This is a genomic window from Stenotrophomonas sp., assembly GCF_035634915.1.
In the GTDB taxonomy this organism is placed as follows: domain Bacteria; phylum Pseudomonadota; class Gammaproteobacteria; order Xanthomonadales; family Xanthomonadaceae; genus Stenotrophomonas.
The window spans coordinates 171,053-228,723 of record NZ_DASQCB010000023.1 but is presented as its reverse complement, the minus strand read 5'-3'; the positions used below and the strand labels follow the sequence as shown (position 1 = coordinate 228,723).

Annotated in this window: 46 protein-coding genes and 1 riboswitch (2 of these 47 running past the window's edge); of the genes, 26 read left to right on the top strand and 20 right to left on the bottom strand. The window is 67.6% G+C overall.

All coding sequences use genetic code 11. The features are described from left to right. Positions 1–1,975: the 5' portion of a GH92 family glycosyl hydrolase gene (locus VER16_RS18420; protein WP_324810558.1), read on the bottom strand. 1,376 nt of this gene lie to the left of the window's left edge; only the first 1,975 of its 3,351 coding nucleotides appear in the window; the start codon lies at positions 1,973–1,975; its stop codon lies beyond the left edge, outside the window. 415 nt (positions 1,976–2,390) lie between these two features. Here VER16_RS18420 and VER16_RS18415 point away from each other — a divergent pair, with 415 nt between their 5' ends. From VER16_RS18415 to VER16_RS18395, 5 genes are all read left to right on the top strand, one after another. Beyond that, complete coding sequence (locus VER16_RS18415; RefSeq protein WP_324810556.1) at positions 2,391–5,132, top strand: TonB-dependent receptor plug domain-containing protein; 2,742 nt, start codon at positions 2,391–2,393, stop codon at positions 5,130–5,132. Between the two features lie 109 nt (positions 5,133–5,241). Beyond that, complete coding sequence (locus VER16_RS18410) at positions 5,242–5,439, top strand: zinc-finger domain-containing protein (protein WP_079223205.1); 198 nt, start codon at positions 5,242–5,244, stop codon at positions 5,437–5,439. Positions 5,440–5,451: 12 nt separating this feature from the next. Continuing rightward, a complete protein-coding gene (locus VER16_RS18405) occupies positions 5,452–6,567 on the top strand; it encodes a glycosyltransferase (RefSeq protein WP_324810553.1) in 1,116 nt (371 codons plus the stop codon). After that, positions 6,548–7,879 carry an O-antigen ligase family protein gene (locus VER16_RS18400; protein WP_414716075.1) on the top strand — a complete coding sequence of 444 codons (1,332 nt, stop codon included), beginning with the start codon at positions 6,548–6,550 and terminating at the stop codon, positions 7,877–7,879. The genes VER16_RS18405 and VER16_RS18400 overlap by 20 nt, the downstream gene beginning before the upstream one ends. A 173-nt stretch (positions 7,880–8,052) precedes the next feature. Beyond that, entirely contained in the window at positions 8,053–8,502 is a 450-nt protein-coding gene (locus VER16_RS18395) for an REP-associated tyrosine transposase (protein WP_324810626.1), read from the top strand. Between the two features lie 120 nt (positions 8,503–8,622). Here VER16_RS18395 and VER16_RS18390 read toward each other — a convergent pair whose 3' ends face one another. Continuing rightward, complete coding sequence (locus VER16_RS18390) at positions 8,623–9,540, bottom strand: LpxL/LpxP family Kdo(2)-lipid IV(A) lauroyl/palmitoleoyl acyltransferase (protein ID WP_324810549.1); 918 nt, start codon at positions 9,538–9,540, stop codon at positions 8,623–8,625. A gap of 60 nt (positions 9,541–9,600) precedes the next feature. Between VER16_RS18390 and waaA the strand changes: the two genes are divergently transcribed. Together waaA and VER16_RS18380 are read left to right on the top strand one after the other, a co-directional pair. Next, on the top strand, positions 9,601–10,899 hold the full coding sequence (gene waaA, locus VER16_RS18385; RefSeq protein WP_324810547.1) for a lipid IV(A) 3-deoxy-D-manno-octulosonic acid transferase: 1,299 nt from the start codon (positions 9,601–9,603) through the stop codon (positions 10,897–10,899). Positions 10,900–11,107: 208 nt separating this feature from the next. Beyond that, positions 11,108–12,361, top strand: a complete 1,254-nt coding sequence (locus tag VER16_RS18380; protein ID WP_324810545.1) for an amino acid transporter — start codon at positions 11,108–11,110, stop codon at positions 12,359–12,361. Positions 12,362–12,465: 104 nt separating this feature from the next. On the opposite strand, the gene VER16_RS18375 is transcribed toward VER16_RS18380, so the two are convergent. The 3 genes from VER16_RS18375 to VER16_RS18365 all read right to left on the bottom strand — a co-directional run bounded on the left by VER16_RS18375 (position 12,466) and on the right by VER16_RS18365 (position 15,305). Next, positions 12,466–13,824: a TolC family outer membrane protein gene (locus VER16_RS18375; RefSeq protein ID WP_324810542.1), complete on the bottom strand. Its 1,359-nt coding sequence runs from the start codon at positions 13,822–13,824 to the stop codon at positions 12,466–12,468. A gap of 16 nt (positions 13,825–13,840) precedes the next feature. Further along, positions 13,841–14,488: a protein-L-isoaspartate O-methyltransferase family protein gene (locus VER16_RS18370; protein WP_079223190.1), complete on the bottom strand. Its 648-nt coding sequence runs from the start codon at positions 14,486–14,488 to the stop codon at positions 13,841–13,843. Positions 14,489–14,627: 139 nt separating this feature from the next. Then, on the bottom strand, positions 14,628–15,305 hold the full coding sequence (locus tag VER16_RS18365; RefSeq protein WP_324810539.1) for a TetR/AcrR family transcriptional regulator: 678 nt from the start codon (positions 15,303–15,305) through the stop codon (positions 14,628–14,630). A gap of 121 nt (positions 15,306–15,426) precedes the next feature. On the opposite strand from VER16_RS18365, the gene VER16_RS18360 reads away from it, so the two are divergent. Together VER16_RS18360 and VER16_RS18355 are read left to right on the top strand one after the other, a co-directional pair. Continuing rightward, on the top strand, positions 15,427–16,557 hold the full coding sequence (locus VER16_RS18360) for an efflux RND transporter periplasmic adaptor subunit (RefSeq protein ID WP_324810536.1): 1,131 nt from the start codon (positions 15,427–15,429) through the stop codon (positions 16,555–16,557). A gap of 4 nt (positions 16,558–16,561) precedes the next feature. Further along, entirely contained in the window at positions 16,562–19,723 is a 3,162-nt protein-coding gene (locus VER16_RS18355) for an efflux RND transporter permease subunit (protein ID WP_324810534.1), read from the top strand. Between the two features lie 130 nt (positions 19,724–19,853). Here the strand turns inward: VER16_RS18355 and VER16_RS18350 are convergent, their stop codons facing one another. The 10 genes from VER16_RS18350 to ilvC form a co-directional block, all read right to left on the bottom strand. Beyond that, positions 19,854–20,183, bottom strand: coding sequence for a hypothetical protein (locus tag VER16_RS18350; RefSeq protein WP_324810532.1), 330 nt, complete (start codon positions 20,181–20,183; stop codon positions 19,854–19,856). A 192-nt stretch (positions 20,184–20,375) separates the two neighbouring features. After that, positions 20,376–21,437 (bottom strand): 3-isopropylmalate dehydrogenase, encoded by a 1,062-nt coding sequence (gene leuB / locus VER16_RS18345; protein WP_324810530.1) that lies wholly within the window; start codon positions 21,435–21,437, stop codon positions 20,376–20,378. Next, complete coding sequence (leuD, locus tag VER16_RS18340) at positions 21,427–22,005, bottom strand: 3-isopropylmalate dehydratase small subunit (RefSeq protein WP_324810526.1); 579 nt, start codon at positions 22,003–22,005, stop codon at positions 21,427–21,429. Before leuD ends, leuB begins: the two co-directional genes overlap by 11 nt. Beyond that, on the bottom strand, positions 22,005–23,423 hold the full coding sequence (leuC, locus tag VER16_RS18335; protein ID WP_324810524.1) for a 3-isopropylmalate dehydratase large subunit: 1,419 nt from the start codon (positions 23,421–23,423) through the stop codon (positions 22,005–22,007). Before leuC ends, leuD begins: the two co-directional genes overlap by 1 nt. Before the next feature lie 60 nt (positions 23,424–23,483). Continuing rightward, positions 23,484–24,257, bottom strand: a complete 774-nt coding sequence (locus tag VER16_RS18330; RefSeq protein ID WP_324810522.1) for a class I SAM-dependent methyltransferase — start codon at positions 24,255–24,257, stop codon at positions 23,484–23,486. Between the two features lie 10 nt (positions 24,258–24,267). Beyond that, the gene (locus tag VER16_RS18325; RefSeq protein WP_324810520.1) at positions 24,268–25,851 is read right to left on the bottom strand and encodes a 2-isopropylmalate synthase; all 1,584 of its coding nucleotides are present in this window, start codon (positions 25,849–25,851) and stop codon (positions 24,268–24,270) included. Then, positions 25,848–26,936 carry a threonine dehydratase gene (locus VER16_RS18320; RefSeq protein ID WP_324810519.1) on the bottom strand — a complete coding sequence of 363 codons (1,089 nt, stop codon included), beginning with the start codon at positions 26,934–26,936 and terminating at the stop codon, positions 25,848–25,850. The genes VER16_RS18325 and VER16_RS18320 overlap by 4 nt, the downstream gene beginning before the upstream one ends. A 99-nt stretch (positions 26,937–27,035) precedes the next feature. Next, entirely contained in the window at positions 27,036–27,284 is a 249-nt protein-coding gene (locus VER16_RS18315; RefSeq protein WP_324810516.1) for an ACT domain-containing protein, read from the bottom strand. Next, on the bottom strand, positions 27,268–29,004 hold the full coding sequence (gene ilvG, locus VER16_RS18310; protein WP_324810514.1) for an acetolactate synthase 2 catalytic subunit: 1,737 nt from the start codon (positions 29,002–29,004) through the stop codon (positions 27,268–27,270). Before ilvG ends, VER16_RS18315 begins: the two co-directional genes overlap by 17 nt. A 38-nt stretch (positions 29,005–29,042) precedes the next feature. Beyond that, positions 29,043–30,017, bottom strand: coding sequence for a ketol-acid reductoisomerase (ilvC, locus tag VER16_RS18305; protein WP_324810512.1), 975 nt, complete (start codon positions 30,015–30,017; stop codon positions 29,043–29,045). Positions 30,018–30,666: 649 nt separating this feature from the next. On the opposite strand from ilvC, the gene ggt reads away from it, so the two are divergent. Then, complete coding sequence (ggt, locus tag VER16_RS18300) at positions 30,667–32,460, top strand: gamma-glutamyltransferase (protein ID WP_414716074.1); 1,794 nt, start codon at positions 30,667–30,669, stop codon at positions 32,458–32,460. 568 nt (positions 32,461–33,028) lie between these two features. Here the strand turns inward: ggt and VER16_RS18295 are convergent. Further along, positions 33,029–34,606, bottom strand: coding sequence for a BCCT family transporter (locus VER16_RS18295; RefSeq protein WP_324810507.1), 1,578 nt, complete (start codon positions 34,604–34,606; stop codon positions 33,029–33,031). A 184-nt stretch (positions 34,607–34,790) separates the two neighbouring features. Further along, positions 34,791–34,892: riboswitch (TPP riboswitch) on the top strand. 83 nt (positions 34,893–34,975) lie between these two features. Here VER16_RS18295 and thiC point away from each other — a divergent pair. The 5 genes from thiC (at position 34,976) to VER16_RS18270 (ending at position 44,045) form a co-directional block, all read left to right on the top strand. After that, positions 34,976–36,772 (top strand): phosphomethylpyrimidine synthase ThiC, encoded by a 1,797-nt coding sequence (thiC, locus tag VER16_RS18290; RefSeq protein ID WP_324810504.1) that lies wholly within the window; start codon positions 34,976–34,978, stop codon positions 36,770–36,772. A gap of 117 nt (positions 36,773–36,889) precedes the next feature. Continuing rightward, the gene (locus VER16_RS18285; protein ID WP_324810501.1) at positions 36,890–37,561 is read left to right on the top strand and encodes an ion channel; all 672 of its coding nucleotides are present in this window, start codon (positions 36,890–36,892) and stop codon (positions 37,559–37,561) included. Positions 37,562–37,818: 257 nt separating this feature from the next. Then, on the top strand, positions 37,819–40,134 hold the full coding sequence (locus VER16_RS18280; RefSeq protein ID WP_324810499.1) for a winged helix-turn-helix domain-containing protein: 2,316 nt from the start codon (positions 37,819–37,821) through the stop codon (positions 40,132–40,134). A gap of 115 nt (positions 40,135–40,249) precedes the next feature. After that, positions 40,250–41,149 carry a helix-turn-helix transcriptional regulator gene (locus VER16_RS18275; RefSeq protein ID WP_324810497.1) on the top strand — a complete coding sequence of 300 codons (900 nt, stop codon included), beginning with the start codon at positions 40,250–40,252 and terminating at the stop codon, positions 41,147–41,149. A 49-nt stretch (positions 41,150–41,198) separates the two neighbouring features. Then, the gene (locus VER16_RS18270) at positions 41,199–44,045 is read left to right on the top strand and encodes a TonB-dependent receptor (protein ID WP_324810494.1); all 2,847 of its coding nucleotides are present in this window, start codon (positions 41,199–41,201) and stop codon (positions 44,043–44,045) included. A 139-nt stretch (positions 44,046–44,184) separates the two neighbouring features. Here VER16_RS18270 and VER16_RS18265 read toward each other — a convergent pair whose 3' ends face one another. Continuing rightward, complete coding sequence (locus tag VER16_RS18265; RefSeq protein ID WP_324810491.1) at positions 44,185–45,306, bottom strand: HDOD domain-containing protein; 1,122 nt, start codon at positions 45,304–45,306, stop codon at positions 44,185–44,187. A gap of 151 nt (positions 45,307–45,457) precedes the next feature. Further along, positions 45,458–45,994 (bottom strand): inorganic diphosphatase, encoded by a 537-nt coding sequence (gene ppa, locus VER16_RS18260; RefSeq protein WP_005410935.1) that lies wholly within the window; start codon positions 45,992–45,994, stop codon positions 45,458–45,460. A 185-nt stretch (positions 45,995–46,179) separates the two neighbouring features. On the opposite strand from ppa, the gene VER16_RS18255 reads away from it, so the two are divergent. The 5 genes from VER16_RS18255 (at position 46,180) to VER16_RS18235 (ending at position 51,861) form a co-directional block, all read left to right on the top strand. Further along, positions 46,180–46,668 carry a hypothetical protein gene (locus tag VER16_RS18255; protein ID WP_324810487.1) on the top strand — a complete coding sequence of 163 codons (489 nt, stop codon included), beginning with the start codon at positions 46,180–46,182 and terminating at the stop codon, positions 46,666–46,668. Continuing rightward, the gene (locus tag VER16_RS18250; protein ID WP_324810486.1) at positions 46,668–47,144 is read left to right on the top strand and encodes a hypothetical protein; all 477 of its coding nucleotides are present in this window, start codon (positions 46,668–46,670) and stop codon (positions 47,142–47,144) included. Before VER16_RS18255 ends, VER16_RS18250 begins: the two co-directional genes overlap by 1 nt. Before the next feature lie 83 nt (positions 47,145–47,227). Then, positions 47,228–47,728, top strand: coding sequence for an RNA polymerase sigma factor (locus VER16_RS18245; protein ID WP_324810484.1), 501 nt, complete (start codon positions 47,228–47,230; stop codon positions 47,726–47,728). Positions 47,729–47,831: 103 nt separating this feature from the next. Next, the gene (locus VER16_RS18240) at positions 47,832–48,791 is read left to right on the top strand and encodes a FecR family protein (protein ID WP_324810482.1); all 960 of its coding nucleotides are present in this window, start codon (positions 47,832–47,834) and stop codon (positions 48,789–48,791) included. A 154-nt stretch (positions 48,792–48,945) separates the two neighbouring features. After that, entirely contained in the window at positions 48,946–51,861 is a 2,916-nt protein-coding gene (locus tag VER16_RS18235; protein WP_324810480.1) for a TonB-dependent receptor, read from the top strand. Between the two features lie 69 nt (positions 51,862–51,930). Here the strand turns inward: VER16_RS18235 and VER16_RS18230 are convergent, their stop codons facing one another. Continuing rightward, the gene (locus VER16_RS18230; protein WP_324810477.1) at positions 51,931–52,188 is read right to left on the bottom strand and encodes a DUF2789 domain-containing protein; all 258 of its coding nucleotides are present in this window, start codon (positions 52,186–52,188) and stop codon (positions 51,931–51,933) included. 109 nt (positions 52,189–52,297) lie between these two features. Between VER16_RS18230 and VER16_RS18225 the strand changes: the two genes are divergently transcribed. The 6 genes from VER16_RS18225 (at position 52,298) to VER16_RS18200 (ending at position 55,630) form a co-directional block, all read left to right on the top strand. Then, a complete protein-coding gene (locus VER16_RS18225) occupies positions 52,298–52,888 on the top strand; it encodes a biliverdin-producing heme oxygenase (RefSeq protein WP_324810474.1) in 591 nt (196 codons plus the stop codon). Positions 52,889–52,901: 13 nt separating this feature from the next. After that, positions 52,902–53,366 carry a YbaN family protein gene (locus VER16_RS18220; RefSeq protein WP_324810471.1) on the top strand — a complete coding sequence of 155 codons (465 nt, stop codon included), beginning with the start codon at positions 52,902–52,904 and terminating at the stop codon, positions 53,364–53,366. Then, complete coding sequence (gene exbB / locus VER16_RS18215) at positions 53,353–54,081, top strand: tonB-system energizer ExbB (protein WP_324810469.1); 729 nt, start codon at positions 53,353–53,355, stop codon at positions 54,079–54,081. The genes VER16_RS18220 and exbB overlap by 14 nt, the downstream gene beginning before the upstream one ends. Beyond that, on the top strand, positions 54,082–54,507 hold the full coding sequence (gene exbD, locus VER16_RS18210) for a TonB system transport protein ExbD (RefSeq protein WP_324810467.1): 426 nt from the start codon (positions 54,082–54,084) through the stop codon (positions 54,505–54,507). It begins immediately after the preceding gene. Next, positions 54,504–55,223, top strand: coding sequence for an energy transducer TonB (locus tag VER16_RS18205; protein WP_324810465.1), 720 nt, complete (start codon positions 54,504–54,506; stop codon positions 55,221–55,223). Before exbD ends, VER16_RS18205 begins: the two co-directional genes overlap by 4 nt. A gap of 101 nt (positions 55,224–55,324) precedes the next feature. Further along, positions 55,325–55,630: a hypothetical protein gene (locus VER16_RS18200; RefSeq protein WP_324810462.1), complete on the top strand. Its 306-nt coding sequence runs from the start codon at positions 55,325–55,327 to the stop codon at positions 55,628–55,630. Positions 55,631–55,671: 41 nt separating this feature from the next. On the opposite strand, the gene VER16_RS18195 is transcribed toward VER16_RS18200, so the two are convergent. Beyond that, positions 55,672–57,671, bottom strand: partial view of a sodium-translocating pyrophosphatase gene (locus tag VER16_RS18195; protein WP_324810459.1) — the 3' portion only. It continues 28 nt past the right edge of the window; the window shows 2,000 of its 2,028 coding nt (coding positions 29–2,028); the start codon falls outside the window, past its right edge; it ends in the stop codon at positions 55,672–55,674.

Genomic DNA, 57,671 nt, shown 5'->3' with positions numbered 1-57,671 from the left:
CGCTGGCGTAGCCGCGGAAGGTCGAACGGTCCATGCCCTTGCGGCCGACATGACGGTCCGGCGGCACCACGGTGGCGTTCTTCAGCGCGGCGGCGTAGGCCTCGGCCGGGTCGAAGCCACCGATGCCCTTCAACCACGCATCGGCGAAGGCCACGTCCGAGCTGGTGCCGACCATCAGGTCCGCATAGCCCGGCGAGGACCAGCGGGCGATCCAGCCGCCGGCGCGGTACTGCTCGATGAAGCCCTGTACCAGCTTGCCGGCATCGTCCGGGGTGAACAGCGCGTAGGCCGGCCAGGTGGTGCGGAAGGTGTCCCAGAAGCCGTTGTTGACGTACACCTGGCCATCGCGCACCGGCGCAAAGCTGCGGCTGGCGCTGCCATCGGTGTTGTGGTCATCGGCGCTGGCCTGGCTGGCATAGCGCCAGTCGGGCGCGGCCGCCGTGCCGGCATTTTCATGGCCGGAATTGGGGTACAGATACAGGCGGTACAGGCTGGAGTACAGCGTGGTCTTCGCATCGTCGCTGGCATTGCCGATGTCGAAGCGGGCCAGGCGTTCATCCCACGCGTCCTGCGCGCGGCCGGCCACGCTGTCCAGCGTATCGGCGGCGGCGATTTCCAGGTCCAGGTTGTGCCGCGCCTGCTCGACCGAGATCAGCGAGGTGGCGATGCGCATGGTCACCTGGCGGTCGCTGCCGGCATCGAACTTGATGTAACCGGTGGGGCGGCCGGTGTCGATGCGGCCGCTGCTGCGCCACGGCTTGTCGAAGCGGGCGACCACGTACATGCGGGTGGCGCCGTTGGACAGGCCGCTGCGGGAATCCGTATAGCCGCTCAGGGTCTGCGTGGCCGCATCCAGGCTCAGGCCGCCACGCGCATCGACGTTGTCGAACAGCAGGTTGGCATCACCGCCCTCGGGGAAGGCGAAGTGGAACAGTGCGGCGTGGTCGGTCGGCGCGATGGACGCGGCGATGCCGTTGTCGAAGCGCACGTCATAGCGGTACGGGCGCGCGCTTTCGTGGCTGCGGTCGAAGGACAGCGCACGCTTGCCACGGCCGGCCTCGGGCACGCCACGGCTGGCCGAGGGCATCACCTGGAAGGTCTGGCGGTCGCCCATCCACGGGCTGGGCTGGTGGCTCAGTGCCAGCGCCTGCAGCTGCGGACGGTTCTTCGCATCGTTCTGCTCGTTCCAGCGATACAGCCAGTTCAGCGCGCCGGCATCGGTCACCGGGGTCCAGAAGTTGAAGCCATGCGGCACCGCCGTGGCCGGGAAGTTGTTGCCGCGCGAGAAGGTGCCGTTGGCCTGGGTACCGCGCGTGGTCAGCACCCAGTCCGAAACCCGCTGCGGCACCTTGCGCGGCTGTGCATCCAGGCGCACGTCGTCGATCCAGCCGGAGACCGGTGCGCCCTCGGCACTGGCCGCCTCCAGCTCGATGGCGACCACGCGGCGGCCACGCAGCGCCGGCACATCGCCCAGGCGCACGGCCTTGCGTGCCCACTGCTGCGGGTACAGCGTCTTCGAATCGCCCTGTGCCTGTGCGCCGAGGGCGATGCCGTGCTGGTCGCGCACGCTGCTGGCCGACACGCGGCTGCCGTCGTCCAGGCGCAGGTCCAGCGATACGTAGGTGGAGGCCACCGTGTCCTTGCCGACGATCTCAGGCAGTACCAGCCAGGACAGCGTGGTATCGGCGTCGATGGCCACGTCGGTGCTGAACAGTTCGCGCCGCGCGCTGCCACCGCCGGCCTGGTAGTGCAGGGCGCGCAGGCCGCTGTAGCCGACGTTGCGCTTGGCCGCATAGGGCTCGGCCGGGCCGTTGCCGATCTGCACCTGCAGGGCGCCGCCGGCCTTGGCCGGTGCCGGTTCGCCCGCCTCGAACGAGGTCTGCAGGCCCTGCGCCAGTGCAGGCAGGGCGGGGGTGGCGCAGGCCAGGGCGAGGGCAAGCGGAAGCAGGGCGCGGCGCGGATCGGACAGGGTCATGCAGGGTCTCCCGGTAGGGCAGGCGGCAGGCAGAACCCGCATCGGCACGCACCACGGCCAGCATCGCGCCCGCCGCCCGGAGGGCAGGGGAGAGGGGGCGATGCCGGTCCGGTGGGGGTCGGGCCATGCGATCGGGTCGGGGTAGGAATCGTCCGATCCTGCCTCAGCCCATTGCCGCCTGACAAGTGCAATTAGTTCGATCCAAATCCGGCAAAACCGTTTCATTTCAAATTATTGACAGGTTGCCTTGGATCGATTTAAAAGTGGCCAGCTCACCCCCTGTACCGGAATGCCCCGCATGTCCTGATCCGGGCCGGCCCCCGCCGCCCGCCGTTGCCCGCCACTGCCGTCCATCCACGACCTTCCCGTCCGCCCCCCACCGGCTGGACCGTCATCCGCCTCTGGAGAGAGCTTGATGAAACCCCGGTTGTTGTCGTTGTTGATGTCGTCGTTGCTGTTGTCGCCGCTTGCCGCCCAGGCCCAGTCCACCCCAGCGGAGGAGGGCACCGATCCGCCGCGCACCCGCGACCTGGATGCGGTCACGGTCACCGGCTCGCTCATTCCGCGCGCGCAGGTGGAGGGCCCCTCGCCGGTCACCACCATCACTGCCGAGCAGATCCAGGCACAGGGTTTCACCACCGTGTTCGACGCGCTGCGTTCGCTGCCGGTGTCGAACGGCTCCGTGCAGGATTCGCAGGGCACCGGCTTCTACACCCCCGGCGCCAAGACCATCAGCCTGTTCGGCCTGGACCCCAGCTACACCCTCACCCTCATCAACGGGCGGCCGATCAACAGCTACCCGCTGGCCTACAACGGCAACACCAGCATTGCCGATATCGCCAACATCCCGTTGGGCATGGTCGAGCGCATCGATGTGCTGACCGGCGGCCAATCCTCGGTGTATGGCTCCTCGGCCGTGGCCGGCGTGGTCAACATCGTGCTGAAGGACCGCGTGGAAGGCACCCATCTGCGCTACCGCGTGGGCGGCTACAGCCAGGGCGGTGGTTCCAGCCAGCGCTTCAGCGCCAGCAGCGGCCACACCTTCGGCAACCTGGATATCAGCTACGGGCTGGAATACACCAACCAGAAAGCGATCTACGCGTTCGACCGCAGCCGCATCGACAGCGTCAACGACAACCCGACCGGACCGCAGGATCCCTCGCGCACCTTCCTGCGCATGCGCCAGGGGCCCAACGCCTACATCGACCCGGGCGAGGCCACCTGCGCGCCGCTGTCCAACCTGTTCGGCGGCAGCACCGTGTATGCGCACCGCGACATCTCCGGCGGTGGTTACTACTGCGGCAGCCCCGACAACGTCGGTACCGCATCGCTGTACAACGCCAGCCAGGACGTCAACGCCACCACGTTCCTGCGCTACCACCTTAGCGAGGATACCGAGCTGTACTCGGACATCCTGTTCGGCTTCAGCCGGCCCACCTACAGCGGCGGCAGCCCGTTCTGGAACAAGACCTTCTACAACCAGACCAGCGGCCAGTACGAACAGTGGCAGCGCATCTATGCGCCGGAGGAAGTTGGCCTGGATGCCAAGGACCAGCGCGTCTATACGCGCTCGCTGAACGTCACCGCCGGTGTGCGCGGCGTGCTCGGCAGCTTCGACTACGACGTCTACGTCAACCGCTCCAGCACCGATGTCACCCGTAAATCGACCGACTTCCTGGCCAGGAACGGCGTTGACGACTACTACCTCGGGCCGATGCTGGGCATGCAGGACGGCTATGAGATCTACGCGCCGGATCTGTCGCGGCTGTACCAGCCGATCAACCGCGATCAGTACGACAGCTTCAGTGGACTAAACCGCGCCGCATCCAGTGCCTCGCGCACGGCGGTGACCGCTCTGCTGACCGATCGCTCGCTGTTCACGTTGCCGGCTGGCGACGTCGGTTTCGCGCTGATCGCGCAGGGCCAGCGCGAGAAATTCTTCAACCAGTCCGCCGATCCCAACGCGGGCGTGCTGTTCCGCGGGCAGACCGCCGGCACCTCGGCGCAGGGCCAGCGCGACCTGTACGCGCTGGGTGCCGAACTGCAGGTGCCGATCATCGATACGTTCAGTGCCAACCTGTCCGGCCGCTACGACAAGTACGCGCTGCAGGGCGGTGGTGGCAACGGCAAGGCGACCTGGAAGCTGGGCCTGGAATACCGGCCGATCGAATCGCTGCTGCTGCGCGGCAGCTACGCCACTGCGTTCCGTTCGCCGGACATGTTCTACCTCTTCTCGCGCGAAAGCAGCGGCTACACCACCAACACCGATCTCTACCAATGCCGGCAGGCCGGCTACACCTCCGACAACTTCGATGAGTGCGAGCAGTCCGGCCTGCAGGTGCTGTCTTCAAGTACCGGCAACCGCGACCTCAAGGACATCACTGCGCGCACCTTCACCTATGGCGTGGTGTGGTCGACGCTGGACAATGCCCTGACGTTGTCGGTGGATTACAACTCGGTGGTCATCGAGAACGAAGTGCGCATCCTCGGCACCGACAGCATTCTCGACACCGAGGCCAACTGCCGCCTGGGCGTTTCGGAAAACGGGCAGACCCCATTCGACATCAACTCGCCCACCTGCCAGCAGGTGCTGGGACAGGTACAGCGCAAGCCGGCCACCGACCCGCTCAACCCCAACGGCGTGGACAAGGTGTTCTCCTACCCGATCAACATCGCCAGCCAGCGCCAGACCGGCGTGCAGGCGGCGCTGGACTACCGCTGGGGTACGGCGTCGGCCGGCGATTTCACGGTCAATGCCGGCTACTACCGGCCGCTCAAGCACACCACCCAGGACAAGGAAGGCGATCCGGTCTACGACCAGCTGTGCTGCGCCAACTCCAACGAACTGCAGTACCGCGCCACCCTGGGCGTGAACTGGAAGCGCGGGCCGTTCAGTGCCAGCGCCTTCGGCGTGCGCAATGCACCCAGCTGGGACAGCGTGGGCGAGCAGCGCAACATCGGCCCGTGGACCACCTGGAACGCCACGGTCGGCTACCGCATCAACGACCTGGCCAGCCTGCTGCTGACGGTCAACAACCTGACCGACGAAATGCCGCCCATCGACCGCAGCAACGGGAACTGGCCGTATTACGACCAGGGCATCTACAACGCCTATGGGCGTTCGGCCTTCCTGGAGCTGTCGCTGGACTTCCAGTAGGGCGGCCGTTCCCCCGGGTACGCCCGGGGGCTTGAACGGGCAGGGGGCGGCCAGGCCGCCCCAAGGTGCTAGAATCGCAGGCCTCGCAATCCGTTCATCGACACCCGCCATGAGCCATACCGCCACCGCGCCCGCCAACGCCGAAAAGCGCTACACCGTGCACCGCAGCGACCTGCCGCTGAGCTGCCCGACCCCGGAAATGGCGCTGTGGAACTCGCATCCGCGCGTGTACCTGCCGATCGAGGACGAGCCCAACGGCGAAGCGCAGTGCCCGTACTGCGGTTCGACCTTCGTGCTGGCCGACTAAGCAGGCACCTCGATGCGCCGACTGACCGTGGTGCAGTTGCTGCCGGCGCTGCACTCCGGTGGCGTCGAGCGCTCGACCCTGGAAATTTCTGCGGCCCTGGTCGCTGCCGGCCATCGCGCGCTGGTGGTCTCTGCCGGTGGCCGCCTGGTGCAACCGCTGCTGGACAGCGGTGCCGAGCACCTGACCCTTGATATCGGCCGCAAATCGCTGCTGACCCTGCGTCACCTGCCCACCCTGCGGCGGTTGTTTGCCGAGGTCGGCGCGGACATCGTGCATGCGCGCTCGCGCCTGCCGGCGTGGCTGGGCCTGTACGCGATCCGTGCGATGCCCGCCGTGCAGCGACCGCACTGGGTCACCACCGTGCATGGCCTGAATTCGCCCAGCCGCTACAGCGCGGTGATGAGCAGCGGTGAGCGCGTCATCTGCGTGTCCAACACGGTGCGCGACTACGTGCACCGGCATTACCCGACCGTGCCGGCACAGCGCCTGCAGGTCATCCCGCGCGGTGTCGAGGCCAGCCAGTTCCCGCGGGTGGCCCGTGCCGACCGCCGGCCGCGGCTGGCGCTGGCCGCCGATTACCCTTGGCTGGCCTCAGTCGACGGCCCGCTGCTGCTGCTGCCGGGGCGGGGCACCCGCCTGAAGGGCCATGCGCACGCGCTGCAGCTGCTGGCCGACGTGCGCGCGGCCGGCGTGCCGGCGCAGCTGTGGATGCTGGGCACCGACGAGCCAGGGCGCGAAAGCTACGTGGCCGAGCTGCGCCGCCAGGCGGCCGCGCTGGGCGTGGCTGAGGCCGTGCAGATCAGTCCCCCGACCGCACGCATCGCCCAGGCCTACGCGGCCAGCGATCTGGTGCTGCAGCTGTCGGACAAGCCCGAGGCCTTCGGCCGTACGGTGGTCGAGGCGCTGTCGGTCGGCCGTCCGGTGCTGGGCTGGGACCATGGTGGCGTGGGCGAACTGCTGCAGCAGCTGCAGCCCTCCGGTGCGGTGCCGCTGGGCGATGCGCGGGCGCTGGGTGAACGTGCGCTGGCCTTGCTGGCGCAGCCGCCGTCCTTGCCGACCCGTATCCCGTTTACCCTGCAGGCCATGCAGCGTGACACCCTTCGTCTCTATGCCGATCTTGCAGGCTGACGCCACGGCCCTGCCGGGCGATGACCGCGCCGGCCGCTGGGCGCCCTGGTGGGTGCTGGCCTATGTGGCCCTGTGGCCGTTGCCGGGCATCGCCGAGACCGTGCTCGGCCTCGGTGCGGTGTATGCCGCGGTGCGCATGGTCATGCGCCGCCTGCAGCGCCGCCCGCACCTGCTGACGCCCGCCGCGTGGGCGCTGACCTCGATCCTGTTCCTCGGGTACTGGCTGCCGCAGGCATTCTCCGCATTCGATGCGATCGACCCGGCTGCGTCGTGGACCAAGGCGGCCGCTGGCCTGCGCTACCTGCCCTTCATGTGGCTGGTGGCGATCGCCGTGGCCACCCCGCAGCGGCGCCGCCTGATCTTCGGTGGCCTGGCGCTGATCACCGCGCTGTGGACGCTGGATGCGCTGGTACAGGCGGTGGCGGGCACCAGCCCATGGTTCTGGTCGCTGCAGCAGTTGAAGCTGGCCGTCAGCGGTCATGCGCTGTGCCCGGCCGAGGAAATGGCCCTGGCCGACCGCCTCAGCGGTCCGCTGGGGCCGTGCAACCTGAAGTTCGGCCAGGTGCTGGCCAGTCTTTCGCCGTTCCTGCTGCTGCCGGCGGCGCGCCGCTTCGGCACGCCGGGCTGGCTGCTGGCCGGCGCGGCGCTGGCCATCGTGCTGCTGCTGGCCGGTTCGCGCGCGTCCTGGATCACGTTCGCCGTCATCGTCGCCTATAGCGGTGTGCGCCAGCTGGGCTGGAAGCGGCTTGGCCTGCTGGCGCTGGCCGCTCTGCTGGCCGCCGCGGCACTGACCGCCAGCGTGCCGCAGCTGCGCGAGCGCGTGGCGCGCACCGCGATGGCCTGGGACGGGGGCAGCGACGGCGTCGACCAAGCACTGTCCGGACGCGGGCGCATCTGGAGTGCGGCCGGTTGCATGATTGCCGAGCACCCGCTCAACGGCGTGGGCGCGCGCGGCTTCCGCGATGCCTACCCGCAGTGCGTCGGTGACGAGGGGCCCGCAGTATGGGGCGCCGAACCGGCGCTGCACGCACATCAGATCGTGCTGGAGATCCTTGCCGAAACCGGCGTGCTGGGTCTGCTCCTGTGGCTGGCCGCCGTTGCCCAGGCGTGGCGCGCCTGGCGTTTCGCCCCGCCTGCGGCCCGCGACCGTGCACGCCCGGCGATGCTGGCGCTGGCTGCCACCGTGTTTCCGTTCAACACCCACCTGGCGTTCTATTCCGCGTTCTGGGGCGGGGTGACCGTGTTGTTGGCTGCGTTGTTTGTCGGCACCCTGCTGGCCCGGGAACCGGATCCGGTGCCGGACGCGGGGTGATCGCGCATCCACGCATGGCGTGGATCTACTGCAACGTCCGCGGCAGATCCACGCCATGCGTGGATGCCGATGCCCCCCAGTAGATCCACGCCATGCGTGGATGGAGCTTTCCCGACGCCGCGACGGGCAAACCCCCAATACCGGCGTTCGTGCACCTGCCGCACGCTGGCGTCATGGCCAGCCCAAGACTCCGCTACGGTCGCCACTCCAGCACCGGCATCGTGTACTCATTGACCACGACCACCCTTGGCCGTGAACCCTTCTTCTCCGATGCCGCCAACGTCGCGGTTCTGGTCGACGCCCTGCGCTTCGTCGAGCGCGCCGGCATCAGCCACAGCCTGGCCTGGGTGGTGATGCCCGACCACCTTCATTGGTTGATGGAACTGCAGCAAGGCACGCTTGCCGAGTGCATGTCCCTGCTCAAATCCCGCAGCAGCCGCCTGCTGAACCAGCAGCTGGGCCGACGCGGCGCGCTATGGCAGCACGGGTACCACGACCATGCGGTCCGCACCGACGAGTCACTTCACGAGAAAGCCATGTACATCATGGCCAATCCGGTCCGCGCCGGGTTGGCGTGCGTGGTGGGGAAGTATCCCTACGCGTGGTGCCGGTGGCCGTTGTAATCCGTGGCACCGCGCGAAAATCATCCACGCATGGCGTGGATCTACTACCTCGCGCACGCCCTGCGCGGATGCAGCATCCCCACAGCAGATCCACGCCATGCGTGGATGCGGTATGCCGGGTTATCTGTAGAAATCGCTTCGCCCACCGGGCTGGCGCTTGAACCGTCGGTGGATCCACAGGTACTGGTCCGGGGCTTCGCGCACCATCTGTTCGATGGCCTGGTTGACCCGCGTGGTATCGGCGGCCACGTCCTCGCTGGGGAAGTTCTCCAGCGGCGCGCCGATCTTCAGGAAATACTTCCCGCCTTCGCGACGGTGGAAGTAGGGGATCACCGCGCAGCCGGTCATCCGCGCCAGCTGGTGGGTGGCGGTGATGGTGGCGGCGGTGTGGCCGAAGAACGGCACGAACACGGTGTCCTTGCCGCGCATGTCCTGGTCCGGCGCGTACCACAGGAAGCCGCCCTTCTTCAGGTGGCGCACGGTGGCACGAATGTCCTCGTTGGCGTACATCGCCTTGGCATAGCGCAGCCGGCCGAACTTCACCGCCCACTCGTACACCGGGTTCTTGTGCCTGCGGTACATGCCCGACAGGTCGACGTGGTCGCACAGCAGGCGGCCGCACATTTCCAGCGTCATGAAGTGCCCCGACACCAGCAGCACGCCGCGCCCTTCGGCCTGCATCTGCTTGAGGTGCTCCAGGCCCTCGATCTGCACCTGCGGGCGGATGCTGTCGATGCTGCCCCACCACGAACGCGCGCATTCGAAGATGCCCACGCCGAGGGCGTCGAAGCTGTCGCGCACCAGGCGGTTGCGCCAGGCCTCGTCCTTCTCGGGGAAGCACAGCTTCAGGTTGACCTCGGCGGCACGGCGGCGGCTGCCGAGCAGGCGCCAGGTGATCCAGCCGACGCCGCGGCCGAGCGCGCGCTGCAGCATCCAGGGCAGCCGGGCAATGCCGAAGGCGGCGAACATGGCCGCGAACATCGGCCAGTTGCGGGGATCGGCCAGGGACGGGCGGACGGCGGTAGAGGCATCGGACATGCCGCCATTCTACCAACCCCGCCGCGTGTCTTTCCCGGGGGGCTCCCGTATCCTTGCCGCATGCGTAAAGACCCTGTCGAATGGATCCTGCGCGGCCTGTATTCGGTCGTGCTCTACATCCTGCTGCCGATCACCGTGTACCACCTGGTGTGGCGCGGCTTCCGGGTCCGTGAGTACTTCCGGCGCTGGGATGAACGCTATGCGTCCTATCCGCAGCCGACCGGCCAGCCGCGGGTCTGGCTGCATGCCGTCTCGGTGGGCGAGGTCAACGCCGCCGCGCCACTGGTCAATGCCCTGCGCGAGCAGCGCCCGGACATCCGTTGGGTCATCACCACCATCACCCCGACCGGGTCGGAGCGGGTGCGCGCGCTGTGGGGCGATGCGCTGGACCACGTCTACCTGCCGTATGACGTGCCGGGCAGCGTCAACCGCTTCCTCGGCCATTTCCAGCCCAGCCTGGCGCTGATCCTGGAAACCGAGCTGTGGCCGAACATGCTGTTCGGCTGCCGCGACCGCCGCATCCCGGTCTACATCCTCAACGCCCGCCTGTCGGCCCGTTCGCTGCGCGGATACCGGGTGCTGGCTGCGCTCATCCGCCGCGCGCTGCGCACCGTCACCTGCGTGGCCGCACAGTCGGAAGACGATGCGGCGCGCTTCGTGCAGCTCGGCGCGGCACCGGAGCAGGTGCAGGCGCTGGGCAACCTGAAGTTTGACATCACCACGCCGGACGTGCGGCCGTTCGTGGCCCAGTTCCATGCGCAGGTGCCGGCGTCGCGTCCGGTGTGGATCGCTGCCAGCACCCACGATGGCGAGGAGCAGGCGGTGATCGACCTGCATCGGCGCCTGCGCGGGCGCCATCCGGATCTGCTGCTGCTGTGGGCACCACGCCATCCCGAACGCTTCCCGAAGGTCGAAGCGCTGGCCCGCGAGCAGGGCTGGAGCGTGGCCACCCGCCGTGCACAGCAGTGGCCGGGGGCGGGCACCGAAGTGTTCGTCATCGATACGCTGGGCGAACTGATGCCGTTCTACGGCTGCGCGCAGGTCGCCTTCGTCGGCGGCAGCCTGCAGGCCATCGGCGGCCACAACCTGCTGGAACCGGCGGCGATGGGCACGGCCGCAGTGACCGGTCCGCACCTGCACAACTTTGCCGAAATTTCGCGGCGCATGCGCGAGGCTGGCGCGCTGCTGATCGGCGAGGACGTGCAGGCGGTGGGCGATCTGCTGCAGCACCTGCTGGAGGATGCGCGGGCCCGCGAAGACATGGCCCGGGCTGGCTGCACGCTGGTCAGCAACGGCCGCGGCGCGCTGCAGCGCACCCTGGCGCTGGTCGCGCCGCACCTGCCGCCGCCACGCGACTGAGGCGAGGGACGCGCGCAGGCGCTGTCGCGTTCAACGGTTTCAAGTCTGCTTGATGCTGCTTGTGCTGTCGTGCCAGGACCGTTCCTGGCCATCGCTGCGTGTCAGTCATCACAGCGCAGCATGGATCTGGCCGATTCTGATTCCGTCTCCCTGTCCGGCCTGCCAGCCTGATGTCCACCACGCTTGGGCGGCATCAAGGAGGCTTGCGATGAAGGATGACAGCGGTACCGTTCCGCACGGCGGGCGCGCGGCGTTTGATCGGTTGGGCACCGACCATCTGCTGGTGCTGGCACTGACCCTGCTGATCGGTGGCAGCGTCATCACGCTGGTCAGCCAGAACACGGCCGTGCGTGCCGGGCCCGCCATCGTGCTCAGCCTGCTGCTGGCGGCCTTTGGGACAGTGCCACTGCTGTTCTGCCTGCGCGAAGTGATCCGCCGCTCGCCGGGCGCGGCCGGGTTGCCGGGCCTCCTGCAGGAAACATGCGGCAGGCGCCTGGCGGCGGTGCTGCTGGGGCTGCTGCTGCTGGAACTGCTGGCCACCCTGGCCGGTGCCGCGCAGTCGGGCGCGCGCCACCTGTACGCGGCGCTGCATGTCCTGGGCGGACATCCGCAGCGCGGGTTGCCTTTACCGCTGGCGGCGGCGCTGGGGCTGCTGCCGGTGGCCGTGGTGGCCATGCTCAGGCCCCGCCGGGCGGTGCTGGTGGTGTGCGTGCTGCTGACGCTCAAGGTCGGCGTGGGCCTGCTGCTGGTCTTGCTCGCCGCGCGATACGTGCACTACGGCAACTGGGTGCCGTGGATACCGTCGTCGACGGGTGCGGATCGCTTCGGGTTTGGCGGTGTGCTTGCCGCCGCCTCCCCGCTGCTGGGCGTATTCGCCAGTGCAGGTCTGCTGTTGAGCGTTGCCCCGCGGGTGGAGCGGCCACACCAGCAGCTGGCGCACGCGGCAGGGGGCGCGGTTCTGGCCGCGATGCTGTTGCTGATGGGGCTGGCCGCGCTGCAGTCCGGGCTGGTGCAGTTCGCGGTGTTGGACAGTACGCGGCCACTGTCGGTCGCCGTGCAGAGCGTGCCTCCGCTTCAGTGGATGTTGCCGCTGCTGCCGGTGGGGGGATGGGCTGGGCTGATGGCGTTGCAGGTGGTGGTGCTGGTGCTTGCGGTGGAACTGTTGCCGTCGCTGTGGCGGCGGCCGGGTGCCAGTCAGGATGATCGCGACCCGGGGCGGGCGACGCTGGCCCTGGGAATGGCCGTGCTGGCGATGCTGCTGGTGCCATGGCTGCCTGAGCGCGCGGTGCTGCCACCGGGCCTGGCCGCGCTGCCGCTGCTGGCGGTGCTGTGCCTGGGTCTGCTGCGCCCACAGCGCCCGTTGCCGCGTCAGCGTGCGGCATTGATCGGCCTGCTGGCACCGTTGGCGGCCATGTTGTGCCTGGTGCCAGTGGCCCGGCAGATCCTGCTCTGGCACGGGTAGGGATGCGCGCGCAAAGCGCCAACCAAGGTTGGCATCCATCAGGCGCGCCCACAAAAAAGCCACCCTCGCGGGTGGCTTCTTCGTACTACCAGGCGGGCAACGACTCAGTTCGTGGTCGTTGCCGGGTTGCCGGCATCCTGGGTCAGCAGGCGGTTGATGTCCTGCAGTTCCGCCACGTCCAGCGCGCCCAGCGACTGGCTCAGCAGCAGACGGTTCTGCAGGAAGGTGTAACGGGCGTTGGCGTAATCCAGCTGCGCCGAGAACAAGATGCGCTGGTTCTGGATCACGTCCAGCACGGTGCGGGTACCCACTTCCAGGCCGACCTGCGAGGCGTCATACGCGCTCTGCGCCGAAACCACCGCCAGGCGGCGGGCTTCCACTTCGCTGATGCCCTGCACCAGGGTCTGGTAGGCATTGCGGGTGTTGCGGTCCAGGGCGCGCTTCTGCTGCTCGTAGCCGTCCTGGGCGATGTCACGCTGGGCCAGTGCCTGGCGCACGCCGGACTGGGTGGCACCGCCGGAGAAGATCGGCACGCTCAGGGTCAGGCCGATGCTGTTGGTACGCGCATCCGGGGACAGCGAGCCGGCACCGGTGCTGTCGCCCCAGGTTGCGCTCTTGCCCCAGCTGCCGCCCAGCGACAGGGTCGGGTAGTGGCCGCCACGTGCCGCCTGCACGCCGGCTTCAGCCGCGCTGACCTTCAGTTCCTGCGCCTTCAGCGCCGGGTTCTGGCTGGTCGCCTGCTGCACCAGTTCGCTGATGTTGCCGCGGTTGGCCGGCACTTCCGGACGGAAATCGGCCGGCAGGCCCTTCAGGTTGACCACTGGCTGGCCGGTCAGTTCGGTCAGGGCCTGGTAGTTGTCGGCCAGGGTGTTCTGCGCAACGATGGTGTTGGCGCGTGCCTGGTCGTACTGGGCACGCGCTTCGTGCACGTCGGTGATCGGCGCCAGGCCCACTTCCAGGCGCTTGTCGGCGAAGTCGAACTGCTTCTTCGCGGCCGCTTCATTGGTCTGTGCGGCGTTCAGCGATTCGATCGCCACCAGCACGTTGAAGTAGGCCGCCGAGGTGCGCACGATCAGGCTGTCGTTGGCCGAATCGAGGGTGAAATCCGCCGCCTTGCTCAGCTCGCGCTGCGAACGCAGGTTGTTGATCTGGGTCCAGTTGAACAGCGTCTGGCTGCCGTCAACGGTGTAGCTGCGGCGCTTGCTCATCACCGATCCGGAGTTGGCATCGGCATTGGCCTCGCTGCGCGTGCGGTTCAGCGCGGCGGTGCCGTTGATCTGCGGCAGCAGCGCAGCACGCGCCTGCACGGCGCCTTCCTTGTCATACAGCCGGGTGGATTCGGCGGCCGACAGTTGCGGATCGCCATTGCGTGCCATTTCGTAGACCTGCAGCAGGTCGGCGGCATGGGCGGACAACGGCAGCAGGGCAGTGGCCAGCGCAACAGCGAGGGATCGGCGGATCATTGCGGCTTCCTTGGACTCAGAGGTGGAACTGGGGTGCCGGGGCGGCACCGCGCAGGTAATCGATATCGGTTTCGAACAGCGATTCGGTGCTGCCATCGGCCTTGACCAGCAGGGCTTCCATGGCCGGCGAGCGGCCGTGGATCACGAACAGGCGACCACCCGGACGCAGCCACGAGGCGAACTGTGACGGCACCACGTCAACCGCACCAGTGACACAGATCACGTCAAAACGGCGTTCGGTCTGCCAGGCCAGCGCATCGGCCACTTCAACGCGGACGTTGGTGCCCAGGCCGGAAGCATCCAGGCGCGCACGCGCGGCGGCGGCCAGTTCCGGGTCGATTTCCAGGCTCAGCACGTCGCGCGCCAGGGCGCCGATGCAGGCGGCCAGGAAGCCGCTGCCGGTGCCGATTTCCAGCACTTCGTCACCCGGCTGCAGATCCAGCGCCTGCAGGGTACGGCCCTCGATGACCGGCTTCATCATCTTCTGGCCGTTGCCGATCGGCAGCTCGACATCGGCATAGGCCAGTGCCCGGTGCGCGTCGGCGACAAAGGCCTCGCGCGGCAGGCGGGCGAGCACGTCGAGCACCTTGATGTCCAGCACGTCCCAGGGACGGATCTGCTGTTCCACCATCAGTTCGCGGGCGTGGGCGTAATCAATCGTCATGAGGTTCAAATCCAGCGCAGTGGGCCGGCCATTTTACCGGTGCCGGAGGCCGGCGGCGCGCCCAGAGCATCAGCTGCCGGGCGGCCGGGGTCGCAGTGCCGGAAGTCATCGCGACCTCCGGTTCGTTCAGGTTCGTCCTTCAGGCGGTCCGGGCCCCCCGCGGCGCATAGGCGCGCAGGAAGAAATCGACGCTGTCGGGCACGTGGCTGGAAGCATCGCACTGACCCGGTGACAGCGGCATGCCGCACATCCGGTTCATATGCACTTCGCCCTTGATGAGGGTCAGGAACTGCTGGCCGGCCAGGCGGAAATCGCTGATCTCCAGCTCGCCGCGCGCGGTGCGCGAGCGCAGGAAATCGGCCAGCGCCTCGCAGGTGCGCTCCGGGCCGGCCTGCCAGAACAGTTCGCGCAGGCGTTCGTCGGTCTCCGGGGCCATCATCACCCGCTGCACCGAGATCGCCGCATCGGAGGTGATCATCTCGAAGAAGGCCTGTCCGATGCCCAGCAGCTGGTCGCGCAACGGGCCTTCGGCATCGGCCACGAACAGCGCGTCCGGCAGCATTTCCATGCACTTGGACTGCACAGCTTCGGTGAAAAGCGTTTCTTTATCGCCGAAATGGCTGTAAACGGTCAGCTTCGATACGCCGGCCTGGGCGGCGATACTGTCCATGCTCACGCCGGTGTAGCCCTGTTCGACGAACAGGGTCTTGGCCGCTTCGAGGATCGCCGCGCGCTTGCCGAGGTCCTTCGGACGCCCGGGTCCGGCGGCCTTGGCAGCAGGCTTGGCCGACGCTTTGCGGGAAGTGGGAGAACTCATTCCCGTAATACTAGACCAACCGGTTCGATATTTATACTATACCGGCCAGTTTACTAAATTGGGGTCGACGCCCGCGTCGGCTTCCCCGCGATTGAACCCTGCGTTTTCAGGACGTTGACCGATGAAGAGCGTGCGCTGGCTGGGCGGTATGGTGTGGGTGGTGGCGCTGGCCGCCTGTTCGGGGCCGGAGCAGGCGCCGCAGGCTGCGGTACCGGTGCTGGTGGTGCATCCCGGCGAGCAGGCCGGGCAGGGCGCAGCGTCGTTCCCGGGCACGATCCGTGCGCGGCAGGAAAGCCCGTTGTCGTTCCGTGTGGGCGGCAACCTGGTCAAGCGCAACGTCGATGCCGGCCAGCGGGTGAAGAAGGGCGACGTGCTGGCCGAACTGGACGTGGCCGATTTCGCTCTGCAGGCGCGCGCCTCGCAGGCGCAGCTGGCTGCGGCCGAGGCGGATCTGGCGCGTACCCGCGATGACCTCAAGCGTTACCAGGTGCTGGCCGACCAGCAGCTGGTCAGCCGTTCGCAGCTGGACCAGCAGAGCGCCGCGTTCAAGGCCGCGCAGGGCCAGGCCAACGCGGCCCGCGCGAACCTCGACGTGCTGCGCAACCAGGCCGGCTATGCCCAGCTGCGCGCGCCGGCCGACGGCGTGATCGCCAGCCGCGAGGCCGAAGCCGGGCAGGTGGTATCGGCCGGCCAGACCATCTTCAACCTGGCCGCCGATGGCGCCCGCGAAGTGCTGATCGATCTGCCCGAAGCCACCTTCCGCGATTACGCGGTGGGCCAGCCGGTGCAGGTGGAACTGTGGAACCGGCCGGGCCAGCGCCTGCCGGGCACGATCCGCGAGATTGCCGCTGCCGCCGATGCGCAGGCACGTACCTATGCGACCCGGGTCAGCCTGGCCGCCGATGCGCTGGCCGATGTCGAACTGGGGCAGAGCGCGCGGGTGTTCAGCAGCGCCGGCCGCAACGGCACCCTGCAGCTGCCGCTGGCCGCGTTGCAGCGCGGTGCCAACGGCGCGTCCAGCGTCTGGGTGGTGGACCCGGCCAACAGCACGCTGAAGGAAGTAGCCGTCACCACCGGTGCCTATGGCAGCGACAGCGTGCCGGTGTTGTCCGGCGTCGCTGCCGGTGATTGGGTGGTGGCCGCGGGTGGCCACCTGCTGCGCGCCGGCCAGCCGGTGACCGCCGTGGACCGGCAGAACCGTCCGGTGCTGAAGCCGGCCGCGCCGGTCGCCGCGCCCAAGGCCAAGGAGTAAGCCGGTGCGCCGTTTCAATCTTTCCGAGTGGGCGCTGGCCAACCGTCCGCTGGTGCTGTTTGCCATGCTTGCCTTTGCAGTGATCGGCGCGTGGTCGTACAAGCACCTCGGCCAGTCCGAGGATCCGCCGTTCACCTTCAAGGCGATGGTGGTGCGCACGCAGTGGCCCGGTGCCACCGCCGAGCAGGTCTCGCGGCAGGTGACCGAGCCGATCGAGAAGGCGCTGATGAACACCGGCGAGTACGAGTTCATCCGTTCGTACTCGCGCCCGGGCGAATCGCAGGTGATCTTCATGGCCCGCGACAGCCTGCGTTCCAAGCAGATTCCGGACCTGTGGTACCAGGTGCGCAAGCGCGTGGGCGACATCCGCGCCACGCTGCCGCGCGAGATCGTCGGCCCGTTCTACAACGATGAATTCGGCGATACCTACGGCAACATCTATGCGCTCACCGGCAAGGGCTTCGACTATGCGGTGATGCGTGACTACGCCGACCGCATCCAGCTGGAACTGCAGCGCGTGCCCGACGTGGGCAAGATCGACCTGGTCGGCCTGCAGGACGAGAAGGTGTGGATCGAGCTGTCCAACACCCGCCTGGCCACGCTGGGCCTGTCGATGCAGCAGGTGCAGCAGGCACTGGCCGACCAGAACGCGATTGCCGGCACCAGCTTCTTTGAAACGCCGACCGACCGCGTGCAGCTGCGTGTGACCGGCCAGTTCGACAGCATCGAGGCGATCCGCCAGTTCCCGGTGCGGGCCGGTGATCGCACCGTGCACCTGGGCGACATCGCCGAGGTCAAGCGCGGCTTCGCCGATCCGGCTTCGCCGAAGATGCGCTTCATGGGTGAAGAAGCCATCGGCCTTGCCGTGGGCATGAAGGACGGCGGTGACATCCTCAAGCTGGGTGCGAACCTGGATGCGGAGTTCGAACGCCTGCAGAAGACCCTGCCGGCCGGCATGCAGCTGCGCAAGGTCTCCGACCAGCCGCAGGCAGTGGAAGAATCCGTCGGCGAATTCGTGCAGGTGCTGACCGAGGCGGTGGTGATCGTGCTGCTGGTCAGCTTCTTCTCGCTGGGCCTGCGTACGGGGCTGGTGGTGGGCGTGACCATCCCGCTGGTGCTGGCGATGACCTTCTTCGTCATGCACTACTTCGGCATCGGCCTGCACAAGATCTCGCTCGGTGCGCTGGTGCTGGCCCTGGGCCTGCTGGTGGACGATGCGATCATCGCGGTGGAAATGATGGCCACCAAGATGGAGCAGGGCTACGACCGCCTGCGTGCGGCCAGCTTTGCCTGGGAATCGACCGCGTTCCCGATGCTGACCGGTACCCTGATCACCGCGGCCGGCTTCCTGCCGATTGCCACCGCGGCCTCGAGCACCGGCGAGTACACCCGCTCGCTGTTCCAGGTGGTGACCATCGCGCTGGTGGTGTCGTGGATCGCGGCGGTGCTGTTCATCCCGTACCTGGGCGACAAGATGCTGCCGGACCTGTTCAATCCGCAGCCGCCCAAGGCGGGCAGTCTGGCCGGGCGTTGGTTGGCGAAGCGCCGGCAGTGGGCTGATTGCTACCCGGCGCTGGCCAACCTGATTGCCCCGGCGCAGCACGGCCATGACCACGATCCATACCAGCGGCCGTTCTACACGCGTTTCCGCCGCTTCCTGGATGCCTGCCTGCGCCATCGCTGGTGGGTGATCGCTGCGACCATCGGTCTGTTCGTGTTCTCGCTGATGATGTTCCGCTTCGTGCCGCAGCAGTTCTTCCCCGATTCGACCCGGCCGGAACTGATGGTCGACATCGAGCTGGCCGAAGGTGCATCGCTGCGTTCGACCCAGGCGCAGGTGGAGAAGCTGGAGAAGCTGCTGCAGGGCCGCGAGGACATCGCCAACTACGTGTCGTACGTGGGCACCGGTTCGCCGCGCTTCTACCTGCCGCTGGACCAGCAGCTGCCGGCGACCAACTTCGCCCAGTTCGTGGTGCTGGCCAAGGACATCCACGCCCGCGAGACCGCGCGTTCGTGGCTGCTGAAGGATGTCATCCCGCAGTTCCCGGACGTGCAGATGCGGGTAACGCGCCTGGAGAACGGCCCGCCGGTGGGCTACCCCGTGCAGCTGCGCGTGTCCGGCGAGCACATCGCGCAGGTGCAGGCCATCGCGCGCCAGGTCGAGGCCAAGGTGCGTGAGAACCCGCATGTCACCAACGTCAACCTGGACTGGAGCGAGCCGAGCAAGGTGGTGCGCCTGGTGATCGACCAGGAGCGTGCACGCGCGCTGGGCGTGAGCAGTGCGCAGGTCAGCCAGTTCCTGGCCAGTTCGCTGGCCGGGCAGTCGGTGAGCGTGTACCGCGAAGGCAACCGCCAGATCGAGATGCTGCTGCGTGGCCCGGCCGACGAGCGTGACCAGCTGCAGCTGCTGTCCAGCCTGGCCATGCCAACCGCCAACGGCGGCAGCATCACGCTGTCGCAGGTGGCGACGATGGAATATGGCTTCGAGGACGGCATCATCTGGCACCGCAACCGCCTGCCGACGGTAACCGTGCGCGCCGACATCGGCGATGGCATGCAGCCGCTGGACGTGGTGCAGCAGCTCCTGCCGACGCTCGACGGCATCCGTGCGCAGCTGCCCAGCGGCTATCTGCTGGAAACCGGCGGTACGGTGGAGGATTCGGCGCGCGGCCAGGATTCGATCAAGGCCGGCATGCCGCTGTTCCTGATCGTGGTGGCGACCCTGCTGATGCTGCAGCTGCGCAGCTTCTCGCGGGCGGCGATGGTGCTGGTGACCGCGCCGCTGGGCATCATCGGTGCCACCCTGTTCCTGCTGCTGTTCCGCGCGCCGTTCGGCTTCGTGGCGCTGCTGGGCACCATCGCGCTGGCCGGCATGATCATGCGTAACTCGGTGATCCTGATCGACCAGATCCAGCAGGACATCGATGCCGGGCATGACCGCTGGCATTCGATCATCGACGCCACGGTGCGCCGTTTCCGTCCGATCGTGCTGACTGCACTGGCGGCAGTGCTGGCAATGATTCCGCTGTCGCGCAGCGCGTTCTACGGCTCGATGGCGATCTCGATCATGGGTGGCCTGATCGTCGGCACCGTGCTGACCCTGGTGTTCCTGCCGGCGTTGTACGCGGCGTGGTTCCGGGTCAAGCCGGGCGAGGCGCGCGATTGATGGTGCCGGGGTCGGATCCCGGCTCCGGTAGAGTCGAGCTTGCTCGACTGCCGTTGCCCGGGGCGGATCCCTTTCCCGCAGGGAAAGGGCTCTGACCCCATCCACGACCTCATCCACGCATGGCGTGGATCTACCGGGCTGGTGCGTTCCGGTAGGCAACGCCGCGCACGGCCAGCAGGAAGAGCACGGCGGTAAGCAGCGTCAACAGCATCGGAATGATCTCATCGACGGCCAGCCACAGCACATTGGCCCAAGCCTCTGTCAGTGCGCTGCCGGAGTAATACGCCAGCGCCGCCATGGCCGGTGTCGCCACAAAGGGCCACAGGCACGTGGCCGTGGTCGACCAGGCCAATCCGGCGCTGCTGCGCGTGCGTACCCGCCGGTGCAGCATCCAGGCGGCAATTGCCGAAAGCAGCAACCCTGCGCCTGCGGCGATGCCGTTCATCAGATCAAGTGTCATCGAGGCCATGCTCCCTGGCAGCGGCGGTCCAATCCGCCGCCGCCATCTTGCACCATCCACGCACGGCGTGGATCTACCGGGGCACGGGTGCCTGCATCCACGCATGGCGTGGATCTACTGCACGGGCGGGATGCGCGGTGGTAGAGCCACCCCATGGGTGGCTGCGTGCAATGTCCGAGTGACGCCAGCAGATCAGGTGAGCTTGGCCAACACGGCGTCGGTGGCGGCGGCGGTGCTGACCGCCTGCCCCTTGGCCGCGAGGTCAGCGGTGAACACGCCGTCATCCAGCACCGCGTGCACGGCCGCTTCCACGGCAGCGGCTTCGGCCTCCAGGCCCAGCGAATGGCGCAGCAGCATGGCGGCGCTGAAGATCGTCGCGTAGGGATTGGCGATGCCCTTGCCGGCAATGTCCGGTGCCGAGCCGTGGATCGGCTCGTAGATGCCCACCGCACCCGGCTCGCCCAGCGAGGCCGACGGCAGCAGGCCCAGCGAGCCGGCCAGCATCGAGGCTTCGTCGGTGAGGATGTCGCCGAACATGTTCTCGGTGACGATCACGTCGTACTCGCGCGGCTTGGCCAGCAGGTGCATGGCCATCGAATCGACCAGCTGGTGTTCCAGCGCCACGTCCGGGAATTCCTCGCGGCCGATGCGCGCGGCCACGTCGCGCCACAGGCGCGAGGTTTCCAGCACGTTGGCCTTGTCCACCGAGGTGACCTTGCCGCGGCGCTGCTGGGCCAGGCGGAAGGCGCTGCGCATCACGCGTTCGATCTCGGCCACGGTGTAGCGGCACAGATCGCTGGCGCTGTCGGCGTCGCGGGTCTTGTCGCCGAAGTAGATGCCGCCGGTCAGTTCGCGCACCACCACGAAGTCCACGCCCTGCAGCAGCTCGGCCTTGATCGGCGAGGCGTGCAGCGCGGCTTCATGGGTGCGCACCGGGCGCAGGTTGGCGTACAGGCCCAGCGCCTTGCGGATCGCCAGCAGGCCCTGTTCCGGGCGCACCTTGGCGTTCGGGTCGGACCATTTCGGGCCGCCCACGGCGCCCAGCAGCACGGCGTCGGCGGCCTGGCAGGCAGCGAGGGTGGCGGCCGGCAGCGGCTCGCCGTGGCGGTCGATGGCGATGCCACCGATGTCGTGCTCGCTGAAGGTGAAGCTGTGGTTGAAGCGTTCGGCGACGGCCTTCAGGACGGCCACTGCGGCGGCGGCGACTTCCGGGCCGATGCCATCACCGGGCAGGACAACAATTTCAGCGTGCATGCTCACTCTCGTAACGTTCAATTTCAGGGACACGGCCCAACAGATACCCCAACTGGTCGACACCTTCCAGCAGGCAGGTGTGCGAGAAGCCATCCAGCGGGAAGGAATAGACGCGGCCGTCAGGCGTGCGCAGTTCGCGCGCGGCCACATCGATGGTCAGCTCGTCGTCCGGACGCTGCATCAGCGCCTGCACGTCGGCTTCGTCCAGCACGATCGGCAGCAGGCCGTTCTTCAGCGAATTGCCACGGAAGATGTCGGCGATCTCGCTGCTGACGATGGCGCGCAGGCCCAGGTCGGTCAGCGCCCACGGCGCATGTTCGCGCGAGGAACCGCAGCCGAAGTTGCGGCCGGCCAGCAGGATGCTGCGGCCGGCGTTGTGCGGCTGGTTGAAGGCGAAGTCGGGCACCGGCGAACCGTCGGCCTGCCAGCGCCAGTCATTGAACGCGTTGCGGCCCAGGCCGGCGCGTTCGGTGGTGGACAGGAACCGCGCCGGAATGATCTGGTCGGTGTCGATGTTGGTCTGCGCCAGCACCACGCTGGACGAGGTCAGGGTACGGAAACCGGCCATCACGCCACCTCCTGTGCGAACAGTTCGCGGGTGTCGGCCACCTGGCCCTTCACCGCGGCCCACGCCGCGCTCATCGGCGAGGCCAGCAGAGTGCGCGAACCGGGGCCCTGGCGGCCCTCGAAGTTGCGGTTGCTGGTGCTCACGGCCAGCTGGCCGGGGGCGACCAGGTCACCGTTCATGGCGATGCACATCGAGCAGCCCGGCTCGCGCCATTCGGCACCGGCCGCGCGCACGATCTCGTGGATGCCTTCGGCCTCGGCCTGGCGCTTGACGATTTCCGAGCCCGGCACCACCAGCATGCGCACGCCGTCGGCGACGTGGCGGCCACGCAGCACCTGCGCCACTTCGCGCATGTCGCTCAGGCGGCCATTGGTGCACGAGCCGACGAACACCACGTCGACCGGGGTGCCGGCCAAGGCCTTGCCGGCCTGGAAGTGCATGTAGTCCAGGCCCTTCTGCGCGGCGGCATCGTTGGCGGCCGGAATCGGCGTGTCCACGGCGATGGCGGTGCCCGGGTGGGTGCCCCAGGTCAGGGTCGGGCGGATGTCGGCGGCGTCGATGCGCACTTCGCTGTCGAAGCGCGCGCCTTCGTCGCTGCGCAGCTGCCGCCAGCGCGCCACGGCGGCATCGAAGTCGGCGCCCTTCGGGCCGCGTGGAGTGTTGGCCACGAAGTCGAAGGTGACCTGGTCGGGGGCGACCATGCCGGCGCGCGCACCTGCTTCGATCGACATGTTGCACAGGGTCATGCGCTGTTCCATGTCCATCGCTTCGATGGTGCTGCCACGGAACTCGATGACGTGGCCGGTGCCACCGTTGACGCCGATCACGCCGATGATGTGCAGGACCACGTCCTTGGCACCGACGCCCGGCGCCAGCGGGCCGTCGACGGTGATCGCGAAAGTCCTGGCCTTGCGCTGCAGCAGGCACTGCGTGGCCAGCACGTGGCCGACTTCGCTGGTGCCGATGCCGAAGGCCAGCGAACCGAACGCACCGTGGGTGGAGGTGTGGCTGTCGCCGCAGACGATGGTCATGCCCGGCTGGGTGAAGCCCTGTTCCGGCGCGATGACGTGGACGATGCCACGGTTGTCCGAGGCCATGTCGAACAGCTCGATGCCATGCTCGGCGCAGTTGCGCGCCAGGGTGGCGACCTGCGCTTCCGAGGCGGCGCTGGCGTAGGGCAGCTTGCCGTCTGCACCGGCCGGCAGGGTCGGGGTGGAGTGGTCCATCGTCGCCTTGGTGCGGTCCGGGCGACGCGGTGCCAAGCCGCGCGAACGCAGTTCGGTGAAGGCCTGCGGCGAGGTGACCTCGTGGATCAGGTGCAGGTCGATGTACAGCACGGCGGGGGCGCTGTCGGATTCGGGAACCACCACGTGGGCGTCCCACAGTTTGTCGTACAGGGTGCGGGGTGCGGAAGTCATGCGTATGCCTGGCAGAAGTACGAGATTGCGAACATCGGGAAAGAAGGTGAAACGGTCAAGTCAGCGACGGCGGGCGAGCACGCGCAGGCGCACGTAGTCGGCCAGCGGCCGGCCAGTTGCGTCACGCGGCAGGTCGTCCAGCAGGGCCACGGCGGCCTCGCGCACGGTGGCGCGGGCGGCCGCCGGCAGATCGTCCAGCAGCGGCGCGGCGAACACCCGCAGCCAGCCGGCCACGCCGGTCGGCAGCGCGGTCGGGCGCGGCGTGGTTTCGATCAGCTGCACCTGGAAGCCGTGCTGGCGCAGGCGGTCGGCGTAGGCATCGGCGGTGGGGAAATACCACTGGAATGCACTGGCGCCGTGGCCATGAGCCACGCGTGCGGCCTGCACCGCAGCGATGATCGTGGCCACGTTGCCATGGCCGCCGAACTCGGCGACGAAGCGGCCGCCGGGACGCAGGGCGCGGCGCACGCCTTCCAGCACGCGGTCCGGGTTGCCCATCCAATGCAGCGCGGCATTGCTGAACACCGCATCGAACTCGGCGTTGAAGGTCAGCGCATGGCCATCCATCACCTGCGCATCGACGCCGCGCGCGCGGGCGGCATGGATCAGTTCCGGCGAGGCATCCACGCCATGGATGCGTGCACCGCTGAGGGCCAGTTCGGTGCTGAGTACGCCATCGCCACAGCCCAGGTCGAGGATGCGTTCACCGCTGCGCGGGTCGAGCAGGCGCGACACCGCGCCGCCGAGCAGCGGCACGAAGCCGGCATCGATCGCATAGTCCTGGGCGTTCCACTGTTGGCCGGCGGCCGGGGTGGGGGTGTCGAAGGCGCTCATCTCAGCTTCCTCAGGCAGTGGCGGCGGTCGGGGTTTCGGTGCTGCTGGTAGCCGCCTGGCGCTGGCGCAGCAGACGGTTGGCCACGTCCAGCCAGGCCAGTGCGGAGGCTTCGATGATGTCCTTGCTGGTGCCGGTGCCGTCGTACTCCACGCCTTCGTGGCGCACGCTCAGGTTGGCTTCGCCACGCGCATCGGCACCGATGCCCACGCTGTGCACCTGGTAGCTGTCCAGCTGCAGCTGCACGCCGGTGGCGGCCGACAGCGCGCCGAACAGGGCATCGACCGGGCCATCGCCCTGCGCGGTTTCGGCCACGCGGTTGCCTTCCGGGTCGGACAGTTCGACCAGTGCGTTGGCGCGGCTGCCGACATCGCTGATGGTCATCGAGGCCAGGCGGTAGCCCTGGGTATTGGCGCCGCCCTGCATCAAGGTCTGCAGATCGGCGTCGGTGACCACGCGCTGCTGCTCGCACATCGCCTTGAACTGTTCGAAGACCAGCTTCAGTTCGTCTTCTTCCAGCCAGAAGCCCAGCGCACGCAGGCGCGATTCGACGGCGGCGCGGCCACTGTGGCGGCCCAGCACCATCTGCGAATCTTCCCAGCCCACGTCTTCCGGGCGCATGATTTCGTAGGTGCCGCGGTGGCGCAGCATGCCGTGCTGGTGGATGCCGGACTCGTGGGCAAAGGCATTGGCGCCGACGATGGCCTTGTTGCGCTGCACCGGCATGCCGACCAGGCGCTGCAGCAGCTGCGAGGTACCGACGATGCGCGGGGTGTTGATCGCGGTGTCCTGCTCGTAGAAGGCCTGGCGCACCTTCAGCACCATGGCGATTTCTTCCAGCGAGCAGTTGCCGGCGCGTTCGCCGATGCCGTTGATGGTGCACTCGACCTGGCGCGCGCCACCTTCGACGGCGGCCAGCGAGTTGGCCACGGCCAGGCCCAGGTCGTTGTGGCAGTGCGCGCTGAAGATCACGTTGGCCGCGTTCGGTACGTCGGCCACGCCGGCGATGACCTGCTGGAACATCGCGCGGATCTCTTCCGGCGTGGTGAAGCCGACGGTGTCGGGCAGGTTGACCGTGGTGGCGCCTGCAGCGATCGCCACGCGGGCCACTTCGATCAGGTAGTCCAGCTCGGTGCGGGTGGCATCCTCGGCCGAGAATTCGACATCGTCGACATATGAGCGGGCCAGGGTGACGTGCTTGCGTACCGATTCCAGGACCTGCTCGCGGGTCATGCGCAGCTTGTGCTCGCGGTGCAGCGGGCTGGTCGACAGGAACAGGTGCAGGCGCGGGTTGGCCGCTGCTTCCAGTGCGCGCGCGGAGGTTTCGATGTCGGCCTGCTGGCAGCGCGACAGCACCGCCAGGGTCAGGCTCGGGCGGCGCAGCTCACGGCCGATCAGGGCCATCGCTTCGCGGTCGGACTGCGAGCTGGCCGGGAAGCCGGTCTCGATGATGTCCACGCCCAGTTCGTCCAGCGCACGCGCCATCACCAGCTTCTGCGGCGGGCTCATGCTGCAGCCGGGGGACTGCTCGCCGTCACGCAGGGTGGTGTCGAAGATGCGGATGCGCGGGGTGGTAATTCGTTCGATGGTGGTCACAGGGAAATCTCCTCGACAGCGGGCGTTGCGGCTTGCAGGTGGGAAGGGGAAGGGGAAGAGGCGGGGACGCTGGCCCGGGTAGGCGAGCGCGGGCTTTCGCTGCGGCGCCGGCGCGGTTTGCGCGGCGGCCGGGGGCGGATGTCGGTGAGCAGGCCGGCCAGGACGCCGGCATCGATGTTGCCGCCGGAGACCACCGCACACTTGCGGCGGCCGGCCACGCGGCGGCCAGCGGCCAGGGCCAGGGCACCTGCGCCCTCTGCGATGATGTGTTCTTCCAGGGCCAGGCGGACCAGGGTTTCGCGCAGTTCGGCTTCGCGCACGATCACCACGTCGTCCAGCAGCGAGGCACACAGGCGGCGGGTCAGGTAGCCGGGCACCTTCACCCGCACGCCGTCGGCCAGCGATGGCACCGGGGCGATCTCGCTGACATCACCGTGGATCGCGCGGGCCATCGAATCCACGCCCTCGACCTGCGCGCCGATGATGCGCACGCCCTGTGATTTCAGTGCCAGCGCCACGCCGGAGGCCAGGCCACCGCCACCGATGGGCACGATCACCACGTCCGGTGCATGCGGAGCCAGTTCGATGCCGACCGTGCCCTGGCCGGCGATCACGTCGGCATCGTCGAAGGCGGACAGGAAGCGGTAGCCATGGCGCTGTGCCAGTTCGACGGCAAAGGCGAAGGCCTCGTCATAGCTGTTGCCGTGCTGGCGCACGGTGGCGCCCCAGTGGGCGACGCCAGCAATCTTGGTGGCCGGTGCGCCATGCGGCATCACGGTGATGGCCGGCACGTCCAGGCGGTAGGCGGCCCAGGCCACGCCCTGGGCGTGGTTGCCGGCCGAAGCGCAGATCACCGGCCGGGTATCGCCGCGCTCGCGGCCGGCCAGCAGGGCGTTCAATGCGCCGCGCACCTTGTAGGAACCGGTGCGCTGCAGGTTTTCCAGCTTCAGCCAGGTGCCGAAGCGCTCGGCATGGTGCAGCGGGGTAGGCGGCAGGAAGCGGCGCAGGCGGGCCTGCGCAGCCAGTACGTCGGCAACGCTTACGTCGCCGACATCGCTTTCGGTGCTGGCATCAGCGGCCGGCATGGGCCACCAGCGGGTTGCCGGGGAGCGCCGGGCGCGGGCACGGGCGACGAAGAAGACGCCTCCGTGCCGGCACCGCAGTCGCTACGGTACGGGTATTCATCATGCAACTCCTTCCACGGGCGTCAGCTGTACCGACACGCAGTCGTAGATCTTTTCCATCTGCCGGCACAGGGTGTCCGGCGGCCGTTGGCCATCGACCACCAGCTGCAGGTGCCAGCGTCCGTCATCGGCGGCCACCGGCGCGCCGTTGATCGCGCGCGGTGCGAAGCCGCGTCGCTCGGCCATGCCGATCACGCGCAGCAGCGCGCCTTCGGCCGGGTGCAGCACCAGGTCAAGCCGGTATTGCATTGGGGGTCTCCTGGCGTGCATGGGCGGGATTGCTTTCCAGCATGGTGCTGTTGGCGGTGTTGGGCGGCACCAGCGGCCATACGTTGGCGCGCGCATCAATGGCCACGTGCAGCAGTGCCGGGCCCGGTTCGGCCAGCAGCGCGGCCAGACCACCCTCGACGTCGTCGCGGTTGTCGATGCGGGTGGCGGCGATGCCGAACACCTTGGCCAAGGCCACGAAGTCCGGGTTGTCGGACAGATCGATCTCGCTGTAACGCTCGGCGAAGAACAGCTCCTGCCACTGCCGCACCATGCCCAGCGAACTGTTGTCCAGCAGCACGATCTTCACCGGCAGGCGGCAGCGGGCGATGGTGGCCAGCTCCTGCACGTTCATCATGAAGCTGCCATCGCCGGAGACCAGCACCACCGTGCGGTCGGGGCAGGCGAACTGCGCGCCCATCGCCGCCGGCAGGCCGAAGCCCATGGTGCCCAGCGCACCACTGGTCAGGTGGTTGCGCGGGTGGTTGAAGCGGCAGTGCTGGGCGACCCACATCTGGTGCTGGCCGACATCGCAGGCAATGACCGTATCGGCCGGCGCCACTTCGCTCAGGCGCTTCAGCAGCGCCGGGGCGTAGATGTGCTGGCCGGGTGCGTCGTAGCGGGCGGCGAAGCGATCACGGTGCTGGGCGCAGCGCCTGCGCCAGGCGTCCTGGTGGGCCTTGGGGGAGGGGAAGGCCGCACGCAGGGCGCGGATGGCATGGCCGACGTTGCCCGGCACGGCAACATCGGCGCTGCGCAGCTTGGAGATCTCGTAGGCGTCGGCGTCGATATGGACCACGCGGGCGAACGGGGCGAACTCGGCCAGCTTGCCGGTGGCACGATCATCGAAGCGCGCGCCCAGCACCAGCAGCAGGTCGCTTTCCTGCACCGCCATGTTGGCCGCGCGGGTGCCGTGCATGCCCAGCATGCCCAGCGAGTGCGGGTGCTGCGGCGGCAGCGCGCCCAGACCACGCAGGGTCATCACGGTGGGGATGGCGCTGGCCTCGACGAAGTCGCGCAGGTCCTGCACGGCCTCGCCCAGGGCAATGCCACCGCCGGCGTAGACCACCGGCTTCTCGGCCGCCGCCAGCGCTGCGATGGCTTCGGCAATGGCCGCATCGGCCGCCGCAGCGGGCGGCTCGACGCTGGCCGGCACGTGCGCTGGCAGGTGGCCGGCGTCGGCCAGCTGCACATCCTTGGGCAGGTCGATCAGCACCGGGCCGGGGCGGCCCTCGCGCGCAATGCGGAACGCATCGGCCACCACGCGCGGCAGATCATCGACACTGCGCACCAGCCAGCTGTGCTTGACGATAGGCAGGGTCAGGCCGAACACATCCAGTTCCTGGAAGGCGTCGGTGCCCAGCAGCGGTGTACCGACCTGGCCGGTGATGCAGACCATCGGCACCGAATCCAGCATCGCATCGGCGATGCCGGTGACCAGGTTCGACGCGCCGGGGCCGGAGGTGGCCACGCAGACGCCAACCTGGCCGCTGGCGCGGGCAAAGCCATTGGCCGCCAGTGCCGCACCCTGCTCATGGCGCACCAGGATGTGCTTCAGCGACGAATCCACCAGCGCGTCGTAGAACGGCATGATGGTGCCGCCGGGATAGCCGAACAGCGTACGGACACCCTCGGCCTCCAGCGCCTGGGTCAGCCAGCGCGCGCCGTTGGGCGGCGCGCTGCGGTGTGTGGGAGAGTTCATGGGGGAACCTTGCAAAGCGGGTGGGGTGGGCTGCGTGGTTACGCAGCCTGTCCTTGCAACCAGACCATCTTGGCGCGCAGTTCCTTGCCCACCTTCTCGATCGGGTGCTCCAGGTCGGCCTGCTTGAACTTGTTGTAGTTCGGCAGGCCCGCTTCGTACTCGGCCACCCAGTTCTTGGTGAAGGTGCCGTCCTGGATGTCCTTGAGGACTTCCTTCATGCGCTCCTTGGTGCCAGCGTCGATCACGCGCGGGCCACTGACGTAGTCGCCGTACTGGGCGGTCTCGGAGATGAATTCCAGCATGCGCGAGATGCCGCCTTCGTAGAACAGGTCAACGATCAGCTTCAGTTCGTGCAGCACTTCGTAATAGGCGATTTCCGGCTGGTAGCCGGCTTCCACCAGGGTCTCGAAACCGGCCTGCACCAGTGCCGAGGCACCGCCGCACAGCACCGCCTGCTCGCCGAACAGATCGGTTTCGGTTTCTTCCTTGAAGGTGGTCTGGATCAGGTTGGCGCGCGCGCCGCCCAGACCGGCCGCATAGGCCTGCGCGTGCTGCGCGGCATTGCCGCTGACATCCTGGTAGACGGCCCAGATGCACGGCACGCCGCGGCCGATTTCGTACTCGCGACGGACCAGCGCGCCCGGGCCCTTCGGCGCAACCAGCACCACGTCCAGGTCGGCGCGCGGCTCGATCATGCCGTAATGCACGTTCAGGCCGTGGGCGAACAGCAGGCAGGCACCCTGCTTCATGTTCGGCGCCAGCACATCGTTGTAGAGCTTCTTCTGCACCATGTCCGGGGTCAGCACGGCGACCAGGTCGGCGTTCTTCACCGCCTCGGCCGGTGCCACCACGGTGAAGCCATCGGCCTGCGCCTTGGCTTCGGTCGGGCCGCCCGGGCGCAGGCCTACCACCACGTCGAAGCCGGATTCGCGCAGGTTCAGTGCGTGGGCGCGGCCCTGGCTGCCGTAGCCGATGACGGCGATCTTGGTCTGGGGCAGGTCGTTGGTGCTCATGGGGGAGGTTCCTTGCGTGGGAAGAAAAAAGACGGCCGGCAGTCGAAGCGACGTACCGGCCGGTCAGGGGAAAATGGTGGGGGAGGCGCCGCGCATCGCACGGGCACAGCCACCACGAGGCGTCGTGGCGTGGCAGGTCCGGGTTTTGCGGTTGGCGGTGTTCATGGTGGTTGCGTCTGAAACCAGGTCTTGAAATGAAAAAACCCGCACCGGGGCGGGTGCGGGTTTTTGATCGAGTTCCGGTGTGTCTGTTGCTTACACGCTGGCTCGTCCCGCACCTGTTGGTTGGGTAATAAGTACGAGCACAAGAATCGAACGCAGCGAGGCGGCGCCGATGTCGGCGGCTTCAACGTGGGTTCGCAGTGGCGTGGTGTGATGCAACATGAGACCGAGGGAAACATGGGCGATTCGGCAGTGTCAACCCTGGCAGCGGATATTTTTTTGGTTTCCGCTGCATCCGGCGCAATCGCTTGTGGCACAAGGATGGTTGCCGCTGAAAGTGTTTCGGTGAACCCGAATTCACTCCTTTCAGGTGGTTTTTTGCGCGGGATCGCGGGTGATTTCGCCCCGCGCTGGTGGAGGGCGAACGCACGCATCCCGCTCTGGTCGGTGCGGACCATGGTCCGCACCGACCGAAGTACCGCCGTCCATGACCTCTGCCCGATACCGACCGGGGGCCGCAGCGGCGAAGATCGGGGGACCACCCTTCCATCGGAACCCGACCGTGTCCCGACGCATTGCCCGTTCCCTGCTGGCCGCCGCCGTGCTGGCTACGCTGCCGCCCCTGGCCGCCGCCGCCGACCGCATCACCGGCCACACCTTCGCCACCCGCTCGGAGGTGATCGCCCCGCATGCCATGGCCGCCACCTCCCAGCCTCTGGCCACCCAGGTCGCGCTGGACGTGATGAAGGCCGGCGGCTCGGCGGTTGACGCCGCCATCGCCGCCAACGCGACCCTTGGCTTGATGGAGCCGACCGGCAACGGTGTTGGCGGCGACCTGTTCGCCATCGTCTGGGACCCCAGGACCCAGAAGCTGTACGGCTACAACGGCTCGGGCCGCTCGCCGAAGTCGCTGACCCTGGCCGAGTTCCAGCGCCGCGGCCTGAAGGACATCCCGGCCACCGGCCCGCTGCCGGTCTCGGTGCCCGGCGCGGTCGACGGCTGGTTCGCCCTGCACGAGCGCTTCGGCCGCAAGCCGATGGCCGACAACCTGGCCCCGGCCATCCGCTACGCCCGCGAGGGGCATCCGGTGGCCGAGGTCATCGCCTACTACTGGGACCGCTCGGTGCCCAAGCTTTCGCAGTACCCCGGCTTCAAGGAACAGTTCACGATCAACGGCCACGCCCCGCGCAAGGGCGAGATGTGGAAGAACCCGAACCTGGCCAACACCCTGCAGCAGATCGCCGACGGCGGCCGCGATGCCTTCTACAAGGGTGCCATCGCCCACACCATCGGCGACTACTTCAAGGCCAACGGCGGCTACCTGAGCTACCAGGACATGGCCGACCACCACGGTGAGTGGGTCGAGCCGGTCAGCAGCAACTACCGCGGCTACGACGTGTGGGAACTGCCGCCCAACAGCCAGGGCATCGCCGCGCTGCAGATCCTCAACGTGCTGGAAGGCTACGATTTCTCGAAGATCCCGTTCGGCTCGCCCGAGCACGTGCACCTGTTCGTCGAAGCCAAGAAGCTGGCCTTCGCCGACCGCGCACGCTTCTATGCCGACATGGCCTTCCAGCCGGCACCGGTGCAGAAGCTGATTTCCAAGGACTACGCCGCGCAGCGCCGCGCGCTGATCTCGATGGACAAGGCGCTGAAGGAAGTGCAGCCGGGCACGCCCAAGCAGCTGGAGGAGGGCGACACGATCTACATGACCGTGGCCGACGCCGACGGCATGATGGTGTCGCTGATCCAGTCCAACTACCGAGGCATGGGCAGCGGCATGGCGCCGCCGGGGCTGGGTTTCATCCTGCAGGACCGCGGCGAGATGTTCGTGCTGCAGAAGAACCATCCCAACGGCTACGCACCGGGCAAGCGTCCGTTCCAGACCATCATCCCGGGCTTCATCACCAAGGACGGCAAGCCGTACGCCAGCTTCGGCGTGATGGGCGGCGCGATGCAGCCGCAGGGCCATGCGCAGATCGTGATGAACCTGGTGGACTTCGGCATGAACCTGCAGGAAGCCGGTGACGCGCCGCGCATCCAGCACGAGGGCTCGACCGAACCGACCGGCCAGGCGACGGCGATGAGCGATGGCGGTGAAGTGAACCTGGAAACCGGCTTCCCGTACGAGACCGTGCGTGCGCTGATGCGCAAGGGGCATCGCATCGTGTTCGCCGACGGCCCGTATGGTGGCTACCAGGCGATCATGCGTGATCCGGACACGGGCGTGTATTACGGCGCGTCGGAGAGTCGCAAGGATGGGCAGGCGGCGGGGTACTGAGTTTCCCGGCCAACGGGCGCAGCCCCCTCTGCGGTGGGGGGGCGTAGGCGCGGGACCATGTGATTGGGCCGGGCGGGTGGGTTGGTCGGGGGACGCCGTGAATCCGTCCCTGGAGGCTTGGCAGCCGCATCCATGCGGCTGACACCCCCGCCCAACCCACCCGCCCAGCCACGGACAGTTTCCGTGGCCGCCACCGCAGGAAAAGAAAAAAGAAGAGCAAGGGCAAAAGCAAAAGCAAAAGCAAAGCAACAGCCGTGCGCTTTGGGTGGGGTCGGAGCCGTTTTCCGCAGGAAAACGGCTCCGACCCCTTCTTGTTTTCCGATACACCTCAGCCACGCATGGCGTGGAGAACCAACCGTCATCGGGAAACTGTCGGGGGTGGGGCGGTGTGGGTGGGCAGGACCGTTGGCGCCATGGATGGCGCCATCGAGCCCCCATGGACGGGTCTACGGCGTGTCCTGCCCACCCACACCGCCCCGCCCAACCAGCAGCAACCCAGAGCCGCTTCTGCCGTTGCCGTTGCCGTTGCATTGAGCAGGTGCAGGGCTGCAAGCCCTGCAATACACCCTCAGTCCCGCTCCTGCGCGCGCGCCGCCTCTGCCTGTGTCTCTTCCTGCGCCGCCATCTCGCGTGCAATCCACGCATCGATCATGTGCCGCTGGCGCTGCGCCTGGCGCCGCTCCCGCGTGTACTCCTGGTCCAGTACCCGGTACAGCGACACCATCACCAGCACCATCAGCAGCGCGAAGGGCAGCGCCGCGATCGTGATCATCCCCTGCAGCGCATCCAGGCCGCCGGCAAGCAGCAGCGCACCGGCGATGAGGGCGATGCCCACGCCCCAGGCCAGCTTGCGCTTCAACGGCGGATCGCCTGCCTCGTCGGTGGACATGCTGGCCAGCACCAGCACCGCTGAATCGGCCGAGGTGACGAAGAAGATCATCAGCAGCACCAATGCGATGCACGACAGCAGCAACGGCAACGGCAGGCTGTCGAACAGGGTGAACAGCACGGTCTCGTAGCCATTGCCCAATGCCTGCACCAGATCGGCATGGCCGAAGATCTGCGACCAGATGGCCGTGCCGCCAAACACCGAGAACCAGAAGAAACCCAGCAGCGTCGGCGCCAGTACCACACCCACCACGAATTCGCGAACGCTGCGCCCGCGCGAGATGCGGGCGATGAACGAGCCCACGAAGGGTGCCCAGGAAATCCACCAGGCCCAGTAGAAGATCGTCCAGTCGGCCACCCACGTGCTGGATGAGAAGGGCGACATGCGCAGGCTCATCGTCACCAGCTGGTTGAGGTAGGAGCCGAGCGTGGTGGTGAAGGTGTTGAAGATCGCACCGGTAGGGCCCAGCACCAGCACCAGCGCCAGCAGCAGGGCCGCAAGCGCCAGGTTGAAGTTGGACAGCCACTTGATGCCCTTGTCCACGCCGCTGAGGGTGGAGGCCATGTACAGCACGAATGCCACCACGATGATGGTCAGCTGCAACGGCACGCCCGCGTGCAGGCCGAACACGCGTTCGATGCCTGCCGCGATCTGGATCGTGCCGAAGCCCAGGGTGGTGGCAACACCGATTGCGGTGGCAACGACCGCCGCGATGTTGACGACCTGGCCGATCCAGCCGCGATGATGGCGGCCGATGATCGGCTGCAGCATGTCACTGACCAGACCGCGTCCATTGCGGTTGAACTGGAACCAGGCCATCGACAGCCCGATCAGCGCGTAGATGGCCCACGGATGCAGGCCCCAGTGGAAGAACGCATAGCGCATCGAGGCGCGCGCGGCGTCCATGCTCTGTGGCTCAAGCCCTTCAGGGGGCTTGCTGAAATGCGAGATGGGCTCGGCCGCGCCCCAGAACACCAGACCAATGCCCATGCCCGCTGCGAACAGCATCGACATCCAGCTGGCACGCGAGAACTCAGGCTCGGCATCCTCGCCGCCGATGCGCAGGTTGCCGAAGCGCCCGAACGCCAGGTACATCAGGAACACCAGTGCGAGGAACACGACCAGCAGGTAGAGCCAGCCGATGCCGCGGATGAGTTCGCCGAGAATGCTCTGCACGACGCTGTTGAAGGGGCCAGGTGCGATACCGGCGAGCAGCACCAGTGCGAGCACCAGCGCGATGGAAACGCGAAACACCATGAAGGAGCTTCTCCGATCAAGGGATTGAGGGGAGCGAGCCAGAGCTTGCAGCGAAGGCCACGCGGGCGGCGAGCAATCACGTTACTGAACGGAGCGTCACCGTTCCGTTAACAAGGTGGGGTCGGAGCCCGTTGCGTGGCAACCGGCTCCGACCCCGAACCGCTCACGCTGTGCTCTAATGCCCGCCAAGAAGCGGGGGTACCGCGGCCCGATGGCCATGGTTGAGACAGTCCCTTGGAACCTGATCCGGTTCATACCGGCGTAGGGAAGCTTTGCAGTGCAGCCGTGCCCGGAGTCCGCCCAAGGACCGTCCGGGCGCGGTGCGCAGTGCGCCGCCGCTTCGTCCCTGACCCAACTGGACGATGCCCGATGAACGCACAGCCCTCCGCCCTGCAGCAACAGGCCCAGCAACTTTCCGAGTCGGTGACCCGGCCGATTCCCGGTTCGCGCAAGATCCACGTGCCGGGCTCGCGTGCGGACCTTCGCGTGCCCATGCGCGAGATCGCACTGAGCCGTACGCCGGCCCTGTTCGGTGGCGCGGAAAACGCGCCGGTCACCGTCTACGACACCTCCGGTCCCTACACCGATCCGGACGTGCACAGCGATCTCTCCGCAGGTCTGCCCGCGCTGCGCCGCATCTGGGTGGAAGCGCGCGGTGATACCGAACAGCTCGATGGCCTGGGTTCCGTGTTCGGCCGTGAACGCGAGCAGGATGCGAAGCTCGATGCAGTGCGCTTCCCCGCACGCAGTCTGCCGCGGCGTGCGCGTGCCGGTGCCAATGTCACCCAGATGCACTACGCGCGGCGCGGCATCATCACCCCGGAAATGGAGTTCGTCGCCATCCGCGAAAACCAGCGGCTGGACGCGATCGGCGATGCAGCGCTGCTGCAGCAGCATCCGGGGCAGTCCTTCGGTGCCGCCATTCCGAAGATCATCACCCCGGAATTCGTGCGCGATGAAATCGCACGCGGACGCGCGGTACTGCCCAACAACATCAACCACCCGGAAAGCGAGCCGATGATCATCGGCCGCAATTTCCTCACCAAGATCAACGCCAACATCGGCAACAGCGCGTTGTCCTCAGGCATCGCCGAGGAGGTGGAAAAGCTGGTGTGGGCCATCCGCTGGGGCGGCGACACGGTGATGGACCTGTCAACCGGCAAGCACATCCACGAAACCCGCGAGTGGATCATCCGCAACTCTCCGGTGGCCATCGGCACCGTGCCGCTCTACCAGGCGCTGGAAAAAGTCGACGGCCGCGCTGAAGCACTGACCTGGGACATCTTCCGCGACACGCTCATCGAACAGGCCGAGCAGGGCGTGGACTACTTCACCATCCACGCCGGTGTGCTGCTGCGCTACGTGCCACTCACCGCCAGCCGCGTGACCGGCATCGTCAGCCGTGGCGGCTCGATCATGGCCAAGTGGTGTCTGGCGCATAAGAAGGAGAATTTCCTCTACACGCACTTCGAAGATATCTGCGAGATCATGAAGGCCTACGACGTGACCTTCTCGCTGGGGGATGGGTTGCGCCCGGGCTGTATTGCCGATGCCAATGACGCTGCCCAGTTCGGTGAGCTGGAGACTCTGGGTGAATTGACGAAGATCGCCTGGAAGCACGATGTGCAGACCATGATCGAAGGCCCCGGCCATGTGCCGATGCAGCTGATCAAGGAAAACATGGACAAGCAGCTGCGCGAATGCGGTGAAGCGCCGTTCTACACGCTGGGGCCGCTGATCACCGACATCGCGCCGGGCTATGACCACATCACCAGCGCCATCGGTGCGGCGATGATCGGTTGGTTCGGCACGGCCATGCTCTGCTACGTGACGCCGAAGGAGCACCTGGGCCTGCCCAATCGCCAGGATGTTCGTGACGGCATCATGGCCTATCGCATCGCCGCGCATGCGGCCGATCTGGCCAAGGGCCATCCGGGCGCGCAGGTACGCGACAACGCACTGAGCAAGGCGCGTTTCGAGTTCCGCTGGGAAGACCAGTTCCACCTCGGCCTGGATCCTGAAAAGGCCAAGGCCTTCCACGACGAGACGTTGCCGAAGGACGCGCACAAGCAGGCCCACTTCTGTTCAATGTGTGGCCCGCATTTCTGTTCGATGAAGATCACCCAGGACGTGCGCGACTACGCCGAGGCGGGCTGGCAGCGGTAGCGTCTGCCCTTGACCGGCTCGCTGCCATGGATGGCGTTGCCGGCCAGCGGCCGGCACCACCTCACCTGCATGCAGCACCGGCTATGCTCGCGCCCATCGTCCCAGGGGAAGCACGCCATGCCCGTTGCCATCACCACCCGTTGGCTGGCCATCGCCCGCCGCCATCCTTCGGCCTGGCTGCTGGGGGCACAGTTGCTCGCCGTGCTGCTGTACCCCGCACTGGACGATACCGCGGGTGGGCGCGCTGCACTGGGTGTGTTCGGCATGGCCGTGCTTGGCCTGGCACTGTGGGTGGTGCAGCGCAGCCCACTGGGCACCTGGCTGGCCCTGGTGCTGGCGATCCCGTCGGTGGTGTTTTCCATCGCCGCTGCACTGCTGGACCGCCCGGCGCTGGGGACCACGGCGCAGCTGCTGGAAAGTCTTCTGTACTTCTATACGGCCGGCGCGTTGATCGCCTACATGCTGCAGGACCATAAAGTCACGCGCGATGAGCTGTTTGCCGTTGGGGCCACGTTCACCTTGCTTGCGTGGGGATTCGCGTTCGCATTTGCGGTCTGCCAGCAGTGGTATCCGGGCAGTTTCCAGGGCAGCGCAGAGGGCCCGCAGCGCACCTGGATGGAGCTGCTTTATCTGAGCTTCAGCTTGTTGTCCGGGGTGGGTCTCAGTGATGTCGTTCCACTGCATCCACAGGCACGCGCATTGGTCATGCTGGAGCAGTTTTCCGGGGTTATGTACGTCGCCCTGGTCGTTTCGCGGCTGGTCGGGTTGACCATGATCCGGCGTATCTGAAAATGAACCCCAGATAAAAATTTCGCGCCCAGAGGGGCGCGAATGATGTTGCTGCTTATGTGAATGCGTCGGCGAGAGAGAGCCTGATGTCCACCACGCATAGGCGAGGTAACCTGCATAGGCTAGTATTCGCCGGCTTCGTATTTTTTGCGGTATGCGCCGATGCTTTTTGCGGAATCTGGCTTCTCGCTGTGCTTCGGACGAACTGTGTCGAACGGCAGTTGCATCCGTGGCTCGTTCCAACCCTTCAGTAGCAGATGATCACCAGCGAAACCCAGCCGCCTGAAGCCGATCGGATCCGGATCGGCGAGTGCACCGTGACGTTGTCCTCGCGTGAGGTCGAGGTGGCGGGTGCGCGTCGTCCGCGCCGGCTCACGCCGAAGGCGCTGGGCGTGCTGCGCGTGCTGCTGCGGCAGCCGGGGCGGGTGGTGACCCGTGAAGAACTGTTCGCCGAGGTCTGGCCGGACACGCTGCCGACCAATGATGTGCTGACCCAGGCCGTGACGCAGCTGCGCAAGGCGTTCAGCAACGACCAAGACAACGGCCAGGCCTACATCGAGACCATCGCCAAGACCGGTTACCGTCTGCTTGTGCCGGTGCAGGTACTGGCCGATGTGGCGCCGGAAGGGGCGGAGGATGCAGTGTCCGTCGCCGACCCGGCGGTTGACGAGCCTGACGCCGCAGCGCTGGCCAAGGTGCAGTCGCCGGCACGTCGTCGCTGGCGCTACTGGCGTCGCCGCCTGCTGCTGGCGCTGGGTGTTGCCATGCTGCTGGCGCTGCTGGTGATGGCCGTGCTGCTGGCGCGTCGACCGACGCTGCCGAACTCGCCGGTGGATGCCGCTGTCGAAGACGGTACACGCGTCATCGGCAGCCCTGAGCGCCCGTATCGCCTCATCACTGCCACCGCTGGTTTTGAGACCTATCCCACACTTTCGCCCGATGGTTCGCAGGTGGCGTACGAAGGCGCGAACGAGGACGGCAAAGGCGGCAGTGCGATCAAGGTGCAGACCTCGGGCAATGCCCCGGCACGGCAGCTGCTGTCGCCACCGGAAGGCGCCAACGATCGCTTCCCTACGTGGTCGCCCGATGGCCGCGAGATCGCGTTCGCGCGGTTTGGCGCAGGCGGCAGCTGCCAGGTGCTGATTGCCAGCGCCACCGGCGGCGCGCTGCGCCAGGCCACCCGCTGCGATGGCACCGAACTGCTCAGTTTCGACTGGACACCGGATGGCCGTGGCCTGGTGTTCGGCAGCATGGTGGGCCGCTACGCGCATCGCGGCATCCGCGTGCTGGATCTGCATACCGGGCAGTGGCGTGCGCTTGATTACGCCGTCGACGAGAACGACTTCGACTACGCGCCGCGCTATTCCCCCGACGGCCGCTGGCTGGTGTTCGTGCGCAACCCGCAGCTGGGCGATCTGTGGCGGGTGCCGGCAGCGGGCGGCACGCCCGAACAGCTGACCAACGAAGCGGCCGAACTGCGTGGCTGGGCGTGGCTGGGCGATGGCCGCAGCATTGTCTTTGGTCGCCGCGTGGACAGCGAAGCCCGTCTCTACTACCTGGACGTCGAGCGGCGCACGCTGCGCGATGCCGGCCTGGACGATGCACAGTGGCCAGCGGTTTCGCGGCGCGGTGACATGCTTGCCTTCGTTCATCGACGCGCCCAGTTCGGCGTCTTCAAGATGCCGTCCTCGGGCAGCAGCGAGCGCCTGTTTGCCTCCAGCGGGCGTGATGGCCAGCCGATGCTGGCCCCCGATGGCCGGCAGCTGGTCTTCAGTTCCGACCGCTCGGGCAGCTTCGCGCTGTGGTGGGCCGACATCCAGCGGCCCGATTCGTTGCGGCCGATCGAAGGTCTGCGTCCGGAAGGGCGGCAGGCGCCGGACTGGTCGCAGGACAGCCGGCAGGTGCTGGTGGTGGGGCGCGATGAACACGGCAAGGCTGTGCTCTACGAGATCGCCCCGCGTGACGAACGGCTGCAGCTGCTGCCGGTACCGGTCGAGCAGCCGTTGCAGGCGCTGTACGGTTCGGCCCCCGAACACGTGCTCATCCTCGAGCGGGATGCCGACCAGCACACGCGCCTGAGCCTGTTCGACCGCACCCAGCAGCCGTGGCGGCGCCTGGCCAGCCTGGACGGTGTCTCGCAGGCCCGCGTTGACCGCAGCAGCGGGCGGGTCGTCTACACCCGTCTGGCTGCCAGTGGCCTGTGGTCCATTGATGCGGCCCTGGACGCAGCCAGCGTGCAGCAGATCAGCCAGGATCGCCCCAGTCGCTGGCGCTACCGGACCTGGACCGTGGCCGGGCAGGGCGGCATCGACTATCTCGGCACCAGCAATGCCTGTGCGACCACCCTGGTGCGCATGCGCGATGGCCAGGAGGAGCCGGAGCGCTGCCTGGACGCGCAGCGGCTCAGCGCCGGCAATGGTCTCAGCGCCAGCGCCGATGGCAATGACCTTTATCTGTCCCTGGCTGTCAGCGATGGCGCCGACATTGGTGTCATGCGCCTGCCAAAGCAAGCGCCAGCGCTGTTCCCTGCCTTCACCAAGTTGCTGATGTTCAACGAAAAAGGACCTTCGTAACTTTTTCGTTGCGATCTCGTCGCGAATTCGTGGCGATCTCGTCAGACTTTCCTGACACGGAACCACCCGATTGGGCAAAACGGAGGCCTGTACTTGGCAAATCCGTGGTGCCTCCATGCGTCAACTCTCCCTGGCCGATCGCGGCCAAACCGTGTCCCTCGACAAGGCCGTCGACGATGTCGCTCCCACCTGCCTGGGCGTTGCCCGCCTCGGCAGCCTGCAGACCTCCGGCACCACCTTCACCGTGTGGATGCAGGTGCGTGGCACGTCATGGGTGGAAGCGAAGGAAGGCCGGTTCCGGCTGCGCCAGGGTGAATGGATCGCGTTCGAGAAGGAATCGCGCCCGCTTGTGCAGGCCGGCCGCAATGGCCTGTGCGTGGGCCTGAGCCTGAATGCCGAAGCGCTGCGCGTGCTGGCCGAGATGGCCGACTGTGGCCTCTACGCGGGCCGTGGGCGGATGAGCCGCGGCGACGCCCGCGTCGGTCTGCGCCTGTGGCGCGATGCGCTGGCCAATGGCCTACCGGCGCCGGCACTGCGTCCCCTGCTGCTGCACCTGGCGGGCCTGCAGCGCAGCCTGGCCGACAACGTGCAGCGTTGCCCGGGCCGCTCGCGCAGCCGCAAGCGCCAGGTGTTCGGCCGCATGCAGCGCGCGCGCCTGTATCTGGAAGGCAACAGCCACCGCGTGGTGCGCATCGGCGAACTGGCCGAACTGACCAACTTCTCCAGCTGGTACCTGTCCAAGACCTTCCAGAGCCTGTACGAGGAAAGCCCGCAGTCGTTGTCCGCGCGCCTGCGCCTGGAACGCGCGGCCGATCTGCTGCGCGACACCGACATGATGGTGGGCGAAGTGGCAGCGGCCAGCGGCTTCGACAACTGCTGCAGCTTCGCCCGTGCCTTCCGCGCGCGCTATGGCACCTCCGCTTCGCGTTTTCGTGAAAACGGCGCGAAGCTTCCGCCACAATCGGCAAAGTCTCCGGGTGTGTCGCGCAAATACAGCGCTGCAACGCAATCGTAACGTGCTGGGGTGTTTTAACACGCTGCTAACACGTACCTTGGAGAGATTGATGAACTTCCGTAATCCCGCAGTGCGGCTCGGCCTGCTGCCGGCCGGCATTGCGCTGGCGCTGACGCCGGCGTTCGCTTCCGCTCAGGAAGCTGCTTCCGGCACCACCGACCTCGATCGTATTTCGGTCACCGGTTCGCGCATCCGCGGCGCCAACATGGAGACGCAGCAGCCGATCCTGACGATGACCCGTGAGACCCTGGAAAAGCAGGGCTTCTCGAGCGTCGCTGACGTGCTGAACAACCTGACCTCGGCAGGCTCCCCGGCCATCTCCCGTTCGGAGTCGCTGGCTTCGGGTGAGAACGTCGGTGGCTACTACGTCGACATCCGCAACCTGGGCGCCGAGCGCACCCTGGTGCTGATGAACGGCAAGCGCCTGGGCGCGACCACCTCGGGCCTGCAGGACCTGAGCCAGATCCCGATGTCGGCCGTTGAGCGCATCGAGATCCTGAAGGACGGCGCATCCTCGATCTACGGTTCGGATGCCATCGCCGGCGTCGTGAACGTGATCACCCGCAAGAACTTCGACGGTGGCGAAGCCAACGTCTACGTCGGCCAGTACGGCAACGGCGACGGTGACAGCGAGCAGTACTCGATGACCCTGGGTGCCCGCGGCGAGCGCGGCAGCCTGACCCTGTCGGCCGAGTACTCCAAGCAGGATCCGGTGTGGGCCAAGGACCGCTGGTACAGCCGTGACGGCTCGCTGGGCCCGAACTCGACCTCGGCCAACTGGAGCCCGATCAGCCAGAACGGCAGCTGGTGCAACCCGACCCTGTACGACTGCGAAGACAGCCCGGTCTGGCAGACGCTGAACCCGGGTGGTGATCCGACCAACCCGAACGATTACCACACGATGACCCGTGATGAGTACTCGAACTCCAACGAGCAGATGACCCTGCTGACCGGCGTCAAGCGCAAGTCGGTCTACATCAACGGCACCTACGACTTCACCGATTCGATCAGCCTGAACACCGACCTGCTCTACAACGAGCGTCAGACGTTCCAGCAGATCGCCGGCTACCCGTACCAGTCGGGCTCGTTCGGCACCCCGCTGTCGGCTGACAGCGCCTTCAATCCGGTTGGCCAGGACGCTGATTTCCGCCGCCGCCTGTGGGAAGTGCCGCGTACCACCGAAAGCCAGCTGAAGACCCTGCGCTTCGCGCCGACCATCAGTGGCTACTTCGACGTTGCCGGCAAGACCTTCGATTGGGACGTCGGCGCCCTGTGGAACCGCAACGAGTCGATCAAGACCAACCGCGGCGACATGAGCCTGATCGCGGCCCAGCAGGCCCTCGGCCCGTCCTTCATCAACGCCAACGGCGTGGCACAGTGCGGTACCGCTGCCGATCCGATCGCGCTGGGTGACTGCCGCCCGTGGAACCCGCTGCTGCCGTACGGCGTGGACGGCCAGGGTTCGCTGGCTGACAAAGACCTGCAGGACTTCCTGTTCCCGACCTACACCACCCGTGGCGTCACCAAGACCACCAGCTTCACCGCCAACCTGGCCGGTTCCATCGTGACCCTGCCGGCCGGTGACCTGGGCTTCGCCATGGGCGTCGAACACCGCAAGGAAGAAGGCAGCTACGTGCCGGATGCCTTCGCGCAGTCGGGCCAGTCCACCGGCCTGGGCCAGAAGCCGACCCGCGGTGAGTACGATCTGAACGAGGTCTACCTCGAACTGAACGTGCCGCTGCTGGCTGACGTGCCGTTCGCCAAGGAACTGACCTTCAATGCTGCAACCCGTTACTCGGATTACAGCAACTTCGGCGGCACCACCAACAGCAAGTTCGGCCTGACCTGGCGTCCGGTCGAAGGCCTGCTGGTCCGTGCAACCCGCGCTGAAGGCTTCCGCGCTCCGACCATCAACGATCTGTACGGTGGCCTGAGCTCGAGCTTCGAGTCGTACATCGACCCGTGCGGTGTCACCGCTCCGGGCAGCGTCGCCGGCAATGCCGCCTGCGTCGCCGCTGGCGCGCCGGCCAACTACGTGCAGCTGGGCCAGGGCAACGTCCCGTGCTCGACCCTGCCGTGCCAGTCGGGTGACCAGTTCATCTCCGGTGCCAACCCGAACCTGAAGCCGGAAACCTCCAAGAGCACCACCGCTGGTATCGTGTGGAGCCCGCAGTGGGTGCAGGGCCTGGACCTGTCGCTGGATTGGTACAAGTACCAGATCAGCGACATGATCATCGCCGACAGCGTCGACCGCATCCTGCGTGACTGCTACGTGCTGGGCAATGCCTCGCGTTGCGAGAGCGTCGTGCGCGCCAGCGATGGCCACATCAGCGCCATCACATACGGCACCGCCAACCTCGGCAAGATGGAAACCGAAGGTTACGACCTGGGCGTCAAGTACCGTCTGCCGGAATTGGCCATCGGTCAGTTCTCGATCGACTGGCAGACCAGCTACACCGCCAAGTACGACGAAGCGGGCCAGAACAGCGCCGGTGATGCCATCACCATCGGTCGCGTCGGCGAAGCCGGCCTGTTCCGCGTGCGTTCGAACCTGGGCGTGAACTGGCAGTACGGCGATTTCGGTGTCAACTACACCGCCCGCTACTACTCCGGCATGAAGGAAAACTGCATCAGCCTGGCCGACGGCTGGTGTGATGCCCCGAACCACTACTCGAACGGCGAGAGCGATCCGCTGCGTCACACCGGTTCGAACACCTTCCACGACCTGCAGGTCAGCTACAAGGCTCCGTGGGACGCCACCATCGCCCTGGGCGCCAACAACGTGTTCGATCACAAGGGTCCGCTGATGTACTCGGCCCCGAACTCGGCGTTCGCCTACTACGGTGGTTTCGATGTGGGTCGCTTCCTGTACATGAAGTACACCCAGCGCTTCTGATCCATCGAAGCGTCGCACTACGCAGTAAAGGAGGGCGGACCGCAAGGTCCGCCCTCTTTCTTTGTGCGCTGGCCCTGTCGCGCACGAAAAAAGGGCAGGCCCTGCGGCCTGCCCTCGTGTTCTGCCGGCGCCGTGTGGCTCAGGCTTCGGTTGGCGCCAGCCCCATCAGGTTGTTGGCGTGCTCGCGCCACTGCGGCAGCTTGCTCAGCACGCCGGCACGCTGCAGGTACTCCTCGTCCACCGGTTCGCCGTTGACCAGCGCCAGTGCCACGTGCACCGCACCGGTCACCCAGAAGCTGCGGGTGTTGGCGCGCTGTGGCTGCAGGTGGAACGCCACCGCTTCGATGATCGGCATCGGCAGGCCCCACAGGCCCAGCAGGTAGGCGCCTGCCTCGGCGTGGCCGGGGCGCGGGTCGTCGGCCTGCGCCGGCTCGCAGCGCTCGTTGCGCACGCCCGGCAGCAGCAGGCCGATATCGGCCAGCAGAGCCGCGGTAGCACCCAGCTCGGCGCTGGATTCGGGCAGCAGGCGGGCGGCCAGGCGCGACGCCATCAGCGCACGCTGCTGCAGTGAATTGCGCTCGGCACCGGACAGCGTCGGCGCCGAGAACACCTCGCTGGCCAATACCAGGTCGCGCAACGTGGCCAGGCCCAGGCGGGTCACCGCCGTGCGCAGGTCGGCGATGGTGCGGCCCTGGCTGAAGAACGCGGAGTTGGACAGCTGCAGCACCTTGGCTGCGATCGCCGGGTCGGCGGCGACCAGCTTCGCCACGTCGCCACTGTCGGTGTCGTCATCGTGTTCCAGCGCCTGGGTCAGGCTCAGGTACAGGTGTGGCGGCGAGGGCAGCTTCTCGATGCGGCCGATGGCATCGCGCAGGCGTGGGCTGTCCAGCACCTCGCGCAGCTCTTCCAGGCTGGTCAGCGCTTCCAGCAGCACTTCCGGCGCCAGCGGCAGCGGCAGGAAGCGGTGGGCCACGCCGATCAGGCGCGCCGGCGGCGGCCGGTTGCCATGCTGGGCATCGACCAGCGCGATACGGATGGTTTCCGGTCGCAGCGTGCGGATCTGGCCCAGCAACGTCGTTGCGTTCAGATCGGGCAGCTGCGGGCAGACGATCACCGCATCCACGCCCTGCGCAGCCACCGCGGACATCGCGGTATGGCCATCGACGGCGGTCAGCGGCTGCCAGTCTTCCCCAAGATCGGCAATGAATTCGCTCAGCTCAGCCGGCAGGCTGTCTGAATCCCCAACAAGCAGAATACGCACGACACATTCCCCTGGCTGTCTCGACGGCGCGCGTCGATGACGTGTGAAGTGACGCAATTTACCTAATACGGTGCCAACAGTGATGGCCCGCAGTGTTGAAACGTGACCAGCATCGCTCCGGCGCCCTGCACCGGAGCGATCCTGTTCAGGCTCAGGCCTTGCTGTCGAGGTGGCGCTGATGCGCCTCGATCAGGATCTGCTTGGCCTCGGCCGCGCCGCCCCAACCATCCAGCTTGACCCACTTGCCCTTTTCCAGGTCCTTGTAGTGCTCGAAGAAGTGGCCGATGCGCTCCAGCCAGTGGCTGGACACCTGGGCGATGTCTTCGACGTGGGCGTAGCCGCTGAAGATCTTCGAGACCGGCACGGCCAGGATCTTCTCGTCGCTGCCTGCCTCATCGCTCATCTTCAGCACGCCGACCGGACGGCAGCGCACGACCGAACCGGGGACCAGCGGCAGCGGCAGCACCACCAGCACGTCGGCCGGGTCGCCATCACCACACAGGGTGCTCGGCACGTAGCCGTAGTTGCACGGGTAGCGCATCGGGGTCGACAGGATGCGGTCGACGAAGATCGCGCCGGTTTCCTTGTCCACTTCGTACTTCACCGGTTCCGAGTCCTTCGGGATCTCGATGATGACGTTGATTTCTTCCGGCGGGTTCTTGCCGGGCGAGACGAGTTCCAGACCCATGGTGTGCTCCAGGTGGGGGTGTAGACGGATAGCTCACCATTTTATGCCTTTGCCGGGCGCTGTGCAGGGTAGGGCAGCGCCGACCTTCGTAGTGGCCCTGGCCCGAGGGGCCAGGGCGGGGTTTACCGATGGGGCAGGCCGCAGGCCAGGCGCAGGCTGGTGGTCCATTCCCGAGGAGTGCCCGCATGACCTGGATGCGCTGCTGCGGCCTTGCCGCCCTGTTGTCAGTCACCCCGCCAGCCCTGGCCGGCACACACGTCGACCTGATCGACTACCCCTCCAGCGAGGCCAACTGGGACCGTGCCTACGACCTGGAGGCCGCGCTGGCCGCAGAGTTCTCCGCCGTGTGCGCCGATACCCTCTGCGAGGGCGATTACAGCAACTACCGGGTGATGCAGTTCCGCTGTGCCGTACTCGCACAGGCCGGTACCGTGCAGCGCTGTGCCTGGGTGGTGGCCGCCAGCGAACTGGCCGTGCAGGCCGGCACCGGCGGGATCGAGGTGGCTGACGGCCGCTGGGTCTGCGAGGTGGATCTGCGGCCAGGGGTGCCGGTGGAGTCCTTCCACGCGGCGCTTGCCGTCCCTGGCGGGCTGCAGGCGCCGCTGCCGGTGGCCGGGCGCAGCCTGTTTTCCGGCCTGTCCGACTGCCTGCAGGGGCCGGGGGTGCAGGGATGATGCGCACCGCACTGCGGCGGGTCGGCCTGCTGGCCTGCCTGGTCAGCCCGCCCGTCTTTGCCGGCGACCGCTACATCGATGCCCGCCTGCATCCAGACCCGACCAGCGGCTGGGAGCGCTTCGGCAGCATTGAACGTGCGCTCGTGGCCAGCTTCGATGATGTCTGTGGCGACACATTCTGCGAAGGCGAGTACTACAACCTGCAGCCCATGCGCCTGCGCTGCGCGGTGGAGCGGGCCAGTGGCCGGGTGGCCGGCTGCACGTGGACTTTCGTCGGCAGCAATACGACGGTGCTGGGGGATGGCCGCATCGAGGTCGACCTGCGCAGTTACGCCTGCACGCTGCCTGTGGCCGCAGGCACGCCGTTGGAGAGCCTGCTGCAGGCGCTGGAATCGGTCCCGCCGCGCGATGCCATCGATGTCCCGTTGCCAGGGACCACGACCAGTGTCTACGACGGCCTGACCGGCTGCCTGTGAGGAGCCCTGCCATACGCAAACGTGACTGATTCGCATTTGCGGAGTAGCATGCGCGCCGCCCCCGACTGTCCCGTCCTCCGCGCATGCCTTCCAATGCCGCCACCCTCACCGAACTGCTGATCCGCGAACGGCCGGCGCTGCTGCGCCGGGTGCAGCGCATCCTCGGCGGCGACAGTGGTGCCGAGGATGTGATCCAGGCGGTCTGGTTCAAGGCCCGTGGCGTCGACAACCAGCAGAGCATCGACAACCCGCGGGCCTACCTGTACCGCCTGGCCATCAACCTGGCCACCGATCATGGCCGCGAATCGACGCGCCGCAACCGTCTGCTGGCCGAACACTACCTGTGGCAGGAGGAGGACGAGGTGTCCACCGAAGACCAGGTGATGGCCCAGGACGAGTTGCAGCGCGTACTGGATGCGGCTGGCCATCTGCCGGAGCCGACCCGTACCATCTTCCGCCTCAACCGGCTGCAGGGCCTGACCCAGGTCGAGATCGCGCGCCGCCTCGGGGTATCGGTCACCACGGTGGAAAACCACGTGCGCAGCGCCCTCACCCGGCTGGCATGGGCGCGCGAGGGGCGATGATCGATCGCCCTTGGGGCCCGCGGCGCCACGAACGTCTTGATCCTTGCGCCGCGATGCGGTGCCGTCCTTTCCACCGCGCCTGACCGCGCCTGACTGCCAGCCGATGAGCCCGCACACTCCCCCCAGCGCCCGTGCAGATGACCCCGTGGCTGAACAGGCCCGGGCCTGGATCGTGTTTCTGGCCTCGGGCGAGCACAGCGATGCGCGCATGCAGGCCTTCGAGCAGTGGCTGGCCGAGCCTGTCCATCGCCGCGCCTTCGAACACGAACGGCGTCTGTGGCGCAGCCTCGGGCCATCGCCCTTGGCCCCCGCCACCGCAGTGGCGCCGTTGCCCGGAGTGGGGCGCCCACGTCGGCGCCGGCTGCGCTGGGCGGCCGCGGCCGCCGCCGTTGTGGCGCTGCTGGTGGCATGGCCGGATGCCTGGCTGCGCCTGCAGGCCGACCACCGCAGCAACTACCAGGTGCAGGCCGTGCAGTTGCCCGACGGCAGTCGCGCGGTGCTTGATGCCGACAGCGCCATCGCCGTGCACTTCGATGCACACGCGCGCCGCATCGAACTGCTGCGCGGCCGTGCCTGGTTCGAGGTGACGGCCGATGGGCAGCGACGCTTCAGCGTGGCCGCCGGCAACGGCGTGGTCGAAGACATCTCCACCGCGTTCACCGTGGCCCGCCTCGACGACACGGTGGAAACCGAAGTGGGGCAGGGCCGTGTGCGCGTGGCCAATCCGGTGGATGGCGGCTGGACCTACCTGCAGGTGGGGCAGCGCGCGAGCTACGGCGCGCACAGCGGCGTGACCCGCCTGGCCGACGTGGCGGCCGACCGCGTCGGCGCCTGGCGCCAGGGCGAGCTGCTGCTGGACGAAACCGCCGTGGCCGAGGCCGTGCAGGAAGTGGGACGCTATCGCCGTGGCCCGACCTTCGTGCGCGGGGATCTGTCGCGCCTGCCGGCGGTCAGCGCCGCGCTGCGCATCGACCAGCCGGAACAGGCACTGGATGCGCTGGCTGCGACCGCAGGCCTGCAGGTCACCCGTCTGCCGCTCGGCGTGGCCATCGTCCACCCGTAGATCCACGCCACGCGTGGATGAATTCACCTTGGGGTTCCGTCCACCCCATCCGTCTTACCCCACGAACGTACCCGCCGCCGCCACGTACGTCGTTGTGTCCGCGCCTGCGCGGATGACGCCGCGCCCGCGGCTCCGTTCCCCTCACAGGTTTCCCATGTCCGACTTCCGTCGTCCGGGCCGCGCACCGCGCCCGTCCCGTCTGTGCATCGCCCTGCTGGCCGCCGGCCTGGCCAGCACCGCCCCGACCGTCCTGGCCCAGTCCAGCGCGGCCGCCCCTGCCGCGCTGCTGCGCTTCGACATTCCCGCCCAGCCGCTGGATGCCGCGCTGCGCGCCTACATGCGCCAGTCCGGCGTGCAGGTGGCCTATCCGGCCACGCTCGGCAACGGTGTCACCTCGCAGGCGGTCAATGGCACGCTGTCGTCCAGTGATGCGCTGTCGCGCCTGCTGCAGGGCAGCGGCCTGGTCGCGCGTCGCGTCGGCAGCGATGCGGTGACCCTGGAAGCAGCGCCGGCCCAGGCTGGCAGCGGCGTCATCGTCACCGACACGCTCAGCGTGTCCGGCGAGCACATCGAAGGCGGTGCGGTCAGCGACGAAGCACGCCTGCTCGACACCTATCGCAGCGTCGGTTCGAGCACCACGATCAACCGCACCCAGCTGGAACGCTTCCGCGGCACCTCCAACGGCGACATCGTCAAGGGTGTTGCGGGCGTCACTGCCGGTGACCCACGCGTGGGCAATGGCTTCGACGTCAACATCCGCGGCATCCAGGGGCAGAGCCGCGTGCCGGTCATCATCGACGGCGGCCAGTCCAGCATGGACACCTACCGTGGTTACGCCGGCCAGTCGCAGCGCACCTACCTGGACCCGGACCTGATCTCGCGGCTGACCATCACCAAGGGCCCCAGCCTGCAGGCCAACGCGTCTGGTGGCATCGGCGGCGTAGTGGAAATGGAAACGCTGAACGTCGATGACGTGCTGCGCGAGGGCCGCGACGTCGGCGTGCGCGTGCGTGGCGGCCTCGCCAACGGCAGCGCCAACAACCTGCCAGGCTATGACGCCGCACCGCGCACCGACCGCAGCGCCACCGGCAGCCAGTTCTTCAACGTCGCTGCCGCCAGGCACTGGGACAGCTTCGATCTGGTTGCGGCTTACGCGTACCGCGACAACGGCAACTACTTCTCGGGCAAGCACGGTTACGACGATTTTCCGCAGACCCGTCGCACGCTGGCACCGCTGAACCCGCCCGATACCGAGGTGTTCAACACCTCCTCGCGCTCGAAGTCGGCACTGCTGAAGGGCACCTGGCGCATCGACGATGCACAGACCCTGGAGCTGGGCTACCGCCGCTACGAAGGCACCGCCGGCGAGATCATGGCCTCGCAGATCATCCGCGTGGACCGCGACCGGGTGCCGCAGTGGGATCCGGGCCACGTCGACATGGACAGCTACAGCGCGCGCTACCGCTTCAACCCGGACAGCGACAGGATCGACCTGCGCGTCAATGCCTGGTACACCGACACCGACAGCGTGATGTACAACAGCCTGACCGGCATCACCCCCTGGTACTACGACCGCCGCACCGAGTGGTACGACGCGCCCAGCTTCAGCGGCAACCCCGGCTACAAGGACGCCTACCGCAACCCGCTGCGGCAGAAGCGCTTCGGCCTGGATGCCAGCAACACCTCGGTCTTCGACACCGATGCCGGCCGCTTCACCCTGGATTACGGCCTGTCCTACAGCGATGAGGACATCGCCCCGGGCAGCTCCGCGCCGATCATGCACGACGACCTGGTCAACAACCGCTTCCTGCGCAATGCCGAGCGCAAGGAATACAGCGCCGTGGCGTCGCTGAAGTGGGCGCCGGACGAACATTGGGAAGTGCAGGCCGGTGGCCGCTGGAACCGCGTGGACGTGCACGATCGCAACCGCCTGGCCACCCCGGACCAGTACGAGGTGCAGGGCCAGTACCGCTACACCGAACTGCTCAACGGGGATCCGAGCCTGCCGGCATGGCGGGCCAAGCGCATCGCGCTGCTGAACTGGTACCCGGATGCCAATGGCGATTTCACCCAGGCCTCGCTGCTGGCCTCGCCCTACGAGCGTGGCACGGTGGCCGATATCACCGGCTGGAACTTCTACGACGCCGATGATGCCGAAGACCTGGAAGTGCCGGTCAGCTGGACCTGGTCCACGCCGATCCGTCGCCGCGACAGCGCGTTCTCGCCAACCGCCAGCGTCGCCTTCCGCTTCAGCGAAGACAGCATGGTCTACCTGAAGTACGCCGAAGGCACCAAGCTGCCGAGCCTGTTTGAAACCACCCTGGGCCTGTTCACCGCCGCCAAGCCGGTCTCCGAACTCAAGCCCGAGCGTGCGCGCAGCTGGGAACTGGGTGCCAGCACCATCCGCCACGACCTGTTCACCGCCGGCGACCGCCTGGCGCTGAAGCTTGCGTACTTCGATACCCGCATCGACGATCTGATCACCCGTGACTACCGCACGCTGTCGGCCGGCCTGATCCGCAACGTCGACCAGTTCAAGGTGTCGGGCCTGGAGTTCCAGTCCAGCTATGACAGCGGCAAGCTGTTCGCCGATCTGTCGGCGCACTACTACTTCAAGGCCAAGACCTGCGCGCCGGACATCGCCGCCGAGCGTCGTGCCTATGGCGTGCAGCGCAGGATCGAGGAGCTGGCCAACACGCCTGACTGCGTCGATGGTGGCTTCGAAGGTTCGTACTCGAACACGCAGAACCCGCCGCGCTACATGGTCAACCTGACCGTCGGCTCGCGTCTGTTCGACGAGCGGCTGACCTTCGGCACCCGCGTGGTCCACAACGCCGGGCCGATCAGCAAGCTGGACAAGGAATGGAACGTCGGCCTGTCGGCGATCCAGCAGCTGTACCGGCCGACCACCCTGGTGGACGTGTTCGCCAGCTGGAGCTTCAACGACCAGCTGTCGGTGGAAGCCAACGTCGACAACCTGACCGATCGCTACTACCTGGACCCGTTGGCCCTGGGCGTGATGCCGGCCCCGGGGCGCACCGCGCGCCTGGCGTTTACCTGGAAGTACTGACCGGTCATCCACGCATGGCGTGGATCTACTGGAAACGCCGGGCCATGCCCGGCGTTTCCAATCAAACGCTTACCGCCCGGTCGCCGCCTTCACCGCTTCCTCGTGCAGCGCTTCATTCAGCTCGTCCACCACCGTGCTCCAGGCCGCATCGGCCTGCAGCGATTCGGCCAGGAACTGCCGCTGTGCATCGTTCCAGTACGCTGCATCGGCCACTTCCACCCCGGTCGCCAGCTGGTGCCCGGCGATGAACCCGGCGATGGCCTCGGCGCTGGCATCCAGGCCCAGCTGCAGGAACAGGTTGGTCATGCTCGGTTCGGTGGTGATCATCGGAAACTGCCTGGCAGGGGAAAGGTAAGCTGCATTATCGACGCATGCCGCCTTGGGGGAAGCCCCTCGCGGTACGTCTCATCACCGACGCTTCCCCTGGCACTCCCCGATGACCGCGACAACTTCCCCCGACGACAGCCGCAGCGTGCGCCTGAAGGCCGCCACCCGTGACAGCCATGGCGCCCTCGACAAGCGCATCATGGCCGGCGACATCTTCGCCGACCGCGTCAACTTCGCCCGCTTCCTGCGCGTGCAGTACCGCTTCCACCGCAGCATCGACGCGCTGTACGCCAGCCCCGCGCTGGACGCACTGCTGCCGGCCCTGCATGAACGCCGTCGCCTGCAGCAGGTACGCAGCGATCTGCAGGACCTGGAACAGACCCTGCCGGGCCAGGACATCGCCCCGCTGGAGGCGGACCTGCCGCTGCCGGCCGCGCTGGGCTGGCTGTACGTGGCCGAAGGCTCCAACCTGGGCGGCACCGTGCTGTACAAGATGGCCGCCGCACTGGGCCTGGACCGTGATTTCGGTGCCCGCCACCTGGCCGCGCACCCCGATGGTGCTGCCCGTCACTGGCGCGAGTTCACCGCGGCGCTGGACGCGGTGCCGCTGTCGGCCGAGCAGGAACAGCAGGTGATCGATGCCGCCGATGCGGCCTTCCGCAGCGTGCACGGCCACGTCGAAGTGGAATTCGGCGCATGAGCGGCCACCGCTGATGCGCTGGCTCTGGTTCGCGCTGGGCTGGCTGATGGTCGGCCTGGGCGTGATCGGCGCGCTGCTGCCGGTGATGCCCACCACCATCTTCCTGATCCTGGCCGTGGGCTGCTTCGCGCGCAGCTCGCCGAAGTTCGAACAGCGTCTGCTGGCGCATCCGCGCTATGGCCGCTCGCTGCGCCTGTGGCGGGAGCAGGGTGCGGTATCGCGCAAGGGCAAGGCCTTCGCCAGCGCCGGCATGGCCGTGGGTTTCGCCCTGTTCTGCTTGGGCGCGCAGCCCTCCTGGCGCCTGCTGCTGGGCGTAGGCCTGTTCTTCGCGGCCAGTGCCGGCTATGTGCTGAGCCGGCCGGCGCCACGGCTTGATCCCACCCCGCTGGTGGATGTGGGCGATGCCGAACCGCGCGCGGCCCGCCGCCGTGGGTCTACTCCCGACGCTGATGGAACCCCCGACGATGCTGCCTGCTGAACTTGTGCCCCTGGCCACGCCCGCCCTGACGCCGTGGGGCATGTACCTGGCCGCCGACGTGGTGGTCAAAGCCGTGATGATCGCGCTGGCCGTTGCCTCGCTGGCCACCTGGACCGTGCTGCTGGCCAAGGGCTGGGAGCTGTCACGCCAGGCACGCGCGCTGCGTGCGGCACGCGCCCGGCTGCTGGAAACACCGAGCCTGCCCGCTGGCGATGTGGATGCCGCCCTCGCTGAAGGCACTGCGGCGGCGATGCTGCACGCGGCCCGCAGCGAACTGCGCCTGTCGCAGGATCTGCACAGCCGCGACGGCATCAAGGAACGCGTCGCCTCGCGCCTGGACCGGCTGGAACTGGAAACCGCACGCGTGCAGCGGCGTGGCATCGGCGTGCTCGCCAGCATCGGGGCGGTGGCGCCCTTCGTGGGCCTGTTCGGCACCGTGTGGGGCATCATGAACAGCTTCATCGGCATCGCCCACAGCAACACCACCAACCTGGCCGTGGTCGCACCCGGCATCGCCGAGGCGCTGCTGGCCACCGCGCTGGGCCTGGTTGCGGCGATTCCGGCAGTGCTGGTCTACAACCATTTCAGCCGCGTGCTGGCCGGCCTGCGTGGCCTGCTCGGCGATCTCTCGGCGGCCGTGCAGCAGCTGGTGTCGCGTGATCTGGACCGTGCCGCCACGCGTGCACCGGCCAGCGCCCTGCGTGCGGTGCATTGAATGGCGATCAGGACCGCATCCGACCGCGACGACACGCCGGAAGAAGCGCACGAGATCAATGTCACGCCCTTCATCGACGTGATGCTGGTGCTGCTGATCATCTTCATGGTGGCCGCACCGCTGGCCACCGTGTCGGTACCGGTGCAGCTGCCGGCCAGCAGCGCACAGGCCACGCCCAGCGAGCAGGCGCCGGTGTACGTGACCGTGCAGGCCGACCTGTCGCTGCGCGTGGGCGAACAGCCGGTGCCGCGCGACGGGCTGGGTGCCGCATTGCAGGCGGCGACGCACGGTGACGCCGAGCAGCGCATCTACCTGCGTGCCGACCAGCGCGTGCCCTATGGCGAACTGATGGCGACCCTGGATGCATTGCGTGCGGCGGGCTACCTGAAGGTGGCCCTGGTCGGCCTGGAGCAGGGAACGCAATGAGCACACTGCGGCGCTGGGCGACCAGCCTGGCGATCGTGCTGCTGGTGCACGCCGTGTTGATCAGCGGGGTGTGGTGGTGGCAGGCGCGCGCTGCACCGGTGGCTGCGGCGGCGCCGCCCGCTGCGCTGATGCTGGAACTGGCCCCGACCGTGCAGGCACCACCAGCACCGCCGCGCGCACTGCCGACCGGCCCGCTGCAGCAGGAGCAGCAGCGGCGCGAGACCGTGCGCGAACACGCGCCCGCGCCGAAAGTGCCGCCACAGCCGAAGGGCGAGGTGGCGCCAAAGCCGCAGGTGCCGGCCAGCACCGTACAGGACAGTGCGGACGCAACCGTTGAGCGCAGCACGGCACCGCCGGAGGTTCCCGCCGAAGCCGCCACGCGCTACGCGGCACAGCAGACCACCGCTGGCGAGCGCAGCCGTGCCGATGCCACCTGGCAGGGCCTGTTGCTGGGCCACCTGCAGCAGCACCGCCGCTACCCGCGCCAGTCCGAGCGGCTGCGCCAGCAGGGCGTGGTCTACGTGCGTTTTGCCGTGTACCGCGATGGGCGCGTATCCGGCCCCCGCATCGAGCGAGGCAGTGGCTTTGCCCTGCTGGACCAGGAAACCCTGGAGACCGTACAGCGCGCCAGCCCCGTGCCGGCGCCACCGGCCGAGGTGCCCGGCGACCCGGTGGAGGTGATGGTGCCGGTGGCGTTCTACCTGCGCGGACGCTGACCGCATCCACGCATGGCGTGGATCTGCTGCGGGGAAGCATCCCTGCGCCGCCGGGATCGACTACCATCGGCATGACCGTCAATGGATGACCGGAGGCTGCCATGACAACACGGACGTTGCGGATACTGGCCTGGTGCAGCGTGGTCTTCGCTGCAGGCGTGGCGTTTCTATCGTTTGCAGCCTTCACGCCTGCCGTCATCTTTGCCTGGCCGCTGCTGGTGTTTGCTGCGTTCTGCATCTGGCGCGGCGCGCGCCTGCCCGGCGTGCTCTGTGCGTGGCTGGCGTCGCTGGCCTTCATCTCCAGCCCACACAGCACCTATGACGGGTGGGACAAGCCCATCTACGTGTGCTGGGCAATTGCCGTGGTAGTGATTGTCGCCATGCGGTTGCGGAACCCCAGACCGTAGCGTCGAGCTTGCTCGACGCTACGGGGCGTGGATCCGACCCCCTACAGCAGCGGCACCAGCAGCAGCGCCACGATGTTGATGATCTTGATCAGCGGATTGATCGCCGGGCCGGCGGTGTCCTTGTACGGGTCGCCGACGGTGTCGCCGGTCACCGCGGCCTTGTGCGCCTCGCTGCCCTTGCCACCGAAGTGGCCATCTTCGATGTACTTCTTGGCGTTGTCCCAGGCACCGCCGCCGGTGGTCATCGAAATGGCCACGAACAGGCCAGTCACGATCGTACCGATCAACAGCCCGCCCAGTGCGCGCGGCCCCAGCAGCAGGCCGACCACCACCGGCACCGCTACGGGCAACAGTGACGGCACGATCATTTCGCGGATCGCCGAGCGGGTCAGCATGTCCACGGCCTTGTCGTACTGCGGCTTGCCGGTGCCCTGCATGATGCCGGGGATCTCGCGGAACTGGCGCCGCACTTCCTCCACCACCGCACCGGCCGCGCGGCCCACCGCTTCCATCGCCATCGCGCCGAACAGGTAGGGAATCAGGCCGCCGATCAGCAGGCCGATGATCACTGTGTGGTCACTGAGGTCGAAGCGGAATTCCTGGCCGGGGTTGGCCGCCTGAAGGTTGTGGGTGTAATCGGCGAACAGCACCAGTGCAGCCAGTGCAGCCGAGCCGATGGCATAGCCCTTGGTCACCGCCTTGGTGGTGTTGCCCACGGCATCCAGCGGGTCGGTGATGTCGCGGATGTCCGACGGCAGCTCGGCCATCTCGGCGATGCCACCGGCGTTGTCGGTGATCGGGCCGTACGCATCCAGGGCCACGATCATGCCGGCCATCGACAGCATCGCGGTGGCGGCGATGGCGATGCCGTACAGGCCGGCCAGCGCATACGCACCCCAGATTGCCGCACACACCGCCACCACCGGCAGCGCGGTGGACTTCATCGAGATGCCCAGGCCGGCGATGATGTTGGTGCCGTGGCCGGTGGTCGAGGCCTGCGCCACGTGCTGCACCGGCTTGTACTGGGTACCGGTGTAGTACTCGGTGATCCACACGATCAGGCCGGTCAGCACCAGGCCGATCAGCGCGCAGCCGTACAGCGCCAGCGGGCCGTGCACGTTGTCGTTCATCAGCCCGGTGGTGATGGGGTAGAACGCGATGGCCGCCAGCACGCCGGAGACGATCACGCCCTTGTACAGCGCACCCATGATCGAGCCGCCTGGCTTCACCTTCACGAACAACGCACCGATGATCGACGCGATGATCGACACCCCGCCCAGCACCAGCGGATACAGCACCGCATTGGCACCGGCTTCGCTCAGCATCAGGCTGCCCAGCAGCATCGTCGCGATGACCGTGACCGCATAGGTCTCGAACAGATCGGCCGCCATGCCGGCACAGTCGCCCACGTTGTCACCGACGTTGTCGGCGATCACCGCCGGGTTGCGCGGGTCGTCCTCGGGAATGCCAGCTTCCACCTTGCCCACCAGGTCGGCGCCGACGTCGGCGCCCTTGGTGAAGATGCCGCCGCCCAGACGCGCGAAGATCGAGATCAGCGAGGAACCGAAGGCCAGGCCGACCAGCGCGTGCAGCGCCTGTTCCATCGGCAGGCCCATGCGCAGCAGCAGCGTGTAGTAGCCGGCCACGCCCAGCAGGCCCAGGCCTACCACCAGCATGCCGGTGATCGCGCCACCGCGGAACGCCACGTCCATCGCCGCGCTGATGCCGTTGCGCGCAGCTTCGGCGGTGCGCACGTTGGCACGTACCGAGACGTTCATGCCGATGTAGCCGGCCGCGCCGGACAGCACCGCACCCACCGCGAAACCAATGGCCGTGTACCAGCTGAGGAACACGCCGACCAGCACGAACAGCACCACCCCGGCCACGCCGATGGTCAGGTACTGGCGGTTGAGATAGGCACGCGCGCCTTCCTGGATCGCGGTGGCGATCGCGGCCATGCGTTCATTCCCGGTGGGTTGGCGCAGGATCCAGCGCGCCGAGATGATCCCGTAGAGGATCGCGAGAATGGCGCAGCCCAGCG

Coding starts and splice junctions, on each gene's coding strand:
- VER16_RS18415 (WP_324810556.1), top strand. CDS start 2,391: ATGAAACCCCGGTTGTTGTCGTTGTTGATGTCGTCGTTGCTGTTGTCG.
- VER16_RS18410 (WP_079223205.1), top strand. CDS start 5,242: ATGAGCCATACCGCCACCGCGCCCGCCAACGCCGAAAAGCGCTACACC.
- VER16_RS18405 (WP_324810553.1), top strand. CDS start 5,452: ATGCGCCGACTGACCGTGGTGCAGTTGCTGCCGGCGCTGCACTCCGGT.
- VER16_RS18400 (WP_414716075.1), top strand. CDS start 6,548: ATGCCGATCTTGCAGGCTGACGCCACGGCCCTGCCGGGCGATGACCGC.
- VER16_RS18395 (WP_324810626.1), top strand. CDS start 8,053: ATGGCCAGCCCAAGACTCCGCTACGGTCGCCACTCCAGCACCGGCATC.
- VER16_RS18390 (WP_324810549.1), bottom strand. CDS start 9,540: ATGTCCGATGCCTCTACCGCCGTCCGCCCGTCCCTGGCCGATCCCCGC.
- waaA (WP_324810547.1), top strand. CDS start 9,601: ATGCGTAAAGACCCTGTCGAATGGATCCTGCGCGGCCTGTATTCGGTC.
- VER16_RS18380 (WP_324810545.1), top strand. CDS start 11,108: ATGAAGGATGACAGCGGTACCGTTCCGCACGGCGGGCGCGCGGCGTTT.
- VER16_RS18375 (WP_324810542.1), bottom strand. CDS start 13,824: ATGATCCGCCGATCCCTCGCTGTTGCGCTGGCCACTGCCCTGCTGCCG.
- VER16_RS18370 (WP_079223190.1), bottom strand. CDS start 14,488: ATGACGATTGATTACGCCCACGCCCGCGAACTGATGGTGGAACAGCAG.
- VER16_RS18365 (WP_324810539.1), bottom strand. CDS start 15,305: ATGAGTTCTCCCACTTCCCGCAAAGCGTCGGCCAAGCCTGCTGCCAAG.
- VER16_RS18360 (WP_324810536.1), top strand. CDS start 15,427: ATGAAGAGCGTGCGCTGGCTGGGCGGTATGGTGTGGGTGGTGGCGCTG.
- VER16_RS18350 (WP_324810532.1), bottom strand. CDS start 20,183: ATGACACTTGATCTGATGAACGGCATCGCCGCAGGCGCAGGGTTGCTG.
- leuB (WP_324810530.1), bottom strand. CDS start 21,437: ATGCACGCTGAAATTGTTGTCCTGCCCGGTGATGGCATCGGCCCGGAA.
- leuD (WP_324810526.1), bottom strand. CDS start 22,005: ATGGCCGGTTTCCGTACCCTGACCTCGTCCAGCGTGGTGCTGGCGCAG.
- leuC (WP_324810524.1), bottom strand. CDS start 23,423: ATGACTTCCGCACCCCGCACCCTGTACGACAAACTGTGGGACGCCCAC.
- VER16_RS18330 (WP_324810522.1), bottom strand. CDS start 24,257: ATGAGCGCCTTCGACACCCCCACCCCGGCCGCCGGCCAACAGTGGAAC.
- VER16_RS18320 (WP_324810519.1), bottom strand. CDS start 26,936: ATGCCGGCCGCTGATGCCAGCACCGAAAGCGATGTCGGCGACGTAAGC.
- VER16_RS18315 (WP_324810516.1), bottom strand. CDS start 27,284: ATGCAATACCGGCTTGACCTGGTGCTGCACCCGGCCGAAGGCGCGCTG.
- ilvG (WP_324810514.1), bottom strand. CDS start 29,004: ATGAACTCTCCCACACACCGCAGCGCGCCGCCCAACGGCGCGCGCTGG.
- ilvC (WP_324810512.1), bottom strand. CDS start 30,017: ATGAGCACCAACGACCTGCCCCAGACCAAGATCGCCGTCATCGGCTAC.
- ggt (WP_414716074.1), top strand. CDS start 30,667: ATGACCTCTGCCCGATACCGACCGGGGGCCGCAGCGGCGAAGATCGGG.
- VER16_RS18295 (WP_324810507.1), bottom strand. CDS start 34,606: ATGGTGTTTCGCGTTTCCATCGCGCTGGTGCTCGCACTGGTGCTGCTC.
- thiC (WP_324810504.1), top strand. CDS start 34,976: ATGAACGCACAGCCCTCCGCCCTGCAGCAACAGGCCCAGCAACTTTCC.
- VER16_RS18285 (WP_324810501.1), top strand. CDS start 36,890: ATGCCCGTTGCCATCACCACCCGTTGGCTGGCCATCGCCCGCCGCCAT.
- VER16_RS18280 (WP_324810499.1), top strand. CDS start 37,819: ATGATCACCAGCGAAACCCAGCCGCCTGAAGCCGATCGGATCCGGATC.
- VER16_RS18275 (WP_324810497.1), top strand. CDS start 40,250: ATGCGTCAACTCTCCCTGGCCGATCGCGGCCAAACCGTGTCCCTCGAC.
- VER16_RS18270 (WP_324810494.1), top strand. CDS start 41,199: ATGAACTTCCGTAATCCCGCAGTGCGGCTCGGCCTGCTGCCGGCCGGC.
- ppa (WP_005410935.1), bottom strand. CDS start 45,994: ATGGGTCTGGAACTCGTCTCGCCCGGCAAGAACCCGCCGGAAGAAATC.
- VER16_RS18255 (WP_324810487.1), top strand. CDS start 46,180: ATGACCTGGATGCGCTGCTGCGGCCTTGCCGCCCTGTTGTCAGTCACC.
- VER16_RS18250 (WP_324810486.1), top strand. CDS start 46,668: ATGCGCACCGCACTGCGGCGGGTCGGCCTGCTGGCCTGCCTGGTCAGC.
- VER16_RS18245 (WP_324810484.1), top strand. CDS start 47,228: ATGCCTTCCAATGCCGCCACCCTCACCGAACTGCTGATCCGCGAACGG.
- VER16_RS18240 (WP_324810482.1), top strand. CDS start 47,832: ATGAGCCCGCACACTCCCCCCAGCGCCCGTGCAGATGACCCCGTGGCT.
- VER16_RS18235 (WP_324810480.1), top strand. CDS start 48,946: ATGTCCGACTTCCGTCGTCCGGGCCGCGCACCGCGCCCGTCCCGTCTG.
- VER16_RS18230 (WP_324810477.1), bottom strand. CDS start 52,188: ATGATCACCACCGAACCGAGCATGACCAACCTGTTCCTGCAGCTGGGC.
- VER16_RS18225 (WP_324810474.1), top strand. CDS start 52,298: ATGACCGCGACAACTTCCCCCGACGACAGCCGCAGCGTGCGCCTGAAG.
- VER16_RS18220 (WP_324810471.1), top strand. CDS start 52,902: ATGCGCTGGCTCTGGTTCGCGCTGGGCTGGCTGATGGTCGGCCTGGGC.
- exbB (WP_324810469.1), top strand. CDS start 53,353: ATGCTGCCTGCTGAACTTGTGCCCCTGGCCACGCCCGCCCTGACGCCG.
- exbD (WP_324810467.1), top strand. CDS start 54,082: ATGGCGATCAGGACCGCATCCGACCGCGACGACACGCCGGAAGAAGCG.
- VER16_RS18205 (WP_324810465.1), top strand. CDS start 54,504: ATGAGCACACTGCGGCGCTGGGCGACCAGCCTGGCGATCGTGCTGCTG.
- VER16_RS18200 (WP_324810462.1), top strand. CDS start 55,325: ATGACAACACGGACGTTGCGGATACTGGCCTGGTGCAGCGTGGTCTTC.